Source organism: Actinoallomurus sp. NPDC050550, from assembly GCF_040655075.1.
Classification (GTDB): domain Bacteria; phylum Actinomycetota; class Actinomycetes; order Streptosporangiales; family Streptosporangiaceae; genus Actinoallomurus.
This window is the reverse complement of sequence record NZ_JBFAJC010000060.1, coordinates 1-56,744: the sequence shown is the minus strand read 5'-3', so window position 1 is coordinate 56,744 and position 56,744 is coordinate 1. Positions and strand designations below refer to the sequence as shown.

Genomic DNA, 56,744 nt, shown 5'->3' with positions numbered 1-56,744 from the left:
CTCGCGCCATCGCGTCCTGGAGGTCGTTGTCATTGCAGCTTGCGGCGCCCACGTACACCACGTTCGCGTCCGGCGCCATGGCGTGTGCGGCCTCGACGTCGATGTGTTCCTCTGTAAACCAGTTGCCGCAGGCCGACACGGAGTTCCATGAGGGCGCCAGGTTCTGTGTGAACTGTCCGGAGGCGAAGCCCGCGTTGCCGTGGCTGGCGAAATAGGTGTTGGCGTCGGAAAGGATCGTAGGTGAGGCGTAGGCGTCGAGGACGGCCACCGTCACGCCTTTCCCGGTTAGGCCGCTGCGAGTGGCGCCGTAAGCGGACCTGAGTTGACTGGGCGTGTATCCGCAGAGATTCCACGGCGCGCTGGTGCCATATGCAGTCGGGAGGTTCGTGGCCTTCGTCTCACCGTAATATTTGTCGCACGGCCCGGGCGTCCAGCGGTTGGGCGGCGGAGGTGGAAGATCGTCCGCCGGTTTCATTTGATGAGGTGCCGAATCCAGGTCGGTGATGGTCATCACGTTGGGTGCCAAGGCCGCCGGCACCCGCGGCGTACTTTCGGGCGCGATCTGGAGTTGGTTCTTGACTAGGAATTTGTGGAACTGTACCGAGAACGCCCGCTGCGCCTGGGCCACGCTACCCTTCACGGCAACGTAGTGGTTGGTGACCGCGGTTACCCCAAGGCCCATCGACCTCGCCCAGGATGTGACCGCCCGCTGCTCCGCGCGTGTTGGGCCAAAGCGCGCCCGAAACTGAGCGGGAGTCAGGTAGTGCCCGTACGCCGCGTTGCCGGGAGTCGAGACCTCCCGGTCGAAACGCGCCAGTCCGGCGGGGTCTTGGTAGGCGAGCCAGATCCGCCCCTTGATCGGCGTCGAGGCCGCTGCCGAACCGCGATCCGCGGACGTCACCGCCCACGACGGCTGGGTACCTGCTACCGGCGTCGTCCCGCTGGCCGCCTGTCCTGGGTCGGCGAACACCACCATCGCAGGTAGCGTCAGCGCCACGGCCCCAGTGGCCAAGCGCCACAGTGCACCGAATGCCATTGGTAAGTCCTTTCAAAATCCAAACGATCATCGACGCGGCCACAACCAAGCTGAATGCCGTTGCGCTCCCACGGCGATCCCAACACTGCCTTCATGCGGTGACCCGAAGCCGCCAGTCCTGCCGTCGTCGACTCCCGCTCCTTCAGGGCTTTGCGTTGTAGACCTCTTGGGATTGATCGTCCTGGCGCGCCGGGGGGCGGCAACTCCCGCGTCGGCGCTTCTGCCGGAAGTCGCGGGCTTATCGGGTCGGCGTCGGCGCCACCTGGGCTTCCACCCCGTCGGTTTCGCCGGACCGTGCCCGGCCGCCTCGGCGGCCAGGAGCTGACGGTGCGTGCGCCGACGAGGCGGAGTCGCGTGACCTGGCCGATGTGCTCGCGGCGCTGCCGCCCGATGCCCACCTGTGGAAACTGCCGTCTAATGCGAGAACTCAGAGTTCTTCGAGGCGGCCGGTGAGGTAGCGGCGTTCGGCCTCGGTGGGCGCCAGCTTCAGCGCTTCCTCGTACTCCGCCTTCGCCTCGGCGGTACGGTCGGCGCGGCGGAGCAGGTCGGCCCGGGTGGCGGGGAGCAGGTGGTACCCCTCGAGCCGGCCGGACGCGGCGAGTTCGTCGACCAGGGCCAGCCCGGCGGGGATGCCGTCCGCCATCGCGACCGCCACGGCGCGGTTGAGGTCCACGACCGGCGATGGCGCCAGCCTTGCCAGGTCGGCGTACAGGCCCGCGATCTGCGGCCAGTCCGTGCTTGCCGCGTCGGGCGCGGTGGCGTGGCAGGCGGCGATCGCGGCCTGCAACTGGTACGGCCCGGCGCGCCGCATCGCCAGCGCCTGGTCGAGTGCCGCCACGCCCTCGGTGATCAGCGCCCGGTCCCACCGCGAGCGGTCCTGCTTCTCCAGCGTGACCAGCACACCGTCGTCCGTGCGCGTCGCGCGCCGGGCCTCGTGCAGCAGCATCAGCGCGAGCAGTCCGCGGGGTTCGGGCTCCTGCGGCATCAGGCGGACCAGGACCCGCGCCAGGCGGATGGCCTCGGCCGTCAGGTCGCGGCGGGCGTCCTGCGGGTCGTACTCCTCGTCGTAGCCCTGGTTGAAGATCAGATAGAGCACCGCGAAGACGGCGGCCAGTCGCTGCGGGAGGAGTTCGGCGGGTGGCACGCGGTACGGGATCCCGGCCTCCTGGATCTTGCGCTTGGCGCGGACCAGCCGTTGCGCCATCGCGGGCTCAGCGGCGAGGAACGCCCGGGCGATCTCGGCGGTGGTCAGTCCGGCGAGCGTACGCAGGGTCAGCGCGACCCGGGCCGGGAACGGCAGCGCCGGGTGGCAGCACGTGAAGATCAGCCGCAGCCGCTCGTCCGGGATCTCGTCCACGGGTGGCGTGCCGGGATCGCGGGCCAGCACGGCGAGTTGGCGTAGCTTGGCCGCCCCGGCGGCATCGCGGCGCAGCCGGTCGGTCGCGCGGTTTCGGGCGGTGGTGGTGAGCCAGGCGCCCGGGCGGCGCGGGACGCCGTCGCGCGGCCAGGTCTCCAGCGCGGCGGCGAACGCGTCCTGTGCGCACTCCTCGGCCAGGTCCCAGTCCCCGGTCGATCCGATCAGGGTCGCGACCACCTGGCCCCACTCGTCCCGATAGGCCGCGTCGACCGCGGCCCGTACCCGGTCGTCGGGCGCGGTCATTCCCACATGGGACGGATCTCGACGCCGCCCCAGCGCGCGTACGGATGACCGGCGGCGATCTCGATCGCCTCGTCCAGGTTCGCGCACTCGACGATCACGAAGCCGCCCACGAAGTCCTTGGTCTCGGCGAACGGCCCGTCCGAGACCAGCGTCTCGCCCTCGCGTACGCGGACCGTGGTCGCGTCCACGACCGGACGCAGCCGCGCGCCGACGAGCTTGCCGCCGCGCCGATCCAGGTCCGCCACCCAGGCCCGGTGCACTGGATCCGCATCGAGCTCCTCGTTGGTCGGTGAGATCGTCTCGTCATCGCAGATCAGCAGCACGTACTTCATGCGATGAATTCTGCCCGACCGGATCCCCCGGTGCCCTACCGGCGCCATGCGAACGCGCGGCCTGGGTTGACGGCCAGGATCGTGTGCATGGCGTCCTCGCCGACGCGGCGGGCCAGCGCGGCGGCCGTATCGTCGAGCAGGGCCGCCGGGCCGGGGCTTCCGTTAGGGGCGAGGCGGTCGGCAGTGGGGGTGTCGGCACCGAGCAGGATGCGGTCGCCGTATCCGGCCTCGAGCATCGCGCAGATCAGATCACCGAGCCGCCAGTCGGTGGCGTGGGTATCGCGACGAGGGCCGTCGTAGGCGAGGTAGGCGCCGGAGGCGGCCAGCTCGGCGTGCAGGCGGTGGTCCGGGTTTCGGGCGAGGTGGCCGAGTACCACGTGCCCGGGCGGCACGCCGGCGGCGTCCAGCGCGGTGAGCACCGCCTGGCCGTGGGTGCCCAGTTCAAGGTGCACGCAGACCGGCGCGCCGGTGGCCTGGTGAGCGGTGCCGGCTGCGGCCAGCGCCCGGCGTTCGTGCTCGTCTGTGCCGTGGTAGCCGGCCGCCACCTTGATCACGCCCGCGCATGCCGGGTCGGCCGGGTCCGGCATGCCGTTGTCGCCGCGCATGCCAATGGTGAGTTCCTCGGTGAACAGTGCGGCGAGCTCCGCTGTGCCGAGGGTCGCGGGCCAGCGCGGCGGGCCTCCGCCAGTGGTGTAGTGGCGTGCCTGGTGCAGGCCGGTGGCGGCGATGATGTGGACGCCTGTCCGCTCGGCGATACCGGGCAGCCATTCGGCGTGACGGCCCATTCCCGGCGGGGTCCACTGCACGAGGGTCTGGCCGCCGGCCGCCTTGAAGTCCTGGGCCATGGCCGACGCGGCGGACCGCCGGTTGAGCGGGCTGCCGGGGATCACAGGGGACTCGAGCAGCAGATGGTCATGGGCGTCGGTCACTCCCAGCTCGCCGAGTGGCAAGTCACCGCGCACGGTGCGGACCAGGCTCGTCATGCGGCCGCCCCGTCGCCGGCGCGAAGGTGCCTTCCGATCGTGGCGACGGTCAGGCACCAAGCCGCGATCCCGGTCATCTCTGGCCGGGCATGCTCGCCGAAACCTGATGTCGCGTCCTCGGCGATCACCAGCCGGTAGTCACGCGCGCTCGCGTCGTAAATCGTCGCCCGCGGACAGTTCGGGTAGTTGCATCCCGCGACGACCAGCGTGTTCACGCCGAGATCATCAAGATGCCACCGCAGCGGGGTGTGGTGGAAGGCGCTCCATCTCGGCTTGTAGATGACGTGCTCTCCGTCGGCGAGCGGCTGGGCCGCACCCGACAGCAGCCGGCCGGGGTCCAGGGGCGCGGCGCCCGCCGGGGCCAGGCCGTCGGCCAGGCGAGATCCCGGCGAGTGCGGGGCGACCAGGTCGGCGCCGGAGGCGATGAGCGACCGGCGGCAGATGTCGGCGTTGCCGCCGTCGGGCAGATACAGCCGGACCACGTGCACGATGGGCCGATGGGCGTCCCGGAACACGCGCGCCAGCCTGGCCACCGCCGGGACGATCTGTTCGGTGCCGGGCACCGCGTGCGGGCCGGAAACGAAGTCGGCCTGCATGTCGATCGTCAGCAGGGCGGCGCGGGCGAACTGCGGCCGGGTGTACTCATCGCCGGGCACCGGATCCTGGGAAAGAGGGTTCTCGATCACCCTGTGCACGTTAGGACTCGGTGGCGGGGCCGCCTTGTACGTCGTTGCACGCCCGTCCGGTACGGGCGAACTGCCCGGGGGTGGCGGCGAACGTCCGGCGGAAGTGGCGGTGCAGGTGAGACTGGTCGTAGAAGCCGCTGTCGGCGGCCGCCCGGGCGACGCTGTGGCCGGCGGTCAGCAACTGCTGGGCATGCCGCAGCCGCAACGCCAGCAGGTACCCGTGCGGGGTCACCCCGGTCACGGTGCGGAACGCGCGAAGCAGCACAAAGCGTGGCATCCCGACCAGCTCGGCCAGTTCGGCCAGGCTCGGCGTGCGCCCGATGTCGGCGGCCAGATACCCCTTGATCCGGCCGATCGCGGCCGGCCATGAGGCCCTGGACGGCTGGGTCGGCCCGCACGCCGCATGCCGGGCCAGCACCAGCGCCAGCACCTCATGAAGCTGTTCGCAGGCGAGCAACGGCGAGGTGCCCGGCTCGCCCAGCAGCCGATGCACCCGAACCAGGCGGGCGGCCAACTCCGGATCCCGCGGAGTCGCGGCCGGGAACGTCGGCCTCCGCCCTCCGATCTCGGCCAGCAGACCGGGAGGCACGTAGAAGACCCGGTAGTCCCAGCCCTCTGACGCGGCAGGCCGCCCGGCATGGATGACCTCGGCATCCAGCAGCAGCAAGCCCCCGGCGCCGGCGTGCTCGTCCGCACCCCGGTAGCGCACTGCCTCTGCGCCACGGTCGATGACCGCGATGGCGTATTCGCTGTGCGCGTGCGGCACGAAATGGTGCGTCCGGAACGACGCCGTCACCAACCGCACATCGCCGGCCCCCGGCGCGTACGAATGCCGGACGCGGTCCGCTCCGGCCTGCTCACCCTTCACACTCAGCCAGACCTCCCCCGCTTTTGTCGGCCCGCTGCGCCCGGGCTGGAACGCGGGCGACTCCGCGCCGGCTCTACCCTCGACCGCAATCATCACCGTCTGCAGCGCACGTTATATGCAATTTCGACCGCCCTTATGGGCAATGAAGGCTTGATCACGATTTGCGGGTAATCTGTGGAATCGCTCCCATACCGGGCAGTATGGGGCCGTGGGGTGGGTTATCACTGGGGACATCGCTGAATTCGACCTGACGGCAGGGGGATTCCTCCGCTCTCGGCCGATCGAGAACACCGTACTGATCACGGTGGTCGAGTCGCTGCGGTCACGGGGGCCGGCGGCGTACGGAGACGCGCCCGCCGTGATGGGAGCCTGGTCGACCGTCTCCGGTTGCGTGGCCGGCGCGTTCGTGCACACGCCGCCCTTTCCGCTGCTGCTCAGCGCGATGCCGGGACAGGCCGTCAAGGAGCTCGCCGGGGCCCTCGCGGATGACGGGCGGCGGCTGCCGGGAGTGACCGGGCGCCATGAACCGGCCCAGGAGTTCGCCACCTGCTGGCGGATCGAGACAGGAGCCGACCACAAGATCTGGGAGCGCCGCCGCCTCTACCGGCTCGTCGAGGTCCAGCGGCCGGACGTGCCCGGCAGCGCGCGCCTCGCCCGGCCCGCCGACCGGGACCTGCTCCTCGGCTGGTACCACGACGCCGAGCGGGAGATCCGGAAGCGTCCCGGCGACCACGACGCCGCGGTCGACGACCGGATCTCGTACGGCGGCCTGACCGTCTGGGAGCGGGACGGGGCCCCCGTCGCTCTCGCGGGCCGGACCCGGATGGTCGCCGGCATGACGCGGATCGCGCCCGTCTACACGCCGCCCGAGCACCGGCGCCACGGCTACGGCGCCGCCGCGACCGCCGCCGTGAGCCGGGCCGCCGTCGACGCCGGAGCCGAAGAGGTCGTGGTCTTCGCCGACCTGGCCAACCCAGGGGTCAACGCGATCCACCGGCGCATCGGCTACCAGCCGCTGGACGACTACCTCGTCATATCGTTCCGGGCAGGGCGGCGCGGCGACTGACGCCGCCGATCGATCGACCATCGCCGAGGAGCGTGCAGATGAGGGCGGGAATCGTCATCCTTCCGGAGTACCGCTGGCCGGAGGCCGAGCCGAAGTGGCGGCGGGCCGAGGAGTACGGATTCGACCACGCGTGGACGTTCGACCACCTCGGCTGGCGGTCGCTGGTGGACGGGCCGTGGTTCGGCGCGGTTCCGACGCTGGCGCTGGCCGCGCGGGCGACCGAGCGGATCGAGCTGGGCACGCTCGTGGCCTCGCCGAACTTCCGGCATCCGGTGCCCTTCGTGCGGGAGATCCTCGCCTTGGACGATGTGTCGGGCGGCAGGTTCACGCTCGGCATCGGCGCGGGCAGCTCCGACGACTATGACTCGACCGTGTTCGGCGAGGCCGGCCGGGTGGCGAGCCGGTCTCGGCGGTTCGCGGAGTTCGTGGAGTTCCTGGACGCCCTGCTGACCACGGGGAGGACCACGCGTACAGGGGAGTACTACGCCGCCGTGGACGCCCGTAACGCGCCCGGACCGGTGCAGTCGCCCCGCCCGCCGTTCGTCGTGGCCGCCAACGGGCCGAAGGCGATGCGGGTCGCCGCCCGTTTCGGGCAGGGCTGGATCACCACGGGGGCCAAGACCGACGACCTCGAGTCCTGGTGGCGGAGCGTCGCCGAGGCCGCGGCCCGGTTCGACGAGGCCCTGGAGGAGACCGGACGGGAGCGCGGCGAGGTCCGCCGGTTCGTGCAGACCGACGCCGCGCAGGTGTTCTCCCTGGCGTCGGTGGAGATCTACCGCGATTTCCTCGGCCGGGCGGACGAGCTCGGGTTCACCGACGTGGTGGCGCCCTGGCCACGGCGCGAGGGCGTCTACGCAGGGTCGGAGGACGTTCTGGAGGCGGTGGCCGCCGAGGTACTGCCCGGTCTACGGACCTGACCGGTGGGTGGTCGTGACGGGGGCGGCCCCTGTCACGACCACATCCGGCCGCAAGCGGACCAGGCGTTCCGAACCGGGATGAAACCGGCGGCCCGTACGTTCGAAGATCGACATGTTCCCTGTGATTCCGAGGCCCCGGTGAGCGAACAGAAGATCAACAAGGACGTGCCGCAGTCCGCGCGTGTGTGGAACTACCTGCTCGGCGGCAAGGACAACTATCCCGTCGACCGGGAGGCGGGCGATCAAGCCCTGGAGGTGCTGCCGGAGGTGGCCCGGCTGGCCCGTGAGTCTCGCCAGTACCTCAACCGCGCCGTGTCCCATCTGGTGGAGGAGACCGGGGTCCGGCAGTTCCTGGACATCGGCACCGGGCTGCCGACGGCCGACAACACCCATGAGGTCGCCCAGCGGTCCGCGCCCGAGGCCCGGATCGTCTACGTCGACAACGATCCTCTGGTGTTGACGTACGCACGGGCGCTGCTGACCTCCGCCAAGGAGGGCACCACCGCCTACATCCACGCGGATCTGCGGGAACCGGACACGATCCTGCGGGAGGCCGCTCGCACGCTGGACTTCGAACGGCCGATCGCGCTCATGCTCATGGGCATCACCGAGTTCATCCCCGACCACGAGCAGGCGTTCGGCATCGTCGATCGCCTGGTCGCGGCGCTGCCGTCCGGGTCGTACCTGGCGCTGTACGCCACGACGAACGTGGTGCACGGCGAGCGCACCGACCGAGCCATAGAGATGTGGAACCAGGCCGAGGGCACCACCCCCATGACGGCCCGGTCGGTGGAGCAGATCGCCAGGTTCTTTCGCGGGCTGGAACTGGTGGATCCGGGCCTCGTCGAGATCACCCGATGGCGGCCCGTGCACCCCGACCTGACCGGCGAGCCCGTCGACGGCTACGCGGGAGTGGGGCGCAAGCCATGATCGGGCCCGATCCCGGCCGCCCCCGCGGGCCGGGATCTCGCTACGACCCGTTGGCGACGCGGCTGCCGTCGCCGACTGGCTCGTCGGCCGGGGTCTCAACCGGCGTCGGCGCCGGACCCGAGATGAAGACGGCCGACAGCGTGAGCAGCAGGGCCCACACCCCGAAGAAGGTGAACGCCAAGGCGGCGTACGGTCCGGTGATCCAGTCGATGAACAGACCTGCGCCGATGATTCCGATCCCCGTTAACGCGATGCGCATGCGTCTACTCTGCGGCGATCAGGATCATTTGTCGAGTAAATAATTGTGTTCTTTAGACCGTCCGAAGCCGATCGCTTCGGTGCAGGGCGCTCGAAGAGCCGCAGGTCAGCGCCGATACAAGCCGTGACGTACGGGTACGACCCGTAGGGTGATTTCGGCGGGCGGCCGATGAAGACGTTTCTCGCCCTCGCGGCGGCCTGTTTCCTCGGCATCGGATTCGTCGCCCAGCAGCACGTGGCCTACCGCGAGCCGCTGGACGAGATGCTGCGGATGCGGCTGCTCGCCCACCTCATCCGCCAGCCGGTGTGGCTGCTCGGCATCGCCGCGATGGTCTGCGGGCAGGTGCTCGGTGCGTTGGCGCTCGACGAGGCCGACCTCGGCCGGGTCGAACCCCTGCTGGCGACCAATCTGATATTCGCCCTCGTCATCGCGCACGTCGTCTACCAGGAGCCGCTCAGCCGGGAGGTCTGGTGGGGCGGGTTGCTCGTGACCGCGGGCGTGGCGATCTTCCTGGCCGTCGGGCAGCCGCACGGCGGGCGGACGACGAGCCCCTGGTCCGTCCGCTGGATCGGCGCCGGTGCGGTGCTGGCGGTCGCGGCCGTGCTCGTGCTCGCCGCCGCCCCGCGGTCGCTGCGGACCAAGGCGATGCTGTTCGCGGCCGCCGCCGGGATGCTGTTCGGGGTCCAGGACGCGTTGACGCGGAGCTCGCTGCTCATGCTGGGCGAAGGGCTCGGGGTCGGCTTGCGCAGCTGGCAGCCGTACGCCCTGGTCGTGATCGCCGTGCTGTCCCTGCTGCTCGCGCAGAGCGCGTTCGACGCCGCGCCGATCGGCATCTCGCTGCCGGCGATGACGGCGGTCGAGCCGGTGATCGGGATCGTTCTGGGGATCCTCGTCTTCGCCGAGCATCTCCGGCTGACGGGGACCGCGCTCGCGGCCGAGGTCATCGGTCTGATGATGATCGTGGCGGGTATCGCTGTGCTCGGGCGCTCCTCGTTCCTGGGCAAGCCCGGGCAGGACACTGGCGCGGGCGCGGGCGCGAAAGGCGGACCGGGATGATCGCCGTCCTGTTCGCGGTCCTCGCCGCGGCGAGCAACGCCCTCGCGTCGGTGCTGCAGCGGCGCGCGGCCCGGTCGGCGCCCCCCGACGAGGCGTTCCGGCTCGCGCTCATCTGGGACCTGGTGCGCCGCCCGGAATGGCTCGGTGGCATCGTCGCGCTCATCGCCGGCTTCCTGTTCCAGGCGGCCGCGCTGACGACGGGTGGTCTGGCCCTGGTCCAGCCGCTCCTCGTGACCGAACTGCCGATCACGATGCTGCTCATTTCCTGGATCTTCCGGATCCGGCTGGGGCCGGAGTCCTGGCTGGCCGTCGGGGCGCTGACCATCGGGCTGGCCATTCTCCTCGCCGCCGCCTCGCCGTCTCCGGGACGCCGGCATCCGGACCGGATCGACTGGGCGATCGCCACCCTGGTGACGGCCGGGGTGATCACCTATCTGGTCTCGATGGCCAGGGTCACCAGCGGCTCCGCCCGCGCCACCCTGCTCGGGGTCGCCTCCGGCCTGGGGTTCGCCTTCACCGCCGCGCTGATGAAGGAGGCCACGGAGATCCTGCCCGAGGGCACGGTCGCCCTGCTGACCTCCTGGTCGGTGTGGGCCATGGTGGCGGCCGGGCTCGGCAGCCTGTTCCTCCTCCAGAACGCCCTGCACAGCGGCACGCTCGTGGCCGTGCAACCGGCGCTCAACGTCTCCGACCCCGTCGCCAGCATCGCGTACGGCGTCGGGCTGTTCGGTGAGGAGATCCGGCTGGGCGGCTGGGCGGTCGCGGAGGTCCTGGGCATCGGCCTGATCCTGTACGGGAGCGCGCGGCTGGCGCAGTCACCGCCGATCCGCCGCCACGCCCAGGTCAAACCGGCCGACCCGGGGAGCGAACCCCGTCCGGACCCCTGACCGGTGATTCGGGCGGCGTGTGATCGGGGTCGGGCCCGTCCGGTCCGAAGAGGAGGTCCTCGGCGGCAGGCGCGTCGAACAGCGCCGACGCGCGGGCGACCAGGCGACTCCGTTCGGCCGCGTCCCCGAGCCGGTCGAGTTCGGCGACCAGCCGCGCGGCGTCGTCCGCGTGGACGCTCAGCCCGGCGCGGGCCATCGCCAGGACGCCGTCGCGGCCGTGCCCCGGAATCGGCCGGTACGACACGACCGGAAGCCGGGCCGCGAACGCCTCCCGGCACGTCAGTCCCGCCGCGTTGTCCACCAGCGCGTACGCCGCCCCCATCAGCTCGGGAAGGTCGTCACGCCAGCCGAGCGCCACGAGCCCCTCGATGCGGCTGAGCCGGTCGCGCAGCGCTTGGTTCCGGCCGCAGAGCACGACGGGCACGTACCGTCCTGAGCGCGCCAGCACCCGGGCGGCCTTTTCGACCTCGCCCACGCCCCACGATCCCGCCGAGACCAGGACCGTACGGTCGTCCGGCCCTAGGGCGTGTCCGGTGGATCTTGTTCGTAGCCGGACGAAGATCCACCGGACACGCCCAAGGCCGATCCGGGCGTGGACGGCCGCCGAGCCGGCCGGGGGACTCCGGAAGGCGGGGCGGGTGAGCGGGGCGTGGCAGTCGGCCGGGCGGCCGGTCGCGGCGGTCACGTCGTGAGCCGTCTCCGGGCAGGGGCACAGGTACCGGTCCGCGCCCGGATGGAGCCAGAGGCGATGCGCCGCGAAGTCGGTCAGCAGCACCGTCGCAGGCACGGTCAGCCGGCCCGTGCGGCGCAGGTGCCCGGCCGCCTGCGCGGCCAGGTGGAACGTCGAGACGACCAGGTCAGGGGGCTGGCGGCGGACGAGACGGTCCAGGCGCGCGGCCAGCAGCACGGTCAGCGGCGAGGCCGCCCACGCCGGGCGGGGAGAGACGAAGAACGCCCGGTAGATCAGGGCGTACACCCAGGGTGCCCGCCGCATCATCCAGCCGTACCATCGCCGCAGGGCATGCCCCAGGCGCAGGGGGAGCAGCTCCAGCACGTCGACGACCTCGGCCTCGTGGCCGGCGGCGGTCAGCCGCCGGGCCAGCTCGACGGCGACGGCGTCGTGACCCGCACCCATGCTCGCACTGAGGATCAGCAGCCGATGTCTTGCCGGCGCCATGACCGTGCCTCCCGCAGACTTGAACCGATGTGCCGGACCACGCTGACCCTGGGGCTGACCGGCCTGGCGCTCCTGCACGCCGGGCCGGCCGCGACCTGGCTGCCGGCCGTACGCCGCCGGCTGCCGGGACTGGCGGGGGAGGGCGACGCCGACCATGTCGCCCTGACGTTCGACGACGGCCCCGATCCCCGGTCCACGCCGGGTTTCCTCGCCGAACTGGACCGGCTCGGCTGCCGGGCCACCTTCTTCGTCGTTGGGGAGACCCTCGCCCGCCACCCGGAACTCGGGCGCCGCATCGTGGCGGAGGGCCACGAGATCGCCGTGCACGGCTGGCGGCACCGCAACGCGTTGCTGACCCGGCCCGGCCGGGTGACCGGTGAGATCGCCAGGGCGGCGGACCTCATGGCCGCCGTCACCGGAGCCGAGCCGGTCTGGTATCGGCCGCCGTACGGCGTGCTCAGCGCGGAGACCCTGACAGCCGCTCGCCGGCGCGGGCTGCGGCCGGTGCTGTGGACGACGTGGGGGAAGGACTGGACCCGCTCGGCCGACCCGGTCTCGGTGCTGGCCACGCTGGCCCCCGGCCTTCGCGGCGGAGCCACCGTGCTGCTCCACGACTGCGACCACACCTCGGCCCCCGGCGCCTGGCGCTCGGCCCTCGGCGCGCTTCCGGGGCTGGTGGCCCGATGCCGTGAACTCGGCCTGCGCGTGGGACCGCTCGCCGAGCACGGGGTGCCCTGAGCCGGTCCAAAGCCATTTTCGAGACGGCTTCCGTAGTCTTTTGTTGTGCTTTTCATTGCAGTTCCGTTGGCCTGTATTGGCGGGCGTTTTCCTCGCTGGGCGACGAGGGTCTCGGTATGCATTTGCCCTGGTCAACGCAACTGATGACTCGTCTCAGAGTCAAATCATGGTCGATATCGGGTCGACGTAACGATTGTCCGCCGCGCGATTGTTTACGGCGTCTCTCCAGGGAAATCGTGAACCCGTGTCATCGGCAGAGGGCGTCATATACAAGGCTCGCCGGGAGAATTTTCCCGTCGCATCACGGCTGTTGCCGCGCGGATACCGTCGCCACCTCATGGCGATCTACGGCTTCGCACGGTTCATCGACGACGTCGGAGACGAGGCCCCGCCCGCGGATTGCCCCCGCCTGCTGGACATCGTGGACAACGACCTGGGACGCCTGTACGCGGGGCGCACGCCGAAGGTGCCGGCGGTCGGCGCGCTGGAGCGCACCGTCACCGCGTTCGGGATTCCGGCGGAGCCGTTCCGGCAGCTGGTGCGGGCCGGGCGGCGCGACCAGGCGGTCACCCGGTACGAGAGTTTCGAGGAGCTGCTCGCCTACTGCGAGCTGTCCGCGAACCCGGTGGGGCACATCGTGCTGCACGTCTTCGGCGCCGCCGACGCGCGGCGGTGCGCGCTGTCGGACCAGGTCTGCTCGGCGCTGCAGGTGATCGAGCACTGCCAGGACGTGGGCGAGGACTACGCCCGGGGCCGCGTCTACCTGCCGGGCGCGGACCTGCGCCGGTTCGGCTGCACCGACGACGACTTCGTCCGCACGGCGACCTCTGACGGGCTGCGCCGCGTCGTCGCCCTGCAGACGACGCGGGCCACCGGGCTCCTGGACGCCGGGACCTCCCTCGTCGCGATGCTGAGGGGACCCGCACGGGTCGCGGTGGCGGGCTACATCGCAGGCGGCCGGGCCACGATCAACGCGCTCCAGGCCGCGGACCACGACGTCCTCGGCCAGGCGGTCCGCCCCCGGCGGTCACGGCTGCTGACCACGTGGCTGCGCGTCCTCGCGACAGGAAGGTGAGCCGGTGAGCGCATCCGAGGCCTATCGACACTGTGAGCAGATCGTCCGCACGCAGGCGCGGAACTTCTCCTACGGCATCCGCCTCCTGCCGGGGCCCAAGCGCCGCGCGCTGAGCGCCGTGTACGCGTTCGCCCGCCGGATCGACGACATCGGGGACGGGGACGGGCCCGCCGACAAGCGCCTGGAGCGTCTCGAGGAGGAGCGCGCCGCGCTGCACCGCCCGGTGGCCGACCCGGGGGACCACGTGCTCGTCGCCCTGAAGGACGCGGCCCGCCGTCTTCCCATCCCCCTCACCGCGTTCGACGAGCTCATCGACGGATGCACGGCCGACGTGCGCGGCACGACGTACACCCGGGTCGAGGACGCGGTGGAATACTGCCGCAGCGTCGCCGGCTCGGTGGGGCGCCTCTCCCTCGGAGTCTTCGGCACCGACGACATCGAGGCGGCCGCGCCGCTGGCCGACGCCCTCGGCATCGCCCTGCAGCTCACCAACATCCTGCGGGACGTCCGCGAGGACCGGCTGATCGGACGCGTCTACCTGCCGGCCGAGGACCTCGCCCGCTTCGGCTGCACGCTGGGCGTCGACGCCGACGGCGTGTTCACGGACCCGCCGGAGCGGCTCGCCTCGCTGATCCGGTTCGAGGCGGACCGGGCCCGCGGCTGGTACGTCCGGGGCCTGCGGCTGCTGCCCCTGCTGGACCGGCGCAGCGCGGCCTGCACGGCGGCGATGGCCGGCATCTACCAGTCCCTGCTCGAGCGGATCGCCACCGACCCGATGGCCGCGCTCGCCGCCCGCTCGGCCCTCCCGACCTGGGAGAAGGCCATGGTCGCGGCGCGCGCCCTCGTCGGAGCCGGCCGGTGACCGCCACTTCCGGAGACGCCCGCACGCCGGCGAACGAGCCGGGCCCTCGTCGGCCGGCGACCGCGTCCAGCCCAAGTGCGCCGGTCGCGGTGGTGGGCGGCGGCCTGGCGGGCATCGCCGCCGCGCTCGCGCTGGGCGAGGCCGGTCTCCCGGTGACCCTGTACGAGGCGCGCCCCCGGCTGGGCGGCGCCACGCACTCCTTCGCCCGCGACGGCCTGGTGGTGGACAACGGCCAGCACGTGTTCCTGCGCTGCTGCACGGCCTACCAGGGCCTCCTGAAACGGATCGGCGGCACGACGCGCGTCCGCCTCCAGGACCGCTTCGACCTGCGGGTGCTCACGCCGGCCGGGCGGTCCGGGCGGCTACGTCGCGCGGCGCTGCCCGGGCCGCTGCACCTGATGCCGGCCCTGGCGTCGTACGCCCTGCTCCGGCCGGCCGACCGGCTGCGGGCCGTACGGTGTGCGCTCGCCCTGCGCGGGCTGGACCCCGGCGACCCGGCTCTGGACCGGCTTGCCCTGGGGGAGTGGCTGGCCGCCCACGGCCAGGGCGGGGCCGCCCGGCGCGCACTGTGGGAGCTGTTCGCGGTCGCGGCACTGAACATCGGCGTCGAGGACGCGGCCCTCGGCCCGGCGGCCATGGTGTTCCGGACCGCACTGCTGGGCCGGGCGGACGCCGCCGACATCGGTGTCCCGGCCGTGCCCCTCGGCGACCTGCACGACACCGCCGCGCGAGCGGCGATCGAGCGACAGGGCGGGTCCGTACGGCCGGCGGCCAAGGTCACCGCCATCGAGCCGGGACCGGTGATCGTGGTGGACGGCGAGCGGATCGACGCGTCCGCCGTCATCCTCGCGACCCCGCACCGGCAGGCCGCGCACCTGGCGCCATGGGATGCCGCGCCCGATCGGAGCAGCTGGGCCGGGCTCGGCGAGAGCCCGATCGTCAACGTGCACCTGCACTACGACCGCCCGGTCAGCGACCTGCCGTTCGCCGCCGTCGTCGACTCGCCCGTGCAGTGGGTCTTCGACCGGACCCGGGCCACCGGCGTCCGCGGCGGTCAGTACCTCGCCGTCTCGGTGTCGGCGGCGGACCGCTGGATCGACGAGCCGACCGCCAAGCTCCGCGCGGAGTTCGTCCCGGCGATGGAGCAGCTGTTCCCCGCGACGCGGCGGGCACGGCTCGTCGACTTCTTCGTCACGCGCGAACGCCGCGCCACCTTCCGCCAGGCACCCGGCAGCGGGGCGCTCCGTCCCGCCGCCACCACCCGGTGGCCGGGCCTGTACCTCGCCGGCTCGTGGACCGACACGGGCTGGCCCGACACGATGGAGGGAGCCGTGCGCAGCGGACTCACCGCGGCCCGTCTGGTCCGGAAGAGGCTGACGGGGGCCGCCTCATGACGGCGACCGCCCCATCGTCGGTCGCCGGCGCGCGCCCGCTCGTCGAACCGGTCCTTCGCGCGGCCGTCGCGCGGCTCGATCCGATGACGGCCCAGGTCGCGGGCTACCACCTGGGCTGGTGCGACGCGTACGGCCGGCCCGCGACACCGGGCGGCAAGGTGCTGCGGCCCGCACTGGCCATCCTGTCGGCCCGGGCGGCGGGCGCGGACGTCGAGGAGTGCCTGCCGGCCGCCGCGGCGGTGGAGCTCGTGCACGCGTTCTCCCTGCTCCACGACGACATCATGGACGGGGACCGGACCCGCAGGCACCGGCCCGCCGCCTGGACCGTCTTCGGCCGGTCGGCCGCCATGCTCGCCGGCGACGCGCTGCTCGTCCTGGCCGGCGAGCTCCTGCTGGAGCTGGGCACCCGGGGCGGGGTGTGGGCGGCGCGCGGCCTCGCCGCCGCGGTCCAGCGGCTGATCGCCGGGCAGGCGTCGGACCTGGAGTTCGAGGCGCGGGACGACGTGAGCCTGGAGGAGTGCCGGCGGATGTCGGCGGACAAGACCGGCTCGCTGCTGGCCTGCTCCTGCTCGATCGGCGCGATGGTCGCCGGGGGGCCCGCTCACCTCGTGGCCGCGCTGGCGGCCTTCGGCGCGCAGGCGGGCCTGGCGTTCCAGCTCGCCGACGACCTGCTCGGAATCTGGGGGAGCCCGGAGGCCACCGGCAAACCGGTCCTGGCCGACCTGCGGGCCCGCAAGAAGAGCCTCCCGGTCGTCGCCGCCATCACCAGCGGCACGACGGCGGGCGAGCGCCTCGCCAAGCTGCTGGCCCACCCGGACCCGCTGTCCGAGACCGAGCTGGGCGAGGCCGCCCGGCTGGTCGAGGAGGCGGGCGGCCGGGCGTGGGCCGAGGCCGAGGCCGAGCACCGGCTCGACGCGGCCGAGCGCCAGCTGGCGACCCTGGACCTGCCCCGGGGCGTCCGCGCGGAGTTCGGGCAGATCATCCGTTTCATCGCATCCCGGGATCACTAGTGACCACAGAGCCCCGCCCGGTCGCCGCCGGCGCCGACGTCGCCCTCAAGGCGGCCTGCGACCACCTCCTCGGCCTGCAGTCCGCCGAAGGGTGGTGGAAGGCCGAGCTGCAGACCAACGTGACGATGGACGCCGAGGACCTGCTGCTCCGGGAGTTCCTCGGCGTCCGTACGCCGGAGGACACCGCCGAGGCCGCCCGCTGGATCCGCTCCGAGCAGCGCGAGGACGGGTCCTGGGCGAACTTCCACGACGGGCCCGGCGACCTGTCCACCACGATCGAGGCGTACGCGGCGCTGCGCCTGGCGGGGGACTCCGCCGACGCGCAGCACATGCGTTCCGCCGCCGCCTTCGTGCGCCGGAACGGCGGGATCGAGGGCAGCCGGGTGTTCACCCGGATCTGGCTGGCGCTGTTCGGGCAATGGCCGTGGACCGACCTGCCGGTCATGCCGCCGGAGCTGGTCTTCCTGCCGCCGTGGTTCCCCCTCAACGTCTACGACTGGGCGTGCTGGGCGCGGCAGACGGTCGTGCCGCTGACGATCGTGAGCGCGCGGCGTCCGGTCCGGCCCCTGCCGTTCGACCTGGACGAACTGCGCACCGGCCGCATGCCGCGCCGTCGGCCGCACCTCGGCTGGGACGGCTTCTTCGGGGCCCTCGACCGCGTCCTGCACCGGTACGAGCGGCGGCCCGTGCCGGGCCTGCGCCGCGCGGCCCTCCGGCGCGCCGCCGAGTGGATCGTCGCGCGGCAGGAGCCGGACGGCTCCTGGGGCGGCATCCAGCCGCCGTGGGTGTACTCGCTGATCGCCCTCCACCTGTCCGGCTACGGCCTCGACCACCCCGTCATGCGCCGGGGCCTGGCCGGGCTCGACCGATTCACGATCCGCGACGAGCGGGGCCGCCGCCTGGAAGCATGCCAGTCGCCGGTCTGGGACACCGCCCTCGCCGTGAACGCCCTGCGCGACGCGGGCGTGCCCGGCGACCACCCCGCCCTCGTCGGCGCCGCCGGGTGGCTGCTCGACGAGGAGGTCACGGGGCCAGGCGACTGGGCCGTACGGCGGCCGTCGCTGCCGCCGGGCGGCTGGGCGTTCGAGTTCGACAACGACGGCTACCCGGACACCGACGACACCGCCGAGGTCATCCTCGCCCTGCGCCGGGTCGCCCATCCGGGCGTGCGGCCGGCGATTGACCGCGGGCTGCGCTGGATGGCGGGCATGGCCTCGCGCGACGGCGGGTTCGCCGCGTTCGACGCCGACAACACCCGCGAACTGTGCCTGCGGCTGCCGTTCTGCGACTTCGGCGCGGTGATCGACCCGCCGTCCGCCGACGTCACCGCGCACGTGGTCGAGGCGCTGGCGCATGAGCTCCCGCCCGGATCGGACGACGTGCTGCGCCGCGCCGTCGTCTGGCTGCTCAAGGCCCAGGAGCCGGACGGCTCGTGGTTCGGCCGCTGGGGCGCCAACCACGTCTACGGCACCGGCGCCGTGCTCCCCGCGCTCGTCGCCGCCGGCGTGCGTCCGCACCGGCCGTGCGTCCGGCGGGCCGTCGACTGGTTCGAACGCCACCAGAACGACGACGGCGGCTGGGGCGAGGACCTGCGGTCGTACCGCGATCCCGCCTGGATCGGGCGCGGTCACTCGACGCCCTCCCAGACCGCCTGGGCGCTCATCGGGCTGCTCGCCGCCGGCGAGCGCTCGGCGGCGGTCGACCGGGGCGTGGAGTGGCTGGTCGGCACCCAGCGCGCGGACGGTACCTGGGACGAGCCCTACTTCACCGGCACCGGCTTCCCCGGCGACTTCTACATCAACTACCACCTCTACCGGCTGGTCTTCCCGATCAGCGCGCTCGGCCGCTACCTGGGTTCGGTGAGCCCGTGACCAGGCTGGTCATCTGCACCGCCCTGCGGATCGAAGCCCGGGCCGTCCGCCGCGGGCTGCCGCCGTCCGTCCGAGCCGGCGGTCCCGGGATGCCGACGTCCACCCGAGCCGGTGGTCGCGGGATGGCGCCGTCCGCGCCGGAGGTCCGCGTCATCCGGACCGGCCTCGGGCCGCGGCGCGCCGCCCGCGTCGCGCGGCGCCTGCCGGAGCACGAGGCGCTCGCCGTGACCGGGTTCGGCGGCGCGCTCGACGTCGGGCTGCGCCCCGGCGACGTGCTCGTGGCGACCGAGGTGCGCTTCGGCGAGCGGGTGTTCCCCTGCTCCTCGGCGGCGCGGATCGCCGAGGAACTGGCGCTCGCCGGCCTGTACGCCCGGACCGGACCGCTGTTCACCTCACCGCACCTGGTCACGGGCACGGAGCGGATCCGGCTCGCCGCCGCCGGCGTACGCGCCGTCGACATGGAGACCGGGCCGCTCGCCGAGGTCGCGGCCGGCACGCCGTTCGCCGCCGTACGCGTCATCGTCGACACCCCCGCCGTCCCGCTGCTGCGGGTCGGCACGGTCCGCCGCGTCCTGATCGCCCGGAGCAGGCTGCGCCGCGTCGCCCCGGTCCTCGTCGAGTGGGCGCGCATCGCCGGTCCCCGCTCCGCGACCCGGGCCCAGGATCAGCGGCGCAGGAGAGCCGGGTCCACGCCTCCGGAGGTCGAGTCATGACGATGCCGCTTCGCCAGAGCCTGCGCATCGGCGCCTACATCCTGGGCCGGAAGCTGCGGCGCACCCGGAAGTTCCCGCTGCTGGTGGAGCTGGAACCGCTGTTCGCCTGCAACCTCGCGTGCGCCGGCTGCGGGAAGATCCAGCACCCCGCGAACGTCCTGCGGCAGCGCATGCCGGTCGAGCAGGCGGTGGCCGCGGTCGAGGAGTGCGGCGCGCCCATGGTCTCGATCGCGGGCGGCGAACCGCTCATGCATCCGCAGATCGGGCGGATGGTCCGCGAACTCGTCGCACGCAAGAAGTACGTCTTCCTGTGCACCAACGCGCTGCTCATCCCCAAGAAGATCGACCAGTTCGAGCCCTCGCCGTACTTCGCCTGGACCGTGCACATCGACGGCCTGCGCGAACGCCACGACGCCTCGGTGTGCAAGCCGGGCGTCTTCGACGAGGCCGTCGCCGCCGTCCGCGAGTGCAAGCGCCGGGGGTTCCGCGTCACCGCCAACACGACCGTCTTCAGCACCGACAGCCCGAAGACGGTCGTCGACGTGCTGAACTACCTGAACGACGACCTGGCCGTCGACCAGATGATGGTCTCCCCGGCGTACGCCTACGACAAGGCGCCGGACCAGGACCACTTCCTCGGCGTCGAGGAGACCCGGCGGCTCTTCAGAGAAGTGTTCGCGGGCGGCGGCCGCCGGCGGTGGAGGTTCAACCACTCACCGCTGTTCCTGGACTTCCTGGAAGGGAAGACCGACTTTCCCTGTACGGCGTGGGCGATCCCGTCGTACTCGCTGTTCGGCTGGCAACGGCCCTGCTACCTGATGGCCGACGGCTACGCCCGGACGTACAAGGAACTCATCGAGGAGACCGACTGGGACGCCTACGGCCGCGGCCGCGACCCCCGCTGCGCCAACTGCATGGCGCACTGCGGCTACGAGCCCACGGCCGTGTTCGCCACGCTCGGCTCGCTGAAGGAGACCCTGCGCGCCGTACGGAGCGGCTGAGCGTCAGGCCGGTACGGGCCTGGGCCGGCGCACCGTACGGAAGGGCTGGGCGTCAACCCCGTCGTAGCGTCGGACACAACGCTCCGCCCCTACCCGGGAGGCTCGCGGGCTAACGGGTGCCCCGGTCAGCCGAGCTTCTTGGCCTTGAGCGCCTTCATCATCAGCGGCCACGCGGTGTGCATCTCCGGCTGCCACGTCGACCAGTCGTGGTAGCCCTTCTGGTAGATGTGCGCGGTGACGGGGATGTGCAGCTTGCGGAGACGGTTCACGAGCGAGACCGTCGTCGCCCCGCAGACGACCTCCTGGAGCTCCACCGGTTCCTTGCCGCCGGCCGGGTCGTGCGGGCCGGGCAGCCCGGTGAGGCCGCTGGCGAGGTAGAGCCCGGTCCCCTTGAGCTTCGCGGCGAGGACGTACGGGTCGTTCGCCTTCCAGTTCTTGTCGTCGATGCCGGGGACGCCCCAGATCCGGAACGGGTCGTACTTCTCGCTCGCCTCGAACATGACGAGGGCGGGCACGCCGGTCTGCGTGAGGTGCAGAACGCCGCTGAGCGAGACGGCGTACTTGAACATGCCAGGGTGGCGCGCGGCGTACTTGACCGCTCCGTATCCGCTGGACGACACGCCCATCGTGGCGCGCCGCGTGCCCGCGTGGTAGTTGCGCTGCATCAGCTGGAGGAGTTCGGAGGTGTGGAAGGTCTCCCACTTCGGGGTGCCGCGCTTGCCGCCGTTCCACCAGTCGGTGAACCAGCCCGCCCACCCGGTGTCGGGCATCACGACCATCACGTCCCACGAGGCGGCGACCTTCTCGATGTCGGTGCTCCGGGTCCACGACACGTACGTGTCCCGGCCTCCGTGGTAGGCGTACACGACCGGCCAGGACTTCTTGGCCGAGCGGGACCAGCTCCGCGGCACGAGGACACGGACCGGCACCGTCGCCCCCAGCGCCGGGGAGGAGACCGTGAGGTCGACGGTACGGGCGTCGATCCAGTGCTCAGCGGTGATCTTCGCGCCGTCGTCGGCGGTGACCCGTTTCACGGCCGCGTCGGCCGTATCGGCCAGGACGCCCGCCGAGGCGACCACCATCAGGAGGACACCGGTGAATCCGCGCGTGAAACCGCCACCGACCATGCGATGCTCCACCGCTCTCCGCACCCGCCCATGTCACCGGACGTAGTGATCAACTCGAGGAGTCATCACCTTTGCGGAATCGGGGGTCGTTCGCTGCGCACGGTACGCACGAAAACGGCGCGGCGATTGGCACCGGCGTACAAAACGCGGAACGGTCAGGGCGCGGTGGTGGCGAGGTGGACCGAATACTCCTGGGACCGGGCGAGCCGGCGCGCGGGGCAGCGGTGGAACAGCCGGGACCATCGACCGGGGCGGAGGGACTGCCCGACGAACAGCGCGTCGCCGTGCCGGGCGATCATCACTTCTCCCAGGCGCTTGTCGGGCCGACCGCTGAGGACGGCGAACTCCCAGGGCAGGCCGGTCGGATCGAGGATCTGGACGGAGTCGAGCCAGGCCTGCATCTCCATGATGTCTCGGCAGTCACGGCTGATCAGCGCCGCGCCGGGGGCGACGAGCGCCGTGAGCTCGCAGAGACTCGGTTGCGGGCGAACGTGCACACAGAGGATCTGCGCGCCGGTGCCGGCGGCCTCTTCCGCGGCCTGGGAGAGCGCGGCGCGGCCGGAGTCCGATCCGTCCACGCCCACGACGAACAGGGGCCGGTGCCGTGCGTCCCGGGCGGGGCCGTCGGAGCCCGGGGTGAATGACTCGTCCATCATGGCCTGCTCCTCACTCGAACTCCATAGTACGCTATATAGATGACCGATCGGGACGATGTGGCGACCAGAAGTGACGAATCGGAGGACCTTTTCGACGATTTCGTCGACGCCGTGCTGGATCTGCTGCGCGCGGCGCGGCGTACGGGCGGCGCCGCGAACAACGTCCCGGGAGACGCCATCTCCGTGCCGCAGCTCGTGGTCCTGGGAGCGATCGACGTCGTGGGGGACCGCGGGGTGTCGGCGGTCGCGGAGCAGGCCGGGCTGGCCCAGCCGACGGTCACCCGCGCCCTGACGGCGCTCGAGCGCAGGGGAATGGTCGCGCGGGCCCCGCACGCCCGCGACGGCCGGAGCATGTGCCTCACTCTGACCGCCGCGGGACGGGCCGTGCTGGAGGAGAAGCGACGGGACCTCGTCGGCCGCTTCGCCGAGATCTGGGAGTCCCTCGCCGCCGAAGAACGCGAACACGCCGTGTCCCTCGTCCGCCGGCTGTCGGCTGTCACCGACCGGCTGGTCTGAACCCGATCTCACCGGTCTTCACCGGGGCCGGCTCGTCTGAACCCGGTCCCCGGCTGTCATCGACCGGCTCGTCTGAACCCGATCCGGCCGGTTCGTCTGGAGCCGATTGCGCCGGTCGTCACCGGCCGGTTCGTCCGAACTCGGTTCCCGGCCGTTTCGCCGTCAGCGGGCCGAGCCGGCGCCGGCGAGGATGAGGCTGCCCTGGGGGAACGGGATGTCGATCCCCTCGTTGCGGTACCTGCGGTGTAGCCGCTTGATGAACTCATGCACGACGAGGTACTGGTCGGTGAACTCCCGGGTCCGCAGGTTGACCGAGAATCCGATGCTCGACTCGCCCATCGCGTTGAACCGGACGGAGGGCTCGTAGTCCGTCATTCCGCCGTCCACGGTGGCCATCACCTCCTGGGCGACGTCGAGGGTGACCTTCTCGACGTGCTCCAGGTCGCTGTGGTAGCCGATGACCACCTTCACGGAGATCGACATGTCCTGCGCCGGCCGGTGGTAATTCGTCACGATCGCGTCGGCGAACCGTGAGTTCGGGACCACGACCAGGTTGTCGGGCACCTGGCGGATCGTCGTGTTCCGCCAGTTGATGTCGATGATGTAGCCCTCCTGGCCGCTGTCCAGCCGTACGAAGTCGCCGGGCTGGACCTTCCTCGACGCCAGGATGTGCACTCCGGCGAAGAGGTTGGCGAGCGTGTCCTGCAGGGCCAGCGCGACCGCGAGGCCGCCGACGCCCAGCGCGGTCAGCAACGGGGTGATGGAGACCCCGAGACTCTGCAGCAGGATGAGGGCGCCGATCCCGACGACCACGACCCGGACGATGTTGACGAAGATCGTCGCCGATTGTGCGACGCCCGACCTGGCCAGCGCGATCGAGGAGACGACGCCGGCGGCGAAACGCGCGATCGCGATGGAGATCGTCAGGATGAGGACGGCCACCAGGACGCGGCCCGTCGTCGTCCGGATGCCCGGTTTGAGGTGCAGGATCAGCACCGAGACCCACAGGCCGAGGACCGTGCAGGGCACTACCGCGAGGTCGCGCAGCAGCTTGAAGAACAGGTCGTCCCAGGTCCAGCGGGTCTTCACCGCCCGGCGGGTGAGCCAGCCCAGGAGAGTGCGCAGGCCGAAGCCAGCTGCTGCCGCGGCGATGGTCACGGCCATCGCCACGACGAGTCGCTGCCAGTCCAACGGCTCGGTCACCGGCAGCCTCCCGCCGGGAGCCGGTCGTGTGATCTCGTGGAAAGGCACCAGTCGGCGGCCGGGCGACCGCCGTACTCTGTCGCCGGCCGAACGCAGCCGGACGTCATCATTCGATTCCTCCTTCTCGGGCTGGCGGCCCGGCCGGAGACCCCGCTTCGCGCGGGCGGCCAGGCCGGGAATCCCGCGAATGCCCCACCGGGTGCGGTGGCATTCGCCGGGCAGGGGCGCGTTCGCGGCGGCCGCCCGTCCCGTGTCCTGACGAGGACACTCTCGATGTCGGGCAAAGACCGCATCACGTCGCCGCTGACAAGATCGAGCGTAGCCAGCCCGGCGTTGGCGCGCGGGGAGATTGTGGCTTTTCTGGCGAAAAGCCAGGTAGGTGGCTTTTTTACGGAATGTCGCACCTGGGTGGTCACGCAGCGCAGTGGTTGGCCAGGTACGGCCAAGATCGCTACTGGCCGGTTGACCTGGTGGGGTTCGCCGTTTTAGATCTTGGTCACCGGTTCGACCGGGGGTTCGTCCGGCCGGCGGATCCCCGCCCCGGAGCCCCGACGACCTGCGCCGTGCACCGTAAGACCCCGCTCGGCGACCGCCTTCACCGAGGGCGGTGGCGCATCTCGACCGTGGCTGCACCATGCCACCACCTGAGAGGTATCTGGATGAAGTCGATCACGCGCCGCATCCTCGCCACGGCCACCGCCGCCCCCATCGTGCTCGCCCTGACCGCCCCCGCCGCCCACGCCGCCCCCTCCCCGGTCAAGGTCGACTTCACCTCGTGCCCCGACCGGCTGCCGGTCGGCGCCGACCCGGCCCAGTGGTGGTGCAACATCTTCGTCGTCGGCGGCGGATCCATGAAGCTCGGCGGCATCACCCAGCCGCTCACCGAGCGCATGACGATCAGCGTGGCCAACGGTCCCGACCACGCCGGCAAGCAGGTCCAGATCGTCACCGTCACCGCCAAGGCGATGACGGTGCCCGGCGGGGAGCTCGGCATCCCCGGCACCGAGAACATGCCCGGCATCAAGCTGCAGGCCCTGCCGAAGTACGTCGGGAACTTCGGGCTGTCCGTCGACGACAGCGGCAACCTGCACTCCACCATCGACCTGCGCATCAAGCTGATCAACGCGCTGCTGGGCACCACGTGCTACATCGGCACGAAGAAGACGCCGATCAAGCTGAACACGACGGTGGACCCGACGAGCCTCACCCCGTACGACGACGGCATCGTCGGCCTGACCCTGAACGACAACGCCTACAGCGTCCCGGGGGCGAGCGGCTGCGGCGTCCTCACCCCGATCGTGAACCTCCGCGGCGGCCTGCCCGCCGCCTCCGGCCAGAACACGGCGAGCATGCGCACCTACCTCGCGAGCAAGGTCTACACCGACCTGTACCCCGCCCTGCGCAAGAAGGCGCGGTCCAAGCCCGCCAAGAACCGGCTGCCCTTCAACCTGCCGAAGACGATCCTGCGGCACAAGTAGCCGGGCGCGGCCCGCCGCCGCTGGCGGGATCCGCGCCCTCGGGACCGCCCGGGGCGGACTTGCCGGACCAAGTTCGTCCCGGGCATCCGTTTCTCGCCGAGTCGGCGCCCGAACGTGAACGCGGACACCGCGCGCGTGCACCGCGGATACCTTCGCCTCCGAGGAGACCCACCGCGTGTACGGGCGCGGCATCGGCCGGTCCGCGCCGGTTCGATCACGCGTGCGGCCACATCCCGGCCGTCCCGGTCATGAGCCGTCGGCCGGAACGGCGGTCAGGGCCGCCATGTCGAGGGCGAGCGGCCGGGTGTCGACCAGGTGAAAACCGGCGACGCGCAGCAGCCGGCGGTACTCCTCGTAGGTGCGTTCCCGCCCGCCGATGTTGTTGACGGCCATGTGCACGTCCCAGGCGATGGCCAGGGACGGTGTGCCGTCCGTCGGGATGGGGCGTTCGATGATGACCAGCCGGGCGGTCTCCGACATGGCCTGGCGGCAGTTCGCCAGGATCTTCAGGCACTGTTCGTCGTCCCAGTCGTGGAGGATGCGGGAGAGCAAGTAGACGTCGCCGCCCTCCGGCACCCGCTCGGTGAAGTCGCCGCCGATGACCTCGCACCGGTCGAGCAGGCCGTCCTTCTCGAGCTCCTCGCGGGCCGCGTCGACCACCGCAGGCTGGTCGAACAGCACGCCCCGGGTGGCGGAAGCCGCCACGAGGATGTGGCGGAGCAGGTCGCCGTGGCCGCCTGCGACGTCGACGACGGTGCCCGCGTCGGTGAAGTCGATCACCTTGGGGACGCCGCTGAACCACGATGACCCGGCCGCCATGGCGCCGTGGAAGACGCTTGCCTGGTCAGGATGCTCGTTCAGGTAGTCGAACGGCGGCATGCCCAGGGCGTGCTCGAAGGCGTTCTCACCCGTGCGGACGGAATGCGAGAGGGAGCCGAAGCTGCGGTAGAAGATCCCGCCGTACAGCCGGGCGACGTCGCGGAGTGCTCCGGTCCGCAGCGTCATGCCGAGCCCGGTCAGGCTCCATCGCCCGTCGTCCCGGCGCAAGACGTCCAGTGACTCCAGGTACCGCAGTACCCGGTGCAACAGGTCGGGGTCGGCGTTCGTCAGCGTGGCGAGCTCGGCGCTGGTCGCCGGGTGTGACTTCAGGTGGTCGGCGATGCCGAGCTCCGCGGCCGCGCACAGGGCCTGGGTGGTCCACGCACCGGTCAGCAGGTCCAGCATCCGCCGCGTCGCCTCCTCGTCGGCGGGCGGCTCCGGCGCGGTGCGGGCCGGACGAGACGATTCCGACGACCGCAGGTGGGTGGCCAGCAGATCATGATGGCCGTCGACGAGCAACTCCAGCCTGCGCGGCCACCCCTGGGGCGCGACGAGACCCTCGGTGCGGAAGTACAGTACGGTGCGGCCCGCCGGGCCTTCATAAGGGTTGAATCCGCCGCCGTCGGGCGCCATTCCCGCAGGGCCGGTGAGCAGCTCCCACAGCCGTTCCGTCAGGTGTGGTTCGGGCGCGGCGACGTCGATTGCGAAATGTGTTTCATGGTTGGCCCGGCGTTCATCGTCCAGCAGCCGTTGGAATCTCTCACCTGACCCCACTGGGCAAAGGAATATCTCGATTTCACCGACATGGTCTGGTTCCGCATCGGAAATGGCGGCATGTACGATCTGGACCTGCAGGTCCGCGTCGGGAATGCCATATCGGCGGGCCACCCTTTCGCGTACGACGGTGCTCGGCCGCGGCGCCCCGGGGTTCAGCCCGATATCGGTCAGTGAGGCGGCGAGGGCGCTCGGTCCGGACGGGAACACCATGACCGAGCCGTGCGCGACGCGGCAGTGCCGTGCGATCTCCGCGGCGACGTGCTCGGGCGTGCCACTGGGCAGGAGCTCGGCGAGCAGTTTGCCAGTGCTCAACGACCGGGTGAAGTCCATGACCCGTCGGATGCGCCCGGCATCGATGTCCCCGAGGGGCATATCGCCGGTGACCCCGGCTTCATCAATGGAATGCTCGCCTTCGAATGTTTCCATGACATTCTCCCGAATCGCTGGATACTTACCTGATTGTCGAGTCGGTGACTTACCGGCTGTAGTCAGGGCGCGTCATGCCGTGCGCAGTTCGGTGGCTTATTGAACTCGTGTCCGACTGGTGTCTCCGTATCGGTCGCCGCAGTGGTGATTCCGTGAGAACTCCATCGTCGGGATCATCGACGATGATCATCGTTCCACATGGGCCTGGGGTCGCGTGCCGGTTCGGGAGTTCCTGCTTCGGTCGCCGACTACTGGGGAAGCCGCGACCTGCGAGGTTCGGGAGCCCTGAGCTGTCGGTCGATCATCTGGCCGGAGCTGGACGCGCCACGGTGAGCCGTTGGACGACGACGCGACGGCCCCGCTCTTCTGCCCATCAAAGGCCAGGGAGCGGGGCCATTTCGTGCTGACCGAGGCTGATGCCGTTTGACTCCACGGCGACCCGGAGCGGCGGAACATAGGTGTGGGGTGCGGACTGCACTGGATCCGTGCCGAGGGGTCCGCCTACGAGGTCGGTCTCCGACACCCGCAGGGCTCGGGCGAGCTCTGCGATGTGGGGTCGGCGGCGACCGCGGGTCAGGCCGTCGCGAGGATGTCGGCGAGGAGCCGCGCGGCGTGGTGTGCGTCGGTGTGGGTGACGTAGAGCGGGGCGAAACCGAAGCGGAGGACGTCGGGGGCGCGGAAGTCGCCGACGACCTCGCGCTTGATCAGCTCCGTCATGACGGCTTCGGCGGCCTCGTGGCGGAGGGACACCTGGTGGCCGCGCCGCTCGTCCCGAGGCGTCAGCACCTCCACCGCGCCGGACGGGAGCAGCTCGTCGACGCACTCGATGAAGAAGCCCGTCAGGGACAGGCCCTTGGCGCGGACGTCGGTCAGGGCCACGCCGTCCCAGACCTCCAGAGCCGACTCCAGTGTTAGCAGGGACAGGATGTCGGGGGTGCCGCAGCGGGCCCGCTCGACGCCCTCGGCCGGGACGTAGTCCGGGGCCATGGCGAACGGCTCGCGGTGGCCGCCCCAGCCGGACAGCGGCTGGTCGAACGTCTCCTGCAGGTCACGGCGTACGTAGATGAACGCCGGTGCGCCGGGGCCGCCGTTCAGGAACTTGTACGTGCAGCCGACCGCGAGGTCGACGCCGAGCGTGTCCAGCGCGATCGGGAGCACGCCGACGCTGTGGCACAGGTCCCAGACGACGCGGGCGCCGGCCGCGTGGACCAGCTCCGTCACGGCCGCCATGTCGTGCAAGCGGCCCGTCCGGTAGTCCACGTGGTTGAGCAGCGCCACGGCGGTGCGCTCACCGAGCGCCGCCGGAAGGTCGTCGACGTGCACCGCCCGCAGCACCGTGCCGGTGAGCTCGGCGACCGACGCCGCGATGTACCCGTCGGTGGGAAACGTCGCGGCGTCGACGAGGATCTCCCGCCGCCCGGGGGCGAGCCGTACGGCGGCGACGAGGGCCTTGAAGATGTTCACGCTCGTCGAGTCGGCGACGACGACCTGGCCGGGGGCGGCCCCGACCAGCGGGGCGATCCGCTCGCCGACCCGCCGGGGCGCCTCCCACCAGCCCTCCGACCACGACCGGATCAGCCGCCCGCCCCACTGCTCGCGGACGACCCTCCCCACGTGGTCGGCGACCCGCTGGAGCGGGGCGCCGAGGGAGTTGCCGTCGAGGTAGACGGTGCCGGGCGGCAGGTCGAACTCGGCGCGCAGGCGCGCCAGGGGGTCGGCGGCGTCGAGCTCGGCGGCGCGTACGGTCAGGTCCATCAGCGGCGATCCTCACACGTGGGAACGGGCGGTCCACAGCTCCGGGAAGATATCCCGGCTCACTCGTTTCTCCAGCCAGGCCACCCCGGCGGAGCCTCCGGTGCCCTGCTTGGCGCCCATCGCCCGGCGGGTGGCCATCAGGTGGTCGTGCCGCCAGCCGGTGAACTCCTCGGCGACGTCGGTCAGTGCCTCCCCGAGCCGGGTCACCTCGCCCGCGTCGGTGGCGTAGATCTTGGCCCAGACCTCTTCCACGGCGGAGTGGGGGCTGTACGGCTGGGTGAGGTCGCGCTGGAGCACCTCGTCCGGTACGGAGTGGCCCCGGCGAGCCAGGAGTGCGAGGGCCGCGTCGTAGACGCCCGGCTCGCCGAGCGCCTGGGTCAGCTCGGCGTGCTGGGCGGGGACCGACCGGTGCGGCACGAGCATGGACGCGGACTTCTCGCCGAGCAGGAACTCCACGTGCCGGTACGCCGCCGACTGGAACCCGGATCCCTCGCCGAGGGCGTCGCGGAACGCGTTGAACTCCCGCGGGGTCATCCGTGCGATCGGCAGCCAGGCGGCGCGCAGCGCCTTCAGGTGCGCGGTGCAGCGGCGCAGCGCGGCGACGCCCCCACGGACGTCGTCGGCCCGCAGCCGGTCGCGGGCGTTCCTCAGGTCGAACACCAGCAGGCCGAAGTACAGCTCCATCACCTGGGTGACCACGAGGAACGACATCTCGAGAGGCTCGTCGGTGACCGGCCTCTGGAGCGCGTGCAGGGTGGACGCGTGCACATAGTCTTCGTACGGCGTGGTGCCGCCGAAGTCGAGCTTCGGCTCATCGGCTGAGTGCAGTACGGGGCAGCCGGACGATGCTTCGGACGTCACCTTTGACCTCCTTCATCACGTTGTGGACGAAAACCATTCTGCGCGGCTCGATCCCGAGGCCACAGGGGCGACGGGGACCGCTGAGACGCCAATTCTTTACGATCGTCACCAAATGTGGCGGTTAGGCTTACGAGCGTGAAACCCGACCTCGACGCCGTCGACTGGGCCCTTCTCGGGGCGCTCCAGGAGGACGCACGGCTGTCCTTCAACGAACTCGCCCGCAGGGTCCACCTGTCCGCTCCGACGGTCGCCCAGCGGGTGCGCCGGCTGGAGGAGACCGGCGTGATCACCGGCTATCACGCCCGGGTCGATCCGGCGGCGGCCGGGTTCTCCGTCGTCGCCCAGGTCCGGATGAAGTGTTACGGCGCCCGCTGCATCACCGTGCACCCGGAGCTGCTCGACGACATTCCCGAGGTCCTCGAGGTGTCCCGGCTCACCGGGGACGTGTGCTCCATGGTCCTGGTCGCCACCACCTCGGTCGCCGAGCTCGAGCGGATCCTGGTGCGCCTCGCGTCCCACGGCGAGACGAGTTCGGCGATGGTCCTGTCCACTCCGATCCCGTGGCGACCCCTCGCCTCCGCCTGATGGTGGTACGGGAACTCGGCGCCCTGCTGCGGGAAGCTCCGCCGCGGGCCGGCCGTACCCGAGTCATCGCGATCGACGGGCGGTCCGGCTCGGGCAAGTCGACCGTGGCCGCCCTGCTCCGGGAGGAGCTGGACGCCCCCGTGATCGGCCTCGAGGGCCTCTACGGCGGCTGGGACGGCCTGGAGCACGGCGTGGACCTGCTGGTCGCGGAGGTGCTCGAGCCCCTCGCCGCCGGGCACGCCGCACGCGTCCCGCACTATGACTGGATCGACCAGACGTGGGGCGACCCGATCGAGCTGTCGCCGCCTGGGTTGCTCATCGTGGAGGGCGTCGGCGCCGGAGCACGCCGTGCCGCCCGCCACGCGAGCGTGCTGGTGTGGCTGGAGGCGGCGGACCGGACCCGCCGGAAGCGCGCGCTGGACCGCGATGGCGACACGTACCGGCCGCACTGGGAACGCTGGGCGGCGCAGGAGGCCGCGATGCTCGAACGCGAGGCGACGCGCGACCGCGCCGACGCCGTGGTGCGAACCGACGCGACGCCCGACCCGTCAGGGCCGATGGGGCTCGGCGCGCTGCGGTTCGCCGCCCGCTGACGGCGGCGTGTCACCAGTCGTCCGCGCGCTCCTCGACCAGCTTGATCAGGCCGCCGTCGACGAGGTCGTAGCGGTTCATCGTCGTGAGCCGGGGCGAGTACGCGTGGACGCTGATCGCCGGGGCGGTCGAGACGTTGGTCACCGAATGGATGTAGTCCGGCCCGAACTCCCGGAAGTCGCCGGGCGCGAGGTCGCGTTCGACGGCCAGGTCGTGTTCGCGCAGGCCCCCGAGGGCGACGGCGAAGGCCCCCCGGGAACCTCCGTGGTCGTGGAAGCCGGTCGACTGGCCCGGCATCCAGCTGAGCAGCCAGATCTCGTGATCATCGTCCTGGTGGAGGCGCTCGTACCAGCGTTCCTCGGTGCTCAGGCGTACGCGGTGGATCCATTCGTCGGGGGCGGTCGCCAACCGCCGGGCGATGTCGGCCAGACGGGTCTGGGCGGGCGCGGAAGTGCTCGCGGCCATGTACTGCTGCTCCTGTTCACTCTGAGGCCCTTCGGTTCACGCGGGTACGGGCGTGGTACACAGCGCGCTCGCCTGCCGTCGCAGATCGACGGGCAGGTTCAGCCAACGGGGAACCTCGGAGTGCATGGGTCGAGCATGGCGGCAATTCCCTAGTAAGTCAATCTGGATGGTTCGGAAGTGCGTCTTGGTCGTGGAAGGAGGTCGGCGGGTGGGCGGACACCGGCGCCGTGCACATCAGCCGAGCACCGGCCGATCAGAGCTCTAGCGACCTCTGAAGCGTCTACCACGGCCGTCAGGACTCCCTCGCCCCGTCGTCAGGAAAGCGCCGATGATCGAGGCGGCTCCGGCGCCGAAGATGCCCACCGCCTGTGTCGGGGCGCCCTTGTCGACAATGTGTTTGGAGATCAGCGCGAGCACGATGACAACGGACAGCCCCGATAGCAGTCCAAGGAAGCGCAGGGCCATTTCCGCCCAGTCCAGCAGGTTCTGGTGCCGTTCGGCCCGCTCCACCCCGTCCATGATCCGGTCAAAGGTCCCCGGCCTGACCTGCTCCCACTTTCTGGCCTGCTCGGCGGCCGGCAGGCTCTCCCAGTGGGAACGGAAAGGGGCGGTCGAGTCGGAATGGAAGGGAGTCCGGCCGGTGGCCGCGAACACCAAGGTCCCCGCCCAGGAGAACACATCAGAGGCGGGACCGACGCGACCTCCCCCGATGACCTCCGGAGCGAGGTAGGTCGCTGTTCCGACGAACCCCCGCGGCGCGGTGACGACCGATTCCGTGTCGATGATCCGGGCGAGCCCGAAGTCGATCACAACAGGGTCCGTATCACCGTCGCGCAGGACGACGTTGCCGGGCGTGAGGTCCCGGTGGATGACGCCTGCGGTGTGGATCGCGCTGAGCGCCTCGGCCAGGCCCCTGGCGAGGCGTAGCAAACAGGTCGGCATGGGCCGCGAGCAGCCCGGCGCGTGTCGTGGTCGGCTCCGCGCGGAATGCCGGGTGAGCGCTTCGAGCTGCCGCTGAAGACCGGACCGCTCGAGCCTCATCCGGCCGGTCTCCGGTAACGACTAGTGACGCCTGGCCCGGATCGGCGTCAGAGGCGCTCGATCTTGACCTCGTCGGCGCGGTACCGGGCCCGCAGCGGCTTCTTGTCGAACTTGCCGACCGTCGTCTTGGGGATCTCCTCGACGAACGCCCAGTTCTCCGGAACCTGCCAGCGTGCGACCTTGCCGGCCAGGAACTCGGCGAGTTCGGCCGCGGTCACGGAGCGGCCGTCGCGGGTGACGACGAAGGCGAGCGGGCGCTCGTCCCAGCGCGGGTCCGGGATGCCGATCACCGCGGCCTCGAGGACAGCTGGGTGGGAGACCAGGTGGTTCTCCAGCTCGACCGAGGAGATCCACTCGCCGCCGGACTTGATGACGTCCTTGGCCCGGTCGGTGATCTGGAAGAAGCCCCGGTCGTCGATCGTGCCGATGTCGCCGGTCCGCAGCCACCCGTCGTGGAACTTCTCCGGGGCGGGATCGCGGTGGTACGAGCCGGTGATCCACGGCCCGCGCACCTCGATCTCGCCGACGGACGTGCCGTCCCAGGGCAGCTCCTCACCCAGCGCGTCGACGATCCGCATCTCCACGCCGCCCGTGACGCGGCCCGACTTCAGGCGCCAGTCGACGTCCTCAGGGGTGCCCGGCTCCACACCGGGCGGGGGGAAGGCCATGCCGCCGAGCGGGCTGGTCTCGGTCATGCCCCAGCCCTGGATGATCCGCAGGCCGTACCGCTCCTCGAAGGCCTCCAGCAGCGCGCGGGGCGCGGCGGCGCCGCCGGAGGTGCCCGTCCGCAGCGACGACAGGTCGATCTCGTGGGCGGCGCCGTAGTTGAGGATCCCGCTCCAGATCGTCGGCACCGCCGAGGAGACGGTGCTGCGCTCGGCCGCGATGAAGGCGGTCAGGTGCTCCGGCTGGAGGAACGGCCCGGGCATGTGGAGCGTCGCCCCGGACAGGAACGCGGCGTACGGCAGGCCCCAGGCGTTGACGTGGAACATCGGGACGATCGCGAGGACGCGGTCCGTCTCGGTGATGCCCAGCAGTGAGGCCGACGTCGCGGCCAGGGCGTGCAGGAAGGTCGAGCGGTGGGAGTAGACGACGCCCTTCGGGTCGCCCGTCGTGCCGCTGGTGTAGCACATCGACGCGGCGGCCCGCTCGTCGAGCTCCGGCCAGTCGAACCCGGGCTCCTCGGCCGCCAGCAGCTCGTGGTAGCGCAGCACGCGCGCCCCGCCGAGGGCGGACGCGTCGCCGTCGCCCACGACGATGAACGTCTCCACGCTGGACAGTCGGCCGGCCACGCGGGCGAGTAGCGGCACCAGGGAGTCGTCGACGATGATGATCCGGTCCTCGGCGTGCTCGACGATGTGGGCGAGCTGGTCGGGGAACAGTCGGATGTTCAGCGTGTGCAGCACCGCGCCCATCCCCGGGACGGCGAAGTACGCCTCGAGGTGCTCCTGGTTGTTCCAGCAGAAGGTCGCCACCCGGTCGCCCGCGCCGACACCCAGCCGGGAGAGGGCGGCGGCGAGCCGTTCGGCGTTCTCGGCGATCTGCCGGTACGACGCCCGGCGCGGCTCGCCGCCGGTCCAGGTCACGCACTCGCTGCCGCCGTACACACGGGCCCCGTGCCGCAGGATCGCGGAGACTGTGAGGGGGAACTCCTGCATCGTGCTGGCGATCATCGCGGCCCTTCCGACGCACATACCGACCGGTCGGTAGCAGAGTAGAAGTCCCACCTTCGACCCGTCAACGATGTCCCGACGAGGACGGTCCGCGATGAACGGTGTCCCGCGATGAACCGGCCGCTCGCGTGGGCCGACGGCTCGCGTCGGACCGGTCTCCCGCGTGGGCCGGCTGCCTGCGCGACCGGTCGCCCCCGTGGACCGGCCGCGCGGTGAGCCGGTGGCCGGAGTCGGCGCACCGCGCGGCGGTCAGGAGCGCTGGGCGAGGACGGCCGCGGGCGCCGCTCGCAGCGCGGCCCGGGCCGGGAGTTCGGTGGCGAGCCAGGCGATGGCCACGACGAGGCCGGCGATCGCCGGCAGGAGCCAGACCGGTCCCGCGGCCCACGGGCGGCCGAGGAAGCCGGTGCCCAGCAGGGCCAGCGGCACCGCCGACAGCGCGATCCCGGCGCCGACGGCGGCGACGGAGATCAGCGCGGCCTCGCGGCGTACCATCGCGACGATCTGCCGTGGGGTGGCCCCGACGAGCCGGAGCGAGGTGAACTCGTCGCGCCGCTGCGCGGCCGAGGCCGCCAGCCGGTTGGCGACGGCCAGCAGGACGTAGCCGAGCAGGACGGCGAGCACCACGATGTTCACCCAGATCTCCGGCGGTGTCGGCGTCTTCCCGACGCCGTCGGGGTCCTCGGCCCGCACGCCCGGCTCGCGCGCGGTGAGCGCGGCGACCGCGCGCCGTACCTCCGGGCCCCGGCCCGGGACGGCGCGGACGAGCACCTTGTCGGCCAGGCCGGTCGTGGTGTGACCGGCGACCAGGTCGCGCGAGGCGACGACGTCCCCGAAGCCCAGGCTCCGGTTGTACGTGGCGACGACCCGTACGGCGGCCGTGGTCCCGTCGCCCAGGATCACGGAGACGTGGTCGCCGACGTGGGCGCCGCGGGCGAAGGCGGTGCTCCTGCTGATCGCGATGGTGGCGCCGGTGAGGTCGCTCAGCGCGCCGTCGCGGAGCCCGAGGTCCAGGACGCCGGCCGCGTCGGACCCGGTGACGAGCGTCCGGTACGACGCGACCATCTTGGAACCGTCTTCGCGGTACGGCCACAGCACGGTCGTCGTGGTCACCGGCACGGCGGCGGCGACGCCGGGCGTCGTACGGACCTCGTCGGCCAGCCGCGCGGGGACACCGCCGAGGCCGGGCGCGGTGACCGTGACGTCGGCGCGCGTGGCCTCCTTGGCCTGGTGGGTGGTGGCGGCCATCAGCGTGGTCTGGGTGAGCGCGTAGCTCAGCGTGAAGGCGACGGCCATGCCGAGCGCCGTGACCGCCCCGCCGACCCGGACCGCGTAGCCGTGGCCGTTGCTGACGGCCAGCCAGGTCGTCGGCGACGTGCGGCGCGGTAGCCGTCTCAGCAGTGCGCCGCTGCCGTTCCGGACGAGGTACGGCCCGGCGAGGCCGAGGCCGATGACCGCCAGGATGCTCGCCGAGCCGGTGGCGACGGTGGCCTCGGCGGTCCGGAGCAGCAAGGGAACGGCCGAGAGCACCATCGCGCCGACGATGAGCAGCAGTCCGATCCGGGTGCGTACGACCGACGGCGTCCGCGGGTCGGTCCGCGACTCGGCGACGGCCTCGGTCGCCGACATCCGCGAGGTACGGAACGCGGCGCTCAGCGCCGAGACGCGGACCGCGGCCGACAGGAGCAGTACCGCCGCGACGGCCGGCAGGGGACTCCATGCGAGCGGCAGGTGGTCCGGCAGCACGCCGTGGGCGGTCAGCAGGTCACTGAACCGGCCGGCGAGGAGATAGCCGAGTGCCGCCCCGAAGGGGAGAGGGAGCAGCGCGACGGCGCCGGTCTGGTTGGCGATGAGGCGGCGGACCTGGCGTGGTGTGGCGCCCACGGCCCGCATGAGGGCGAGGTCGCGACGCTGCCCGGCGATCGATATGGACAGCGCGCCGGCGACGACGAACCCGACGATCATCAGGACGACCCCGCCGATCGAGCCCGCGAGCATGAACAACAGCGTGCGGGCCGTCGCCGCGCCAGGCTCCTCGACGTCACCGCGCGCGGCGCCCGTCGCCACCGTCAGGTCGCCCTGGCCGCCGGCCCGCAGGGCCTGGCGGACGCGGGCGGCCAGATCGCCGACATCGGTGCCGGGGGCGGCACGGAGCGCCACGAGGTCGACCGTCGCGCGCTTCGGTCCGGCGTCCCGGCCGGCCAGGTGGGCCGCCGCGGCGTCGGCGAAGTAGACCCAGGGCCGTCCGCCGACGACGGCCGACACCCGGTACTCGTCCCGCAGGCCGGCGGCCACGACCGTCACCCGGTCACCGGGGGAGACGCCGGCCCGCGCGGCGGTGGCGGTGTCGAGCGCCACCTCACCGGGACCTGCCGGAGGAGCCCCGCGGACGGCGCCGGGACCCGGCAGCGTCCGCGACGACCAGCCGTGCCCTGCCGTACGCGGGTCGGCGCCCGGGCCGACGACGGCGCCGCCGCGCCCGACGACGGCGGCGGGCAGGCTCACGTCGCCGACGGAGGAGGCGACCCCGGGCAGCCCGGCCAGCAGACCGACCAGCCGCGCCGGGATCGCCGCCCGCTCCGGCAGCGGCTCGGCCAGGTCTTCGCTCTGGTCGACCGACTGCCGGCCGGAGACGACGACGTCCGCTCCGGCGAGGCGCTCGACCGGGATGTGGGAGCGCAGCCCCGATTCGGCCAGGACGCCGGTGGCCGTGAGGAAGGCGGACCCGCCCAGGACCGCGCAGACGATCGCGACGAGCGCCCCGATCCGGCCCCGGGCGAGCAGGAGGGAGATCCGGAACATCAGCGGCCTCCCAGCGAGCTCAGCCGGCCCGCGAGCATCTGGGCCGTGGGGTCGCCGATCACGTCGACGATCCGCCCGTCGGCCATGATCAGGGCTTCGTGGGCGCGGGCCGCGGCGGCCGGGTCGTGCGTCACCATCACGATGGTCTGGCCGAGCTCGTCCACGATCTGGCGCAGGAGCGTGAGGACGTGCCCGGAGCTGCGAACGTCCAGCGCCCCGGTCGGCTCGTCGGCGAACACGATGTCGGGGCGGGCGGCCAGCGCCCGGACGATCGCCACCCGCTGCTGCTGCCCGCCGGACATCTCGGCGGGGCGGCGGTGCAGCGTGCCGTCCAGGCCGGTGCGGTCGACCAGCGCGCGGATCCACTCCTGGTCCGGGGCGCGGCCGGCGAGCCGCAGCGGAAGGGTGATGTTCTGCTCGACGGTCAGCGCGGGGAGCAGGTTGTAGCCCTGGAACACGAAGCCGATCCGGTCCCGGCGCAGCACCGTGCGGCGGGCCTCGTCGAGGCGGCCGAGGTCCGTGTCCCCGATCACCACGGTTCCTGACGTCGGGGTGTCCAGCCCCGCCGCGATCTGGAGCAGCGTGCTCTTGCCCGACCCGGACGGTCCCATCACCGCGAGGAACCTGCCTCGGGGGACGGTGAGCGACACGTCGTCGAGTGCGGTCACCTCCACGGTGCCCGTGCGGTGCACCTTGGTGACCCGGTCGAGGCCGATCACCTGTCCCGGCGGCGCGGGACGCGTGTCGGCGGATCCGCGGCGCCTCATGCCCCGCCCCGGCGGAACCGGTCCACGATCAGCCAGGCGACGCACAGGACGGTGACGACGCCGAACGCCAGGCTCACCGGAATGGGGAGTCCGGCCATCGAGGTCACCGCGTTCCCGGCGGCGCTGATCACCAGGACGGTCCAGAGGGCCGTGCGCAGGGCGCCGATGCCGTGCCGTTCCGGGGCGGCGGCGTCGCGCTGGTCGATGCGATAAGGGTCGTTCGTCATGGGTTCTCCTTGGTAGGGCCACGACGCTACGGACCGCGCCGACCTGCGGCGATCCCGCGCGCTACCCGACCGTGGTACAGCAGGCACCACTCTTCCGCGTTCCACCGCTCTTTCCGCGTTCCACCGCGAAACCGGCGTAATCATTCATAAGGTGGACTGCTGATCTCGGGGAGGACGTGGAGATGCCAGGCTCATTCCGTTTCTTGGTCACTCTTGGTGATCTCGCGGTATCGATCTGGCATAAGCACGCCCCGTGCCCAGGCGACGCGGGGCACCCTCCTCGGTCCGATAGCCGTGCACGCTGGACCGGCAGCGTCCGGAGGGACGTGCCACGCGGGTCGGCGGCTCTTGCTCGCCGACACCAGGGCACGAAGACGATTGGCGCATGCTCGGCATCCAGTCGGGACGATTCGTGAGGATTCGTCAGGATCGCTTGGCCAATCAGAGACGCTGGAAGGACGGCGCGGTCGGCCGTGCGCTCCGCGGCTCGCTTGAGGCGTACCAGCGCCTCGCCGGCGGCCTGGGCACCGCGTCCCTCGCCCTGTGCACCGTGGGCGGGTTGCTCGTCGTCGCCGTCCTCTGCCTGGTCGGCGTCGGACTGCCGCTGCTCCCGCGCGCGCTGTCGGCCGTGCGCGCGGTGGCCGGCTGGGAGCGCGAGCGGCTGAGCCGGTGGGGCGACGAGGTCATCAGCCCGTACGCTCCGTGGCCGAAAGGCTGGTCCGCGCGGCTCCGTGCCGCCGCCGCGGATCCGGCCACCGGGCGTGACCTGCGGTGGCTGTTCACCCATGCCGTCCTCGGATTCCCCCTGGGTTTGATCGGCGTGCTGCTGCCGCTGCTCGCGATCCGGGACCTGACCTTCCCCCTGTGGCTGTGGCTGGCGCCGCCCGGCGGCATCACCACCTCCGTGGGCACCCCCATCGAGGGGTTGACGGGGATGGTGTCCAGCGCCCTCCTGGGCATCGGGTGGACGGCGATCCTCATCGGCCTGACCCCGGCGATGGCACGGCTGCAGGCCCGGCCGGGGCTGCGCCTGCTAGAACCGCACCCGGGCGTCGACCTGTCCGCGCGCGTCGCGGAGCTGACCGCGACGCGGGCCGCCGCCCTGGACGCCCACACCGCGGAGTTGCGGCGGATCGAGAGATCCCTGCACGACGGCACGCAGAACCGGCTCGTCGGCGTGACGGTCCTGCTGGGCGCCGCGCGGCGGGCGCTGAAGAAGGACCCCGCCACCGCCGACCAGGCGATCGAGCAGGCCCAGTCCGCGGCCGAGCAGGCCCTCGCCGAGCTGCGCGCGGTGGTCCGAGCGATTCTGCCGCCCGTCCTCGAACAGCGCGGGCTCGGCGGTGCGCTGGCAGCGCTGGCGGCCGGGTGCGCCGTGCCCTGTCGGGTGTCGGTCGACGTGCCGGGCTCCCGTCCCGCGTCGGTCGACGCGACCGCCTACTTCGTGGTCGCCGAGGCCCTCACCAACATCTCCAAGCACAGTCACGCCCGGCACGCGGCCGTCGACGTGCGCCAGACCAGGGACCGGCTCCACCTGCGCGTCGAGGACGACGGGCGCGGGGGCGCCGACGACAGCTCCGGAAGCGGCATCGTCGGCATCCGGCGCCGGGTCGAGGCGCACGACGGACGCGTGACCTTCTCGAGCCCACCGGGCGGACCGACCATTCTCGACGTGGAGTTGCCTTGCGTGTTGTGATCGCCGAAGACGACGCCCTGCTGCGCGCGGGTCTCGAACTGCTGCTGCGCGGGGAGGGGTTCGAGGTGGTGGCCGCCGTCGAGACGCCGGACGCCTTCCTCGCCGCCGTCGACGCGGACCCGCCCGACATCGCCATCGTCGACGTGCGCATGCCGCCCACCCACACCGATGAGGGCATCAAGGCGGCGGTGGCCGCCCGGGCGCGCCATCCGAAACTCGCCGTGCTCGTGCTGTCGGCGTACGTCGAGGAGTCCTTCGCGACGGACCTGCTCGACGGCGGCACGGTCGGCATCGGCTATCTGCTCAAGGAGCGCGTCGGGCGGGTCGAACGGTTTCTTGAAGCCCTGAACCGCGTCGTCGCCGGGGGCACCGCGATCGACCCGGAGATCGTCGCCCAGCTGTTCGCCCACCGGCGCGCCGACGACCCGCTGGACCGGCTGACACCACGGGAACACGACGTGCTGGCGCTCATGGCCGAGGGCCTGGGCAACGTCGCCATCGCCCAGCGCCTGGTCGTCACCGAGGGTGCCGTCCACAAGCACATCCGCAGCATCTTCGCCAAGCTCGACCTGCCGCCGACCGAGCACACGGATCGCCGCGTCGCCGCCGTCCTGCGTTACCTCGAGAGCGCGGGGAAGTAACGCGATACATCCGATGAATTTGGCGCTTTGTGTTCATCGTCCGCCGGTCCACGCCTGCGCGACCTAGGCAACGCGGTGACGTCAGGCCGTTCGGCGAGCCTCATGAGGCGTCACAGAACACCCTTGACTCCTCCGATGTCTGATGTTTTCGTGTGTCACAGCCCCTGACCTCTCGAGTACCTCCGGCGGATCCGGCGCGCCGACCACGCGCCCTCGCCGTGGCTCTCGGCAGACCCTCCGAGGAGCATGATGAGACGCCTGCCCACCGCGATCGCCGCGGCCGCGGCCCTGATCGGGCCGCTCGCCGTCGCACCGGCCGCCGTGGCCGGACGGGCACCCACGCCCGAGCAACGTGCCACCGCCCTCGTCGCGCAGATGACGCTCGACGAGAAGATCACCCAGACGCACACCACCGGCAAGGGCGCCGGCGGCATCTCCCGGTTCGTGCCCGGCATTCCCCGGCTCGGCATCCCCGACTTCCTCATCAGCAACGGCCCGGCCGGCGTCGGCACCGGCGCGGTCCCCACGCAGCCCGACGCCACGGCGCTGCCCGCACCCGTCGCCCTCGCAGCCGGATTCGACCCGCAGCTGGCCCGGCAGTACGGCGTCGTCGAGGGCCGGGAGACGGGGAACGTCGGCCACAGCCTCCTCGAGGCGCCCGACGTCAACATGGTGCGCGTCTACCAGAACGGCCGCGCGTTCGAGAACTACGGCGAGGATCCCTACCTCGCCTCCCGGCTCGCGGTGGCCAACATCCAGGGCATCCAGAGCCAGGGCGTGCTGGCCGAGGTGAAGCACTACGCCGCCAACGACCAGGAGACCAACCGTAAGACCATCAACGAGCAGATCGACGACCGCACCCTCCACGAGATCCACCTGCCGGCCTTCGAGGCGGCGGTGAAGGAGGGGCACGTCGCCTCGGTGATGTGCGCCTACCCGTCCATCAACGGCTCGTTCGCATGCGAGAACAAGCACCTGCTGACCGACGTGCTGCGCGGCCAGTGGGGCTTCCGCGGCTTCGTCCAGTCCGACGCCAGCGCCACCCACACCGCCGTCGGTTCGGCCGACGCCGGGCAGGACCTCGAGCTGCGGGACAACGGTCCGTACGACGAGGAGCTCAAGCAGGCCGTCCTCGACGGCAAGGTCAGCATGCAGCAGCTGGACACGATGATCGTGCGCCGGCTCGCCATCGAGATCCGCGCCGGGCTGTTCGACCACCCGAGGACGGTCACGCCGATCGACGCGGCCGCCGGGGGAACGGTGGCGCGGTCGGTCGCCGAGCAGACCGCCGTGCTGCTGAAGAACACCGGCTCGGCCCTCCCGCTCAAGACGAGCGGACTGAAGTCGATCGCGGTGGTCGGCCCGTACGCGCAGGCCGCGCACCCGGGTGGCGGCGGCAGCTCGCACGTCAAGCCGCTGTACACGGTCAGCCCCGTCGAGGGCATCCAGAAGCGCGTCGGCACGGGCGTGACCGTCCAGAGCGCCGACGGATCCGACGCGGCCGCGGCGGCGAAGCTCGCCGCCTCCTCGGACGTCGCGGTGGTCGTCGTCGGCGACGTCGAGAAGGAGGGGGCCGACCGGGCGAACCTGTCGCTGTCCGCCGACCAGGACCAGCTGGTCCGCTCGGTGGTCGCGGCCAACCCGCATACGATCGTCGTCCTCAACAGCGGCGCACCCGTCCTGCTGCCCTGGATCGACAGCGTCCCCGCCGTCCTGGAGACCTGGTACCCGGGCGAGGAGGACGGCAACGCGCTCGCGGGGCTGCTGTTCGGCGACGTGAACCCCTCCGGCAAGCTGCCGGTGACCTTCCCGCGCAGCGAGACCCAGACGCCGGTGAGCACGCCCGAGCGGTACCCCGGCGTGAACGGCACGGCGACCTACTCCGAGAAGCTCGAGGTCGGATACCGCTGGTACGACGCGCAGGGCGAGCAGCCACTGTTCCCCTTCGGATACGGCCTGTCGTACACGAGCTTCCGGTTCGGCCACCTGACCGTCTCGCCGCGGCCGGACTCGCACGGGCACGTGACGGTGGGCGTCGACGTCAGCAACACCGGGTCCCGTACGGGCGCGGAGGTCGCCCAGGTCTACGTGACGGCGCCGGCGTCGGCCGGAGAGCCCCCGAAGCAGCTCAAGGGCTTTGCCAAGGTGACGCTGCGTCCGGGCCAGACGAAGCACGTGACGTTGCGGCTCGACGCACGGGCGTTCTCGATCTGGGACACCGCGTCGCAGCGGTGGACGGTCGTCGGTGGCCGCCACGTCATCGCGGTCGGCGACTCCTCGCGGAACCTGCCGCTGTCGGCGCCGGTCCGCATCCCCTGACGGAGTCGGAGGCCCGGCCGGCGGCGTCCGGCCGGGCCTCCACGCGTTCGCCGGGTTCACAGCGCGTACGTACGGCTCAGCGGTGCTGCAGCGCGTCGAGCGCGACCGCCTGGGCGATGACCAGGCGGCGGTCGAGTCGCGAGTCCTTGATGTCGACGACGTACCGGTCCCGGAGGCCGAACTTCTTGTCCACGGCGAATGTCTCCTGCTCGTTCGCGGCGAAGTCGAAGTGGTACGGCCAGGCGAACGGCAGGCTCTCGACGTAGGGGATGAAGTCCCAGACCCGGCGCAGGATGGCGATGGTCTTGTTGCGTTCGGAGCCGGTGGTGACGCCGAGGCCCGGCTGCTCGAGGTGCCAGGTGGAGGCGAGTAGCGACGCCTTGAAGTCCTTGCGGAAGTTGCCGATCGGCTGCCCGCCCGGGTCGGTCACGTCGTACGTCGCGGCCAGGTCGAGCCGCTGGCGCGCCTTGAACCCGAAGAGCGGCTGCTCCTTGCGGTCGTCGGCGTAGAAGGTCACCTGCTCCTTGAACGCCATGCGCTTCTGCTGGGCGAAGGCGACCAGTTCGCCCTCGGAGCCGTCCGGGTTCTCGGTGTGCACCTCGTACTGGTTCACCATCAGCCGTACGCGCTGGCGGACGAGTAGTCGCCGCTGCGCCTGGAAGGTAGAGAAGTCCATATTTACCCCGTTCTGTACGTCAAGCTGAGGACCAGCAAAGGTACAGAAACGGTAAAGCGCTCCGCGTGGGGCGGCGGTGATCGTGCCGGAAACGTCACATCACGGCGCCGAGCTGCCAGGGCACGAACTCCTCGTCGCCGAAGCCGAGCTCCTCGCTGCGCGTCCGGCGGCCGGACGCGGTGTCCAGCACCAGGTCGAAGATCCGCCGGCCCATCTCGGCGACGTCGCACTCGCCGTCGGCGATCAGACCGCAGTTGATGTCCATGTCGTCGGTCATCCGCTCGTACAGCGGCGTGTTGGTGGCGAGCTTGAGGCTGGGCGTCGGCTTGCAGCCGAAGACCGATCCGCGGCCGGTCGTGAAGCACAGCACGTGCGCGCCGCCGGCGACCATGCCGGTCGCGTTGACCGGGTCGTAGCCCGGGGTGTCCATGAACACCAGTCCTTTGGCGGTGATCGGCTCGGCGTACTGGACCACGTCGGCGAGGTTGGACTGGCCGCCCTTCGCGGCGGCGCCCAGGGACTTCTCCAGGATGGTGGTCAGGCCGCCGGCCTTGTTGCCTGGGGAGGGATTGTTGTCCATCGAGCCGCCGTGCCGGGCGGTGTACTCCTCCCACCAGCGGATCCGGCGGACGAGCCTCTCGCCGACCTCACGGCTGACCGCGCGCCGGACGAGCAGGTGCTCGGCGCCGTAGATCTCCGGGGTCTCGCCGAACACGGCGGTGCCGCCGTGCCGGATGAGCAGGTCGGCGGCCGCGCCGAGCGCCGGGTTGGCGGTGATTCCGGAGTAGCCGTCCGAGCCGCCGCACTCCATCGCGAGGACCAGCCCGGAGGCGGGCACGGGCTGCCGTCGCACGGCGTTCGCCGCGGGCAGCATGTCCTTGATCCGGGCGACTCCCTCGGCCACGGTCGCGCGGGTGCCGCCGAGCTCCTGGATCGTCATCGGCACCACCGGTGTGTCCCGGCCGACCCCCCATTCCTCGACGAGGGAGCGGACCTCGTTCACCTCACAGCCGAGGCCGAGCACGAGGAATCCCGCGAAGTTCGGGTGGTTCGCGTATCCGGTGAGGGTGCGCCGCAGCACGGCGAACTCCTCGCTGCCCTCGCCGGCCATGCCGCAGCCCAGGGTGTGCGTCAGCGCGACCACGCCGTCCACCATGGGGTACTCGTCCAGCGGACCGGGCATACCCTCCTGACGCCGGAACCGCTCGGCGATGCGGCGGGCGGTTGTCGCCGAGCAGTTGACCGTGGTGAGGATGCCGATGTAGTTGCGGGTGGCGACCCGGCCGTCGGGCCGGACGATCCCGTCGAACATCGCCCGCTCGGCGACGGGCACGGGGTCTTCGGGGCGGACGTCGACGCCGTACTCGTACTCGCGGTCGAACATCTGGAACCCGAGGTTGTGGGTGTGGACGTGCTCACCGGCGGCCACCGGTCGCGTGGCGAAGCCGATCACCTGGCCGTACTTGCGCACCGGGGCGTCGGCCGGCAGGTCGCGCAGGGCGATCTTGTGTCCGCGCGCCACGTCGTTCCGGGCGACGAGCCCTTCGCGGACCGCCGCGTCGGCTGCGAGATCCTCGGTGGCCAGGGCCACGTCGTCGTCCGGATGCAGGATCAGCAGGGCGGTCATCCATTACTCCGTCCGGAATAGCGAACACTGTCCGACATCTTCCCTCGGCTTCGCGTCCGCTTCCAGACCGAACGTATTTCCTGCGTCTCCGAACACCTGCACCGGCAAGGTCGCGGCTCAGAGTTCTCGCACCCGGAGGGCGCGGCGGAGGTCGTCGAGCTCGTCGGCGAGCGCGCGGCGTAGCGGGATCGTCAGGTCCTCCCGCGCCAGGCACTTCTCGGCGGCCCGTACGGTGGCCGGGGTGGCGGCGTGCGCGGGGAACAGATCGCGGCCGAGCGCCCGGGCGACCGCCGGGCCGCGCTCGCCCACGGTCGGGAGTTCGGCGAAGTAGCGCTCGATGAACCCGGCCGTGAGCTCCGCCCGGGCCGGCTGCCAGAAGCCCTGAGCGGTCGCGGTCAGCAGGTGGTTGGACAGGGCGCCGTCGGTGAACAGCCGCTGCCACGCCTCTTCCTTGGCCGTGGGGTCGGGGAGGGCGGCCCGGCACCGGGCGGCGCCTTCCTGCCCCCGGGCGCTGGGGTCGCGCTCGACCTCGGCGGCGATGTCGGGCTCACCGGCCCCGCCGTGGGCGGACAGCTGCAGCAGCACCCTCCAGCGCAGGTCCGGGTCGAGGTCCGGACCGTCCGGCACCCGTTGCGCGCACGACCACTCCCGCAGCTCGCCCAGGGCGTCCGAGGTCTCGGAGCAGCGGATCAGCTCCCGTACGGCCGCCAGGCGCAGCGCCGGCGCGGAGCCGTCCGCGGTCCGGCGGAGGATCTCCCGGCAGACGTCGGCGAGCGCGGCCACGGCGGCCGGACGCTCGGTGGGCGGCGTGAAGCGGTCGGTGACCTGCTGCCGCCCGAAGGCGAGCATGGCCTCCACGACGCTGACGTCCGGCTCGGCGGGCAGGTGCGCGCCGACCAGGGCCAGGAACTCGGTGGTGGACAGCTCGCCGTCGCGGACCATGTCGCGGGCGGAGTTCCACAGCAGGGCGCGGGTCAGCCCGTCCTCGATCGTCGACAGCGCCTCGGCCATCGCCCGCAGGCACGGCTCGGCCAGCCGGATCTTGGCGTAGCTGAGGTCGCCGTCGTTGAGCACCACGAGGGCGGGGCGGGGAATCCCGGCCAGATTCGCCGGCCGGACCCGTGCGGCGCCGTCCGGGCCGGCGTCCGTCGGGAGGTCGACGGGGAAGCGCTCGCGCAGCACCAGCCGGCGGCCGCCCTCGGCACCGTCGGCCAGGTCGTAGGCCGCGGCCTTGATCCGGTGCGGCCGGAGTACCGACGGCTCGTCCGCCGCGCCGGTGTGGACGACGGTCGCGGACACCCGCGCGCCGTCGTCCTCGGCGGCGATCTCCAGGCGTAGCGTGTCGACCCCGCTCGTGCGCAGCCAGCGCTCGGCCCAGCCGTGCACGTCTCGGCCGCTCGCGGCGGCGAGGGCGTCCAGCAGGTCGGCCATGGTGGCGTTGCCGAACCGGTGCCGGGCGAAATAGGCGTTGATCCCGGTGAAGAACGCCTCCGCACCGAGCCAGGCGACCAGCTGCCGCAGGACCGACGCGCCCTTGGCGTAGGAGATGCCGTCGAAGCTCATCAGCGCGGCGGCGGTGTCGTCGATGCCCTCCGCCGCGACGGGATGGGTGGAGCCGCGCTGGTCCGCGTCGTACCCCCAGGGCTTGCGCGCGATCGCGAAGCCGGTCCAGGCGGTTGTGAAACGGGTGGTCTCCGAGACGACCTGATAGCCCATGTACTCGGCGAACGACTCGTTGAGCCACAAGTCGTCCCACCAGCGCATCGTGACGAGGTCACCGAACCACATGTGCGCCATCTCATGCGCGATGACGATCGCGCGCGTCTCGCGCTCGGCCTCCGTGACCGCCGAGCGGAAGATGAACTCGTCGCGGAAGGTGACGCAGCCGGGGTTCTCCATCGCGCCCCAGTTGAGCTCGGCCACGAAGGCCTGGTCGTACTTGACGAACGGGTACGGCTCGTCGAACAGCTCGTGGTACCGGTCCAGGCTGCGCCGCGTGATGTCGAAGATCTCCTCCGCGTCCAGGTGCGGGGCGAGGGAACGCCGGCAGTGGAGGCCGAGCGGGATCCCGTCGTGCTCCGCGTGGACCGAGTGCAAGGGACCGGCGACGACGGCGGCGAGGTACGTGCTGATCGGCGCGGTCGGGTCGAAGCTCCAGTGGCCGTCGGCCTCGTTCCGCCCGGGAGCGTTGCTCACGACGGTCCAGTGCGGCGGGGCGGTCACCGAGAACTCGATCGGGGCCTTGAGGTCCGGCTGGTCGAAGCACGCGAACACCCGCGGGGCCTCGTCCGGGCCGCACTGCGTCGAGACGTACGCCTCACCGTCGGCCGGGTCGATGAACCGGTGCATGCCCTCCCCGGTACGGGAGTAGCGCATGTCGGCCTCGACGCGCAGCTCGTTGTCGGCCGCCAGGTCCGGCAGCGGCAGGCGGCCGTCCCGCAGGGACGCCGGGTCGAGCACGCGCCCGTTGAGCACCGCCCGGCGAAGGCTCGCGGGCCGGACCTCGACGAAGGTGTCCGTCCCCGGCCGGGCGCCGAACCGGATGAGGGAGGTGGCGTGGAACACCTCGTCGCCGCGCGTGAGATCCAGGTGCACGGAGTAGGAACGGACGTCCAGCAGACGGGCGCGGGTCTGCGCCTCCGCGCGGGTAAGAGCCGACATGCGGTAATACTGCCGTATCGCTGCCGCCCGAGCAGGGCAAGGGCGCGTCTCACGGCGGGGAGGCCATGATTCCCGCGAGGAGTGCGGCTCGTTCGGCGAGGCCGGTCACCCGGATGGCCTCGTCGGCGGCGTGCGCGCCCCGGCCGCGGGGGCCGAAGCCGTCGAGGGTGGGCAGGCCGAGCGAACCCGGCAGGTTCGTGTCGCCCGCCCCGGCCGCGGGCCGGCCGGTGACGTCCTGCTCCAGAAGTCCGCCGATGCGGGCCACGTGGTCGAGCAACGGGTCGGGCGAGCGTTCCGGCCAGGTCGGCCGCGCGGACAGCACGGTGGCCTCCACGGCGGCGCCCGGCCGCACCGGCCGCAGGTCCGCGACGGCACCCAGCACCGTGCGCTCGGCCGCCGCGGAGGCGAACCGCAGGCCGATCTCGGCCGAGGCCTCGCCGGCGACGACGTTGGCGCGGCGGCCGCCCTCGATCCGGCCGACGTTGAACAGCGTCGTGCCGTCGTCGGGCACGACGCCGCGCACCGCCGCGATCTGGTCGATGAGCTCGTCGATGGCGGACACGCCTCTGCCCGGGTCCAGCGCGGCGTGCGCCTCGCGGCCACGGACGCCGAGCCGGACGCGGACGCTGCCCCGGCGGGCGTTCTTCAGCGCGCCGTCCGGATGCGGCGACTCCAGCCCGAGCACGGCCGTCGCGCCGTCGAGGTGGCGCTCCACGACGGCGCCTCCGGTCGGGCTGCCGATCTCCTCGTCGGCGACGACGACGAGGCGTACCTGCCGGGCCGGCGCGGCCCCGGCAGCCGACAGTGCTCGCAGCGCCATCTCGACGGCGACCAGGCCGCCCTTCATGTCGTACGTGCCGGGGCCGGTGATGATCGTGCCGTCGTCGGTGTACGGCATGGTGGCCAACCGCCCGACGGGCCAGACGGTGTCGTAGTGGCCGACGAGGAGCAGGTGCGGGCCGTCCTGCGGGCCGAACCGCGACACGAGATGCTCGCCGTCGCGGGCCACGGCGCCGCCGGCCTCCCGGTGACCGGCCTCGATCAGCGCGGCGCAGCGGGCCAGCGCGGCGGTGTCCCCGGACGGCGACTCGGCGAGGGCGTACTCCCGCAGCCGGTCCCGGCCGAATCCGAGCAGTCGGGCGGTCGCGTCGGTCAAGGCGGTGGCGAGCTCGGGGGTCATGTCCCCTCCTGGTCCACGGCGCGCCGAACGTGGGAGAATCTGCAGGTAGAAGCCTTACCTGTGATCGTACCGTGAGCAGAACTCCGTCGCCGCAGCTGACCGTGCGGCCGCTCACCACCTCCGCCGAGATGCGAGCCGGGGTGGAGGTGTACCGCGCCGCGTTCGCTCTGGCCGCCACCGATCCGGCGGTCAGCCCGCGCCTTCTGGCCGCGCTGCAGCGCAACGCCGGCTCGGTCATCGGCGCGTTCGCCGGGGAGGAGCTGGTCGGGTTCACGTACGGCTTCCTCGGCTCGGACTCCGGCACCGTGTACCACTACTCCCAGGTCGCGGCGGTCCATCCGGGCTGGCAGGGACGCGGCGTCGGACGGGCGCTCAAGCTCAGCCAGCGCGACTACGTCCTGTCGACCGGCGTGCGGCTGATGCGCTGGGCGTTCGACCCGCTGCGCACCCGCAACGCCCACTTCAACCTCGACGTCCTGGGCGCCACCGGCCGCTGGTTCCTCCGCGACTTCTACGGCGTGGAGGACATCGGCCGGGACCCGGGCATGCGCACCGACCGGTTGATCGTCGAGTGGGACCTGCTCCGCCCGCCCGGATCGGCCGCCCCGCCCCCGCCGTACACCGGCTGGGGGGAGACGCGTCGCGAGGGCGACGACGTCCTGCTGGGCGCGCCCCGCGACTGGGACGCCGTGGTCGCCCGCGACCGTACGGCGGCGTCCCGGCTGCGCGACGACATCGCGGCCGAGCTGAGGCGGCTGATCGATGAGGGATACGTCGCGACCTCGTGCCTGACGTGCGGGACGGACACGGCGGTCTACCGGTTCCGGCCGGCGCACGGAACACCGGAGTCCGGCCCGCGTGAGAAGGGATGAGACACGTGCCGAGAGTGTCCAAGTTCGAGGCGTTCCAGGTGAGCCTGCCGCTCGTCCGCGCCTTCGAGACGAGCTCCCACCGCAAGGCGCATCTGGAGCACATCCTCGTCCGCGTCGAGGACGGCGACGGCACGGTCGGATGGGGGGAGATCGCCTCGCCCAGCGACCCGTACTACTCCGCCGAGACCGTGGACGACTGCCGGCTCATGATCGAGGGGTACCTCGCGCCCGTGCTCATCGAGGCGGAGTGGGAGCATCCGAACGACGTCGGCGCGTTGTGGGCGCGCATCCGCGGCCACAACTTCGCGAAGGCGGGAGTGGAGATGGCCTGCTGGGACCTGTGGTCCCGGTCGGCCGGGCTGCCGCTGGCCCGGGCGCTCGGCGGCACCCGCACGGCCATCGCCGCCGGCGTCAGCCTCGGCATCGAGCCGACGGTGGCCGACCTGCTCGTCCAGATCGACCGGTACGCCGCCGAGGGGTACCGCAGGATCAAGCTGAAGATCGCGCCTGGGTGGGACGTCGAGCCGGTGCGCGCGGTACGCGCGGCGCGCCCCGACCTGCCCCTGCACGTCGACGCCAACGGCGCGTACACCGAGGACGAGAGGGCGGTCTTCACCGCGCTGGACGACTGCGGCCTCACGATGATCGAGCAGCCGTACGCCCCGGGCGCGCTCGCCGCACACGCGCGGCTGCAGGCGCGGATCGTCACCCCGCTGTGCCTCGACGAGTCCGTCGAGGACCTGGACCAGCTCGACACCGCGATCACGCTCGGCGCCGCCCGTGTCCTCAACATCAAGGTCTCGCGGATGGGCGGGCTGGCGGCGGCCCGCGCCGCGCACGACCGGGCGGTCACGGCCGGCTGGCAGGTCTGGTGCGGCGGCATGCACGAGTTCGGCGTCGGGCGGGCGGCGAACGTCGCGATCGCCGCGCTGCCCGGCTTCACCCTTCCCAGCGACGTGTCCGGCTCGGACAAGTACTACGAGCGGGACGTCGTCGAACCGCCGATCCGGGCGGCCGACGGGCTCGTCCCGGTGCCGTCCGGCCCCGGGCTGGGCCACGAGGTCGACGAGGACCTGGTGCGCGGCCTGGCCTCCGCCGTCCTGGTCCGGTGAGCCTTCGAGCGTCGTCGTACGGTCAAGCGCTGTTAAATTCTGTCTCCACGGGGGGCCGACCAGGCCTGGGGCAGGGGCCGTACCGGGGTTCAGGACGGCGTGTGGGAGGCTTCGGCGGTGGAGGCGAACCGGGCCAAGGTCCCGCGAAACGAACGTCTGGCAATGTTGCACCGGCGGCGGCGCGTCCAGGACCGGGTCGCCGATCAGATCACCGCATTCTCGGGCTCGATGCCCTTCGTCTACATCCACGTGGTGTGGTTCACCGGCTGGATCCTCGTCAACAGCGTCGGTCCCGCGCGGTTCGACCCGTACCCGTACGGCCTGCTGACCCTGATCGTGTCGCTCGAGGCGATCTTCCTGTCGACGTTCGTGATGCTCAGCCAGAACCGCGAGGCGCTGCGGTCCGACCTGCGATCTGAGATCGACTTCGAGACGAACGTCCTGTCGGAGGTGTGGCTGGAGGCCGTCGCCGAGAAGCTGGGCATCGACGTCGAGCACGTCCACGCCAGCGCCCGCGAGCGGATCGCCGAGGCTAAGGCCCGTCAGGAGCAGGCCGCCGACCGGTCTGCCTGATCAGCGATGATTGAGGGGATAACGACCTCCGAGAGGAGGTGTCCACGTGCAGGAGCCGCCTGGAGACGATCGCGCTCGTCTGTCGCTTCCGCAGTTGCGCCTGGACGACCTGCTCGGCGAGCTGCAGACCCGGCTGAACGCCGTCCTCGCCACCCGGGACCGAGTGCACGCGCTGCTCGAGGCGGTCGTGTCGATCGGCAGCGACCTGGATCTGCGGACCGTCCTGCGCCGCATCGTCGAGGCCGCCACCACGCTCGTGGAGGCCCGGTACGGCGCGCTCGGCGTGATCGGCGACGGCGGGCGGCTTGTGCAGTTCATCACCGTCGGGGTCGGCGAGGAGGAGATCGCCGAGATCGGGCACTGGCCCCACGGGCACGGCATCCTCGGCCTGCTGATCAAGGAGCCGCATTCGTTGCGGTTGCCGGACCTGAGCGCGCACCCGGAGTCGTACGGATTCCCGGAGAAGCACCCGCCGATGCGCCGCTTCCTCGGCGTGCCGATCCGCGTCCGGGACGAGGTCTTCGGCAACCTGTACCTCACCGAGAAGGCCGGCGGCGGGGAGTTCGACGAGGACGACGAGAGCGTGGTGGCCGCGCTCGCCACCGCGGCCGGCGTGGCGGTCGAGAACGCCCGGCTCTACCAGGAGGCCCGGCGCCGCGAGCGGTGGCTGCAGGCGTCGGCGGAGGTGTCGACGGCGCTCCTGTCCGGCACGGAGTTCCACGACGTGATCGAGCTCGTCGCCGCGTGCGCCCGGGAGATCTGTGACGCGGACATGGGCGTGGTGGCGCTCGTGGACGGCGCCGATCTGGTCGTCGAAACGGTCGCCGGCGGGCACGCCGAGGAGGTGCGCGGGCTGCGGTTCCCCGTCGACGGGACGCCGGCCGGCGCGGTGTTCCGCAGCGGCGAGCCGCTGGCGCTCACCGACCTCGAGGTGCTGGCGAGACGTTTCGGCGTGCCCGAGGGGGTGCTGACCGGCCCAGCGCTGATCGTCCCCCTGGGACTGGGCGCGGACGCTCGCGGTGTTCTCTGGGTGGTGAACGCCTCCGGAAAGCCGGTCTTCGGAGAGCCGGTCCGGCGCCTGCTCGAGCCGTTCGCGGCGCAGGCGGCCGTCGGGCTGGAGCTGGCCGGGCGCCGCCGGGACGCGGAGCGCCTCACTCTCCTGGAGGACCGCGACCGGATCGCCAAGGACCTGCACGACACGGTCATCCAGCGGCTGTTCGCCACCGCCATGACGCTCATGAGCGCCGTCAAGATCGCCGAGAAGCGGGAGGTCGCGGTGCGCGTCCAGCGGGCGGTCGACGATCTCGACGACACCATCCGGCGGATCCGCTCGACGATCTTCGCGTTGCAGAGCCCGACGGAACAGACGCTCCGCACGCGCGTGCACGGCGTCATCGACAGCGCCGCCGAGACCCTGGGCTTCGCGCCGTCCGTCCGCCTGGACGGCCCGCTGGACATCGCGGTCGACGACGCGATCGGCGAGCAGGTGGTCGCGGTCCTGCAGGAGGCCCTGTCCAACGCCGCCCGGCATTCGCGCGCCCGGAGCGTCGCCGTCTCCCTCACGGTCGGGGACGAGCTGATCCTGCGGGTCGAGGACGACGGCGTCGGCATCCCCGAGGGCGGCCGTCGCAGCGGGCTGCGCAACATGGCCGAGCGCGCCCGTGTCCTCGGCGGCACCTTCGAGATCCAATCCCGCGAGGGCGGCGGCACCGTTCTGGACTGGCGCGTCCCCCCGACCGTCGGCGGCGGGTCCGCCGCCGGAGGCCCTGGATCGGTGTAAGGATCTGCGATCGGGGCAGCCCACGGTTCATGGCCGAAGTCGACGCGGTGGTGGTGGGCGCCGGGCCGAACGGACTGACGGCGGCGGTGACGCTCGCCCGTGCCGGGCTGGCGGTGCGGGTGTACGAGGCGGCGGAGGAGGTGGGCGGCGGGACGCGTACGGAGGAGCTGACCCTGCCGGGTTTCCGGCACGACGTGTGCTCCGCCGTGCATCCGCTCGGCGTCGGATCGCCGGCGTTCCGCGCGCTGCCGCTGGAACGGTACGGCGTGACCTGGGTCGAGCCGCCGATCCCGCTCGCTCATCCCTTCCCCGACGGGTCGGCCGCGATCCTGGCCCGGTCCGCCGAGGAGACCGCTGCGGTGCTCGGACGCGACGGCGCGGCGTATCGCCGCCTGATCAGGCCGTTCCTGGGCCGCTGGGAGGATCTCGCGCCCGACGTGCTGCGCGCCCCGCTCGCCGGCCTGCCGCGGGATCCATTGCTGCTCGCGCGCTTCGGCGCGCGGGCCGCCGCGCCGGCCGCGCTGCTCGCCCGGCTCTTCCGGGGCGAACGCGCCCGCGGGCTGCTCGCCGGGCTGGCGGCGCACGCCATGGCGCCGCTCGGATCGCCCGCGACCGGGGGAGTGGCGCTGCTGTTCGCGCTCGCGGCCCACGAGGTGGGCTGGCCGTTCCCCGCGGGCGGCTCGCAGGCCCTCGCCGACGCCCTGGCCGACCACCTGCGCTCCTTGGGCGGCCGGGTCGAGACCGGGCATCTCGTACGCTCCCTCGACGAGCTGCCGCCCGCCCGGGCGTACCTTCTCGACGTGATGCCCGAGCACCTGGCCGCCCTGGCGGGCCGGCGGCTGCCGGACCGGTTCGCCGACCGGATGCGCCGCTACCGGCACGGCCCGGCCGCCTTCAAGATCGACTACGCGCTGTCCGGCCCGGTGCCGTGGCGGGCCGAGCCCTGCACGCGGGCCGGCACCGTCCACCTCGGCCCGACGATCGGGGAGATCGGCACGGCGCTGCGTGCGGCGTACGACGGCGCGGCGCCGCACACGCCGTTCCTCATCGTGGCCCAGCCGAGCCTGTTCGACCCGTCCCGGGCGCCCGACGGGTCCCACGTCCTGTGGGTGTACGGGCACGTGTCCCGGGGCTGGACGGGCGACCTCACCGGGGCGATCGAGCGGCAGATCGAGCGGTTCGCCCCGGGCTTCGGCGACCTGGTCGTCCGGCGGTCCGTGGCCGGACCGCACACGGTCGAGGCCCGCAACCCGAACAACGTCGGCGGGGACATCGCCGGCGGGGCCTGCGACCGCCTGCGGCTGCTGTTCCGGCCGACCCTGGCCCGGGTCCCGTACGCGACGCCGGACCCGAGCGTCTACCTCTGCTCGTCCGCCACACCGCCGGGTCCGGGCGTGCACGGCATGTGCGGCCACCACGCGGCCCTCGTCGCCCTGCGCCGTGTCTTCGGGGAGGAGGTGCGACGGGCATGCGATGGCTCACGGACCCCGGATACGGGCCCGGCCGGCTGATCTTCCAGCGGGGGATCGCCGTGATCTATCTGGCGGGCTTCCTCTGCGCGGTGAACCAGTTCCGCGCGCTGGCCGGGGAGAACGGCCTCACGCCGGTGCCCGCGTACCTGCGCAGGGTGTCGTTCCGGCGGGCGCCGAGCATCTTCCAGTTCCACTACTCGGACCGGTTCTTCGCGGTCGTCGCGTGGAGCGGCGTGGGCCTGTCCGCCGCCGTCCTGGTGGGGCTCGCCGACGTGGTGCCGCTGTGGGCGACGATGCTGGTGTGGGCGGTGCTGTGGGTGCTGTACCTGTCCATCGTCAACGTCGGGCAGGTCTGGTACGGCTTCGGCTGGGAGTCGCTGCTCTGCGAGGCGGGCTTCCTCACGATCTTCCTCGGCAACGCGCGCATCGCCCCGCCTGTCCTCATCCTGTGGCTGCTGCGCTGGCTGCTGTTCCGCCTGGAGTTCGGCGCCGGACTGATCAAGATGCGCGGCGACCGGTGCTGGCGCGACCTCACCTGCCTGTACTACCACCACGAGACCCAGCCGATGCCGAACCCGCTCAGCTGGTACTTCCACCGGCTGCCCAAACCGCTGCACCGCGTCGAAGTGGCGGCCAACCACGTCACCCAGCTGATCGTCCCGTTCGGGCTCTTCGCGCCGCAGCCGTACGCCACCGTGGCGGCCGCCATCGTCATCGTCACCCAGTTCTGGCTGATCCTCTCGGGGAACTTCGCCTGGCTGAACTGGATCACCGCGATCCTGGCGACCTCCGTCGTGGACTGGCGGGCGATCGCCCGGACGCTGGGGCTGCCCGGCCTTCCCCGGCCCACCGCCGAGCCGGTCTGGCACCAAGCGCTGGTCATCGCGGTCACGGCGCTGGTCGTCGTGCTCAGCTACTGGCCCGCCCGGAACCTGATCTCCCGGCGGCAGCGGATGAACGCCAGCTTCAACCCCCTGCACCTGGTCAACTCGTACGGCGCGTTCGGGAGCATCACCAAGACCCGGTACGAGGTCGTGATCCAGGGCACCGAGGATCCCGAGCCGGGCCCGGACAGCGAGTGGCGGGAGTACGAGTTCAACGGCAAGCCGGGGGACCCGCGGCGGCGGCCCCGCCAGTACGCGCCCTACCACCTTCGCCTGGACTGGATGATGTGGTTCGCCGGGCTGTCCTCCCTGTACGCCGAGCCGTGGATCGTCCCCCTCGCCGAGAAACTGCTGGCGAACGACCCGGCGACGCTCCGGCTCCTACGGCTCAACCCCTTCCCGGACACCCCGCCCGCCGTCGTCCGCGCCCGGCTCTACCGGTACCGCTTCACCACCTGGCGCGAGCGCCGGGAGACCGGCGCGTGGTGGGACCGCCGCCTCGTACGGGAGTACCTGCCGCCCATCGGCCTGCGCCCCACCGCCGGCGCCATCCGCTGAAAGCCGGGTCGCTCGGTACCGGGGGTGGGTCGGCCCCTGGGGAAACAGCGCGGGCCGACCGCCGAAAGATCGTTCGTGTCACTGCCGCGCTTCCGAGACTCCTTTAGGTCGAGATCAGGGCTTCGCTGACCCGTGCGTCCGCATCCGCTTGCGTATGGTGGGCGGCCGCTGGATCAAGGATCAGCAGGTCGACCTCGTCCGGCTCGACGAGGACGGCGGCCCCATCGGGACGGTGAGGCCGGCTAGGTCCGCTCATCACCTAGAGTGATCGTTCCGGGGTACGGCCTCGTGCGGAGGGCACTCACCGCCTGACCGGTTCGCACTGATCAACGCCAGGATTCGGGGAACACCAGGATGCCGCTCACGTCACGTCCGCAGACGACCGCCGAGTTGTTGATGGAGCTCG

The 56,744-nt window shown here is 72.0% G+C and carries 50 protein-coding genes (1 of these 50 running past the window's edge); 26 read left to right on the top strand and 24 right to left on the bottom strand.

Features of this window, described 5'->3' with window-relative positions; translation table 11 throughout:
• The 6 genes from AB0I04_RS45970 to AB0I04_RS45945 form a co-directional block, all read right to left on the bottom strand.
• On the bottom strand, positions 1-1,036 hold the 5' portion of the coding sequence (locus AB0I04_RS45970; protein WP_360899907.1) for a S53 family peptidase. The gene continues 950 nt to the left of window position 1, outside the view; 1,036 of the gene's 1,986 nt are visible here — the first part of the coding sequence; it begins with the start codon at positions 1,034-1,036; its stop codon lies beyond the left edge, outside the window.
• A gap of 427 nt (positions 1,037-1,463) precedes the next feature.
• Positions 1,464-2,696: an RNA polymerase sigma factor gene (locus tag AB0I04_RS45965; protein ID WP_360899904.1), complete on the bottom strand. Its 1,233-nt coding sequence runs from the start codon at positions 2,694-2,696 to the stop codon at positions 1,464-1,466.
• Complete coding sequence (locus AB0I04_RS45960; protein ID WP_360899901.1) at positions 2,693-3,028, bottom strand: YciI family protein; 336 nt, start codon at positions 3,026-3,028, stop codon at positions 2,693-2,695. Before AB0I04_RS45960 ends, AB0I04_RS45965 begins: the two co-directional genes overlap by 4 nt.
• Before the next feature lie 35 nt (positions 3,029-3,063).
• The gene (locus AB0I04_RS45955) at positions 3,064-4,011 is read right to left on the bottom strand and encodes a hypothetical protein (RefSeq protein WP_360899898.1); all 948 of its coding nucleotides are present in this window, start codon (positions 4,009-4,011) and stop codon (positions 3,064-3,066) included.
• A complete protein-coding gene (locus AB0I04_RS45950) occupies positions 4,008-4,697 on the bottom strand; it encodes an isochorismatase family cysteine hydrolase (protein WP_360899895.1) in 690 nt (229 codons plus the stop codon). The genes AB0I04_RS45955 and AB0I04_RS45950 overlap by 4 nt, the downstream gene beginning before the upstream one ends.
• A 10-nt stretch (positions 4,698-4,707) precedes the next feature.
• Positions 4,708-5,565 (bottom strand): AraC family transcriptional regulator, encoded by an 858-nt coding sequence (locus AB0I04_RS45945; protein ID WP_360899892.1) that lies wholly within the window; start codon positions 5,563-5,565, stop codon positions 4,708-4,710.
• A gap of 208 nt (positions 5,566-5,773) precedes the next feature.
• Between AB0I04_RS45945 and AB0I04_RS45940 the strand changes: the two genes are divergently transcribed.
• From AB0I04_RS45940 to AB0I04_RS45930, 3 genes are all read left to right on the top strand, one after another.
• Positions 5,774-6,631, top strand: coding sequence for a GNAT family N-acetyltransferase (locus AB0I04_RS45940; RefSeq protein ID WP_360899889.1), 858 nt, complete (start codon positions 5,774-5,776; stop codon positions 6,629-6,631).
• 38 nt (positions 6,632-6,669) lie between these two features.
• A complete protein-coding gene (locus AB0I04_RS45935; protein WP_360899886.1) occupies positions 6,670-7,548 on the top strand; it encodes an LLM class flavin-dependent oxidoreductase in 879 nt (292 codons plus the stop codon).
• 138 nt (positions 7,549-7,686) lie between these two features.
• Positions 7,687-8,478, top strand: coding sequence for an SAM-dependent methyltransferase (locus tag AB0I04_RS45930; protein ID WP_360899883.1), 792 nt, complete (start codon positions 7,687-7,689; stop codon positions 8,476-8,478).
• Between the two features lie 40 nt (positions 8,479-8,518).
• Here the strand turns inward: AB0I04_RS45930 and AB0I04_RS45925 are convergent, their stop codons facing one another.
• Positions 8,519-8,737: a hypothetical protein gene (locus AB0I04_RS45925; protein WP_360899880.1), complete on the bottom strand. Its 219-nt coding sequence runs from the start codon at positions 8,735-8,737 to the stop codon at positions 8,519-8,521.
• 168 nt (positions 8,738-8,905) lie between these two features.
• Here AB0I04_RS45925 and AB0I04_RS45920 point away from each other — a divergent pair, with 168 nt between their 5' ends.
• Both AB0I04_RS45920 and AB0I04_RS45915 read left to right on the top strand, forming a co-directional pair.
• Positions 8,906-9,793: a DMT family transporter gene (locus AB0I04_RS45920; RefSeq protein WP_360899877.1), complete on the top strand. Its 888-nt coding sequence runs from the start codon at positions 8,906-8,908 to the stop codon at positions 9,791-9,793.
• Positions 9,790-10,680 carry a DMT family transporter gene (locus tag AB0I04_RS45915; RefSeq protein WP_360899874.1) on the top strand — a complete coding sequence of 297 codons (891 nt, stop codon included), beginning with the start codon at positions 9,790-9,792 and terminating at the stop codon, positions 10,678-10,680. The genes AB0I04_RS45920 and AB0I04_RS45915 overlap by 4 nt, the downstream gene beginning before the upstream one ends.
• Here AB0I04_RS45915 and AB0I04_RS45910 read toward each other — a convergent pair.
• A complete protein-coding gene (locus tag AB0I04_RS45910) occupies positions 10,637-11,857 on the bottom strand; it encodes a hypothetical protein (protein ID WP_360899871.1) in 1,221 nt (406 codons plus the stop codon). The two genes, AB0I04_RS45915 and AB0I04_RS45910, sit on opposite strands and share 44 nt — an antisense overlap.
• A gap of 27 nt (positions 11,858-11,884) precedes the next feature.
• On the opposite strand from AB0I04_RS45910, the gene AB0I04_RS45905 reads away from it, so the two are divergent.
• The 8 genes from AB0I04_RS45905 (at position 11,885) to hpnH (ending at position 20,521) form a co-directional block, all read left to right on the top strand.
• Positions 11,885-12,595, top strand: coding sequence for a polysaccharide deacetylase family protein (locus tag AB0I04_RS45905; RefSeq protein WP_360899868.1), 711 nt, complete (start codon positions 11,885-11,887; stop codon positions 12,593-12,595).
• A 244-nt stretch (positions 12,596-12,839) separates the two neighbouring features.
• On the top strand, positions 12,840-13,670 hold the full coding sequence (gene hpnC, locus AB0I04_RS45900) for a squalene synthase HpnC (protein WP_360899865.1): 831 nt from the start codon (positions 12,840-12,842) through the stop codon (positions 13,668-13,670).
• A gap of 4 nt (positions 13,671-13,674) precedes the next feature.
• Positions 13,675-14,532, top strand: a complete 858-nt coding sequence (locus tag AB0I04_RS45895) for a squalene/phytoene synthase family protein (protein WP_360899862.1) — start codon at positions 13,675-13,677, stop codon at positions 14,530-14,532.
• Positions 14,529-15,926, top strand: coding sequence for a hydroxysqualene dehydroxylase HpnE (hpnE, locus tag AB0I04_RS45890; protein ID WP_360899859.1), 1,398 nt, complete (start codon positions 14,529-14,531; stop codon positions 15,924-15,926). Before AB0I04_RS45895 ends, hpnE begins: the two co-directional genes overlap by 4 nt.
• Positions 15,923-16,936 carry a polyprenyl synthetase family protein gene (locus AB0I04_RS45885; RefSeq protein ID WP_360899856.1) on the top strand — a complete coding sequence of 338 codons (1,014 nt, stop codon included), beginning with the start codon at positions 15,923-15,925 and terminating at the stop codon, positions 16,934-16,936. Before hpnE ends, AB0I04_RS45885 begins: the two co-directional genes overlap by 4 nt.
• Positions 16,936-18,807: a squalene--hopene cyclase gene (gene shc, locus AB0I04_RS45880; RefSeq protein WP_360899853.1), complete on the top strand. Its 1,872-nt coding sequence runs from the start codon at positions 16,936-16,938 to the stop codon at positions 18,805-18,807. Before AB0I04_RS45885 ends, shc begins: the two co-directional genes overlap by 1 nt.
• Positions 18,804-19,520: a hypothetical protein gene (locus AB0I04_RS45875; RefSeq protein WP_360899850.1), complete on the top strand. Its 717-nt coding sequence runs from the start codon at positions 18,804-18,806 to the stop codon at positions 19,518-19,520. The genes shc and AB0I04_RS45875 overlap by 4 nt, the downstream gene beginning before the upstream one ends.
• On the top strand, positions 19,517-20,521 hold the full coding sequence (gene hpnH, locus AB0I04_RS45870) for an adenosyl-hopene transferase HpnH (RefSeq protein WP_360899847.1): 1,005 nt from the start codon (positions 19,517-19,519) through the stop codon (positions 20,519-20,521). Before AB0I04_RS45875 ends, hpnH begins: the two co-directional genes overlap by 4 nt.
• A gap of 125 nt (positions 20,522-20,646) precedes the next feature.
• On the opposite strand, the gene AB0I04_RS45865 is transcribed toward hpnH, so the two are convergent.
• Complete coding sequence (locus AB0I04_RS45865) at positions 20,647-21,648, bottom strand: alpha/beta hydrolase family protein (RefSeq protein ID WP_360899844.1); 1,002 nt, start codon at positions 21,646-21,648, stop codon at positions 20,647-20,649.
• A gap of 155 nt (positions 21,649-21,803) precedes the next feature.
• Positions 21,804-22,304, bottom strand: a complete 501-nt coding sequence (locus tag AB0I04_RS45860) for a universal stress protein (RefSeq protein WP_360899841.1) — start codon at positions 22,302-22,304, stop codon at positions 21,804-21,806.
• Positions 22,305-22,343: 39 nt separating this feature from the next.
• Here AB0I04_RS45860 and AB0I04_RS45855 point away from each other — a divergent pair, with 39 nt between their 5' ends.
• A complete protein-coding gene (locus tag AB0I04_RS45855; RefSeq protein ID WP_360899838.1) occupies positions 22,344-22,820 on the top strand; it encodes a MarR family transcriptional regulator in 477 nt (158 codons plus the stop codon).
• A gap of 162 nt (positions 22,821-22,982) precedes the next feature.
• Here the strand turns inward: AB0I04_RS45855 and AB0I04_RS45850 are convergent, their stop codons facing one another.
• On the bottom strand, positions 22,983-24,023 hold the full coding sequence (locus AB0I04_RS45850; RefSeq protein WP_360899835.1) for a mechanosensitive ion channel family protein: 1,041 nt from the start codon (positions 24,021-24,023) through the stop codon (positions 22,983-22,985).
• A gap of 659 nt (positions 24,024-24,682) precedes the next feature.
• Between AB0I04_RS45850 and AB0I04_RS45845 the strand changes: the two genes are divergently transcribed.
• Positions 24,683-25,501: a hypothetical protein gene (locus AB0I04_RS45845; protein ID WP_360899832.1), complete on the top strand. Its 819-nt coding sequence runs from the start codon at positions 24,683-24,685 to the stop codon at positions 25,499-25,501.
• Positions 25,502-25,747: 246 nt separating this feature from the next.
• Here the strand turns inward: AB0I04_RS45845 and AB0I04_RS45840 are convergent, their stop codons facing one another.
• From AB0I04_RS45840 to AB0I04_RS45830, 3 genes are all read right to left on the bottom strand, one after another.
• Positions 25,748-27,523 (bottom strand): methyltransferase, encoded by a 1,776-nt coding sequence (locus AB0I04_RS45840; RefSeq protein WP_360899829.1) that lies wholly within the window; start codon positions 27,521-27,523, stop codon positions 25,748-25,750.
• A gap of 573 nt (positions 27,524-28,096) precedes the next feature.
• A complete protein-coding gene (gene kynU / locus AB0I04_RS45835) occupies positions 28,097-29,278 on the bottom strand; it encodes a kynureninase (protein ID WP_360899826.1) in 1,182 nt (393 codons plus the stop codon).
• Positions 29,279-29,290: 12 nt separating this feature from the next.
• Positions 29,291-30,139: a tryptophan 2,3-dioxygenase family protein gene (locus AB0I04_RS45830; protein WP_360899823.1), complete on the bottom strand. Its 849-nt coding sequence runs from the start codon at positions 30,137-30,139 to the stop codon at positions 29,291-29,293.
• Positions 30,140-30,274: 135 nt separating this feature from the next.
• Here AB0I04_RS45830 and AB0I04_RS45825 point away from each other — a divergent pair, with 135 nt between their 5' ends.
• Both AB0I04_RS45825 and AB0I04_RS45820 read left to right on the top strand, forming a co-directional pair.
• Positions 30,275-30,724 carry an Lrp/AsnC family transcriptional regulator gene (locus AB0I04_RS45825; protein ID WP_360899820.1) on the top strand — a complete coding sequence of 150 codons (450 nt, stop codon included), beginning with the start codon at positions 30,275-30,277 and terminating at the stop codon, positions 30,722-30,724.
• The gene (locus tag AB0I04_RS45820) at positions 30,700-31,317 is read left to right on the top strand and encodes an AAA family ATPase (protein WP_360899817.1); all 618 of its coding nucleotides are present in this window, start codon (positions 30,700-30,702) and stop codon (positions 31,315-31,317) included. Before AB0I04_RS45825 ends, AB0I04_RS45820 begins: the two co-directional genes overlap by 25 nt.
• Positions 31,318-31,327: 10 nt before the next feature.
• Here the strand turns inward: AB0I04_RS45820 and AB0I04_RS45815 are convergent, their stop codons facing one another.
• The 6 genes from AB0I04_RS45815 to AB0I04_RS45790 form a co-directional block, all read right to left on the bottom strand.
• Complete coding sequence (locus AB0I04_RS45815) at positions 31,328-31,780, bottom strand: cysteine dioxygenase family protein (protein ID WP_360899814.1); 453 nt, start codon at positions 31,778-31,780, stop codon at positions 31,328-31,330.
• Positions 31,781-32,041: 261 nt separating this feature from the next.
• Complete coding sequence (locus AB0I04_RS45810; protein WP_360899811.1) at positions 32,042-32,722, bottom strand: protein kinase; 681 nt, start codon at positions 32,720-32,722, stop codon at positions 32,042-32,044.
• Positions 32,723-32,868: 146 nt separating this feature from the next.
• Complete coding sequence (locus tag AB0I04_RS45805; RefSeq protein ID WP_360899808.1) at positions 32,869-34,494, bottom strand: long-chain fatty acid--CoA ligase; 1,626 nt, start codon at positions 34,492-34,494, stop codon at positions 32,869-32,871.
• A 249-nt stretch (positions 34,495-34,743) separates the two neighbouring features.
• Complete coding sequence (locus AB0I04_RS45800) at positions 34,744-37,293, bottom strand: FtsX-like permease family protein (protein ID WP_360899805.1); 2,550 nt, start codon at positions 37,291-37,293, stop codon at positions 34,744-34,746.
• Positions 37,293-38,060 (bottom strand): ABC transporter ATP-binding protein, encoded by a 768-nt coding sequence (locus AB0I04_RS45795; RefSeq protein ID WP_360899802.1) that lies wholly within the window; start codon positions 38,058-38,060, stop codon positions 37,293-37,295. Before AB0I04_RS45795 ends, AB0I04_RS45800 begins: the two co-directional genes overlap by 1 nt.
• Positions 38,057-38,287, bottom strand: a complete 231-nt coding sequence (locus AB0I04_RS45790; protein WP_360899799.1) for a hypothetical protein — start codon at positions 38,285-38,287, stop codon at positions 38,057-38,059. The genes AB0I04_RS45795 and AB0I04_RS45790 overlap by 4 nt, the downstream gene beginning before the upstream one ends.
• 433 nt (positions 38,288-38,720) lie before the next feature.
• On the opposite strand from AB0I04_RS45790, the gene AB0I04_RS45785 reads away from it, so the two are divergent.
• The 3 genes from AB0I04_RS45785 to AB0I04_RS45775 all read left to right on the top strand — a co-directional run bounded on the left by AB0I04_RS45785 (position 38,721) and on the right by AB0I04_RS45775 (position 42,943).
• On the top strand, positions 38,721-39,983 hold the full coding sequence (locus tag AB0I04_RS45785; RefSeq protein WP_360899796.1) for a sensor domain-containing protein: 1,263 nt from the start codon (positions 38,721-38,723) through the stop codon (positions 39,981-39,983).
• Entirely contained in the window at positions 39,971-40,624 is a 654-nt protein-coding gene (locus AB0I04_RS45780; RefSeq protein WP_360899793.1) for a response regulator transcription factor, read from the top strand. Before AB0I04_RS45785 ends, AB0I04_RS45780 begins: the two co-directional genes overlap by 13 nt.
• A gap of 249 nt (positions 40,625-40,873) precedes the next feature.
• Positions 40,874-42,943, top strand: a complete 2,070-nt coding sequence (locus tag AB0I04_RS45775; RefSeq protein WP_360899790.1) for a glycoside hydrolase family 3 C-terminal domain-containing protein — start codon at positions 40,874-40,876, stop codon at positions 42,941-42,943.
• Positions 42,944-43,019: 76 nt separating this feature from the next.
• Here AB0I04_RS45775 and AB0I04_RS45770 read toward each other — a convergent pair whose 3' ends face one another.
• From AB0I04_RS45770 to AB0I04_RS45755, 4 genes are all read right to left on the bottom strand, one after another.
• A complete protein-coding gene (locus AB0I04_RS45770) occupies positions 43,020-43,619 on the bottom strand; it encodes a hypothetical protein (RefSeq protein ID WP_360899787.1) in 600 nt (199 codons plus the stop codon).
• A gap of 94 nt (positions 43,620-43,713) precedes the next feature.
• The gene (locus tag AB0I04_RS45765) at positions 43,714-45,246 is read right to left on the bottom strand and encodes an altronate dehydratase family protein (protein ID WP_360899784.1); all 1,533 of its coding nucleotides are present in this window, start codon (positions 45,244-45,246) and stop codon (positions 43,714-43,716) included.
• Positions 45,247-45,363: 117 nt separating this feature from the next.
• Positions 45,364-47,907: an aminopeptidase N gene (gene pepN / locus AB0I04_RS45760; RefSeq protein ID WP_360899781.1), complete on the bottom strand. Its 2,544-nt coding sequence runs from the start codon at positions 47,905-47,907 to the stop codon at positions 45,364-45,366.
• A gap of 49 nt (positions 47,908-47,956) precedes the next feature.
• A complete protein-coding gene (locus AB0I04_RS45755; protein WP_360899778.1) occupies positions 47,957-49,087 on the bottom strand; it encodes a M20/M25/M40 family metallo-hydrolase in 1,131 nt (376 codons plus the stop codon).
• Positions 49,088-49,158: 71 nt separating this feature from the next.
• On the opposite strand from AB0I04_RS45755, the gene AB0I04_RS45750 reads away from it, so the two are divergent.
• The 6 genes from AB0I04_RS45750 (at position 49,159) to AB0I04_RS45725 (ending at position 56,338) form a co-directional block, all read left to right on the top strand.
• On the top strand, positions 49,159-49,959 hold the full coding sequence (locus AB0I04_RS45750) for a GNAT family N-acetyltransferase (protein ID WP_360899775.1): 801 nt from the start codon (positions 49,159-49,161) through the stop codon (positions 49,957-49,959).
• Between the two features lie 5 nt (positions 49,960-49,964).
• Positions 49,965-51,071 carry an o-succinylbenzoate synthase gene (menC, locus tag AB0I04_RS45745; RefSeq protein WP_360899772.1) on the top strand — a complete coding sequence of 369 codons (1,107 nt, stop codon included), beginning with the start codon at positions 49,965-49,967 and terminating at the stop codon, positions 51,069-51,071.
• 162 nt (positions 51,072-51,233) lie between these two features.
• Complete coding sequence (locus AB0I04_RS45740; RefSeq protein ID WP_360899769.1) at positions 51,234-51,644, top strand: DUF1003 domain-containing protein; 411 nt, start codon at positions 51,234-51,236, stop codon at positions 51,642-51,644.
• 46 nt (positions 51,645-51,690) lie between these two features.
• Positions 51,691-53,424 carry a GAF domain-containing sensor histidine kinase gene (locus AB0I04_RS45735; protein WP_360899766.1) on the top strand — a complete coding sequence of 578 codons (1,734 nt, stop codon included), beginning with the start codon at positions 51,691-51,693 and terminating at the stop codon, positions 53,422-53,424.
• 29 nt (positions 53,425-53,453) lie between these two features.
• A complete protein-coding gene (locus AB0I04_RS45730) occupies positions 53,454-54,935 on the top strand; it encodes an NAD(P)/FAD-dependent oxidoreductase (RefSeq protein ID WP_360899763.1) in 1,482 nt (493 codons plus the stop codon).
• Complete coding sequence (locus AB0I04_RS45725; protein ID WP_360899760.1) at positions 54,893-56,338, top strand: lipase maturation factor family protein; 1,446 nt, start codon at positions 54,893-54,895, stop codon at positions 56,336-56,338. The genes AB0I04_RS45730 and AB0I04_RS45725 overlap by 43 nt, the downstream gene beginning before the upstream one ends.
• Positions 56,339-56,744 lie beyond the last annotated feature (406 nt).

What these genes read in the sequence shown, in the direction of transcription:
- AB0I04_RS45965 (WP_360899904.1), bottom strand. Translation starts at nt 2,696, where the DNA reads ATGACCGCGCCCGACGACCGGGTACGGGCCGCGGTCGACGCGGCCTAT.
- AB0I04_RS45960 (WP_360899901.1), bottom strand. Translation starts at nt 3,028, where the DNA reads ATGAAGTACGTGCTGCTGATCTGCGATGACGAGACGATCTCACCGACC.
- AB0I04_RS45955 (WP_360899898.1), bottom strand. Translation starts at nt 4,011, where the DNA reads ATGACGAGCCTGGTCCGCACCGTGCGCGGTGACTTGCCACTCGGCGAG.
- AB0I04_RS45935 (WP_360899886.1), top strand. Translation starts at nt 6,670, where the DNA reads ATGAGGGCGGGAATCGTCATCCTTCCGGAGTACCGCTGGCCGGAGGCC.
- AB0I04_RS45925 (WP_360899880.1), bottom strand. Translation starts at nt 8,737, where the DNA reads ATGCGCATCGCGTTAACGGGGATCGGAATCATCGGCGCAGGTCTGTTC.
- AB0I04_RS45920 (WP_360899877.1), top strand. Translation starts at nt 8,906, where the DNA reads ATGAAGACGTTTCTCGCCCTCGCGGCGGCCTGTTTCCTCGGCATCGGA.
- AB0I04_RS45915 (WP_360899874.1), top strand. Translation starts at nt 9,790, where the DNA reads ATGATCGCCGTCCTGTTCGCGGTCCTCGCCGCGGCGAGCAACGCCCTC.
- AB0I04_RS45910 (WP_360899871.1), bottom strand. Translation starts at nt 11,857, where the DNA reads ATGGCGCCGGCAAGACATCGGCTGCTGATCCTCAGTGCGAGCATGGGT.
- AB0I04_RS45905 (WP_360899868.1), top strand. Translation starts at nt 11,885, where the DNA reads ATGTGCCGGACCACGCTGACCCTGGGGCTGACCGGCCTGGCGCTCCTG.
- AB0I04_RS45885 (WP_360899856.1), top strand. Translation starts at nt 15,923, where the DNA reads ATGACGGCGACCGCCCCATCGTCGGTCGCCGGCGCGCGCCCGCTCGTC.
- hpnH (WP_360899847.1), top strand. Translation starts at nt 19,517, where the DNA reads ATGACGATGCCGCTTCGCCAGAGCCTGCGCATCGGCGCCTACATCCTG.
- AB0I04_RS45865 (WP_360899844.1), bottom strand. Translation starts at nt 21,648, where the DNA reads ATGGTCGGTGGCGGTTTCACGCGCGGATTCACCGGTGTCCTCCTGATG.
- AB0I04_RS45860 (WP_360899841.1), bottom strand. Translation starts at nt 22,304, where the DNA reads ATGATGGACGAGTCATTCACCCCGGGCTCCGACGGCCCCGCCCGGGAC.
- AB0I04_RS45855 (WP_360899838.1), top strand. Translation starts at nt 22,344, where the DNA reads ATGACCGATCGGGACGATGTGGCGACCAGAAGTGACGAATCGGAGGAC.
- AB0I04_RS45845 (WP_360899832.1), top strand. Translation starts at nt 24,683, where the DNA reads ATGAAGTCGATCACGCGCCGCATCCTCGCCACGGCCACCGCCGCCCCC.
- AB0I04_RS45840 (WP_360899829.1), bottom strand. Translation starts at nt 27,523, where the DNA reads ATGGAAACATTCGAAGGCGAGCATTCCATTGATGAAGCCGGGGTCACC.
- kynU (WP_360899826.1), bottom strand. Translation starts at nt 29,278, where the DNA reads ATGGACCTGACCGTACGCGCCGCCGAGCTCGACGCCGCCGACCCCCTG.
- AB0I04_RS45815 (WP_360899814.1), bottom strand. Translation starts at nt 31,780, where the DNA reads ATGGCCGCGAGCACTTCCGCGCCCGCCCAGACCCGTCTGGCCGACATC.
- AB0I04_RS45810 (WP_360899811.1), bottom strand. Translation starts at nt 32,722, where the DNA reads ATGCCGACCTGTTTGCTACGCCTCGCCAGGGGCCTGGCCGAGGCGCTC.
- AB0I04_RS45805 (WP_360899808.1), bottom strand. Translation starts at nt 34,494, where the DNA reads ATGATCGCCAGCACGATGCAGGAGTTCCCCCTCACAGTCTCCGCGATC.
- AB0I04_RS45800 (WP_360899805.1), bottom strand. Translation starts at nt 37,293, where the DNA reads ATGTTCCGGATCTCCCTCCTGCTCGCCCGGGGCCGGATCGGGGCGCTC.
- AB0I04_RS45795 (WP_360899802.1), bottom strand. Translation starts at nt 38,060, where the DNA reads ATGAGGCGCCGCGGATCCGCCGACACGCGTCCCGCGCCGCCGGGACAG.
- AB0I04_RS45790 (WP_360899799.1), bottom strand. Translation starts at nt 38,287, where the DNA reads ATGACGAACGACCCTTATCGCATCGACCAGCGCGACGCCGCCGCCCCG.
- AB0I04_RS45775 (WP_360899790.1), top strand. Translation starts at nt 40,874, where the DNA reads ATGAGACGCCTGCCCACCGCGATCGCCGCGGCCGCGGCCCTGATCGGG.
- AB0I04_RS45770 (WP_360899787.1), bottom strand. Translation starts at nt 43,619, where the DNA reads ATGGACTTCTCTACCTTCCAGGCGCAGCGGCGACTACTCGTCCGCCAG.
- AB0I04_RS45765 (WP_360899784.1), bottom strand. Translation starts at nt 45,246, where the DNA reads ATGACCGCCCTGCTGATCCTGCATCCGGACGACGACGTGGCCCTGGCC.
- pepN (WP_360899781.1), bottom strand. Translation starts at nt 47,907, where the DNA reads ATGTCGGCTCTTACCCGCGCGGAGGCGCAGACCCGCGCCCGTCTGCTG.
- AB0I04_RS45755 (WP_360899778.1), bottom strand. Translation starts at nt 49,087, where the DNA reads ATGACCCCCGAGCTCGCCACCGCCTTGACCGACGCGACCGCCCGACTG.
- AB0I04_RS45740 (WP_360899769.1), top strand. Translation starts at nt 51,234, where the DNA reads ATGTTGCACCGGCGGCGGCGCGTCCAGGACCGGGTCGCCGATCAGATC.
- AB0I04_RS45730 (WP_360899763.1), top strand. Translation starts at nt 53,454, where the DNA reads ATGGCCGAAGTCGACGCGGTGGTGGTGGGCGCCGGGCCGAACGGACTG.
- AB0I04_RS45725 (WP_360899760.1), top strand. Translation starts at nt 54,893, where the DNA reads ATGCGATGGCTCACGGACCCCGGATACGGGCCCGGCCGGCTGATCTTC.